Here is a 53,506-nt window from a genome sequence, read left to right as displayed (position 1 = left end):
CAAAAGGTCCTCGCCCCAACACTCGGTGCCTCGCTATGGCTCGGCATGCCCGCAATCCGCCAGTGATTTGGGGGGCGATTTCAGATCAAGATCAAAAGCGCAGATCAAAAGACCGCTGACTTCGTCATCGAAAAGGATGTAAGGGCCAGAGCAACAGCAACAGCAGAGCCATACTCGGTCTAATGTGGGAGCTGGCTTGCCTGCGATGGCATCAACTCTGTGTGCCTGACACACCGAGGTGCCTGCATCGCAGGCAAGCCAGCTCCCACAGAAAAGCAGTTTTTCAGTGTATTCAGTGGTACTTTTGGCTGGGCCGGCATTCCGGGCGTTTGCCAAAAGGGACCCGCCGTAAGGGCGGAACCCTAAGCCGCCGTTACCGCAGCAACGGATATACACTCAAAACCACCGCCCCTAAGACCGCCTCAAAAGACCTGAAAAAGCACCACCCTCAAAGAGGAAGCATCAAACGAGACCGCTCTTGCACCCGCGCCAACTCAGGAAACTCCAGCAGCAGCGCCCGATTACCCCTGCCGATATGCTCCATGACCGCCCGCGTAACGTGTTCACGCACCATCCCGGTCGAGACGTAATACATGGCCCAGGCCTGCTCCGGCGTACAGTGACCGATCTGCTCCTCAATCTCCTTGTACGCCTGATAATCGTCCGATTTCACATCGCACGGGTCATCACGTCGGGCCATGATTTATCTCCCTCTCTGGGATCTATGCGAAAGCACTCGGGCCTCACTCAGCCAGTCACGTACCGCTCTTCACCTTGGTCCACACACGTGTACGGATACGCTCCAGCTTCAAGGGCAACGGCTCAAGCGGCACCAGCGTGGCGATGGTGGCTTTGGACGGATAAATCCACGGGTTATCGCGCAACTTCTGCTCAACCAGCGCGGTGGCGTCCTTGTTGGCATTCGGGTACAGCGTGTGATTGGAGCTCTTGGCAATCACCTCGGGCTCAAGCATGTAATTGATAAACGCCAAGCCGGCCTTGGCGTTGGGCGCATCCTTGAGCAACACAAAGTTTTCCGACCAGACCAGCCCACCCTCGCGCGGCAAGCTGTAGGCAATCTTGCGGCCAGTATGGTTTTTCTCATTGATGGCCTGGGCCGTCAGCGCCCCGCTCGCCCAACCCACGACCACGCAGATATTGCCATCGGCAAAGTCGGCGTCGGTTCTGGAGGAGTCGAAGTAGAGGACATAAGGGCGGATTTTCAGCAGCAGCGCCTGGGCCTTCTGGTAATCCTCGGGGTTTTGGCTGTTGCTCGGCAGGCCGAGGTAATGCAAGGCGATGGAGATGATTTCACTCGGCGAGTCGAGCATCGCCACGCCGCAGGACTTGAGCTTGCTGATGTTTTCTTCTTTGAAGATCAAGTCCCAGCTGTCCACCGGGGCGTTATCACCCAGTGCCGCCTTGACCTTATCCACGTCATAACCAATGCCGGTGGTGCCCCACAGGTACGGAATCGCGTATTGGTTGCCCGGATCGTTAGTGGCGAGCAAGGCCAGCATTTCCGGGTCGATATGCGCATAGTTGCTCAGTTGGCTGCGGTCCAGCGGGGCCAGCACGCCCGCCTGGATCAGGCTTGGCAATACGTTGGAGGTGGCGACGACGACGTCATACCCGGTGCGCCCGGCCATGGCCTTGCTTTGCATGACCTCGGCACTGTCGAAGGTATCGATGTGCATCTTGGTGCCGGTTTTCTGCTCGTATTCCTTCGGTGTCTCGGGAGCGATCAACCCGAACCAGTTGTACAGGTTAACCCGGGGTTCTGCCGCCGCTGCGGGCGTGCTGGCCCCGACAAAGACAAGCGAGGCTAAAAAAATGGCTCGCAAATGTGATTTATTCATATAACTATCCTTGTCAAAAACGACAGGCCTTCATGGCCATCAACGCTGGTGGGTGAATATACCCGGCGTCGTCGAATAGTAAATACCTACAAATACTTAGCTCAGCCCCATGAATCCCTAACCCAAAAGGGGTAGTCCATGTCACTCGACCTTCACAACCTCGCCTGGCACCGGTCAGCCGGCAAACTCATCATGGAGCTGAACCGCCCAGCCTTCTGGAGCTCACTGGTTCGCGTGTTGAATGAGTATGTGCAGATCGACAATTGGGTGGTCCTGGTGTTCAGCAACCAGCAAGTCAACGTCGTCAGCGTGACCGAGGTTGCGGATGCCGACGAAGTCGACGCCCTGACGCAACTGTATGTAAAAGGCCTTTACCTGCTGGACCCGTTTTACATTGCCAACCGTGAAAACCCGCAGAGCGGTTTTTTCCATCTGTCAGACATTGCCCCCGAGCACTTCCTGACCACCGAGTACTACCATCAGTATTTCGCCCGGTACGTGTCCGTCGATGAGGTGCAGTACAACGTCCAGCTCGACGCGGATCGAACCCTGTGTATTTCATTTGGCAGTAACACGCGCTACACCCCGGAACAGATCACCACACTGGATATCATCAAGCCGTGGGTCATGGCCTTGATGCATCAACGCATGTGTTTTGAAGTCGATGAAGAAAAAAACCTCAGTGAGCCGCCGCCCTGGTCCGAAGCCATTGTGCAGTTGGGCACGCAGATCACCACGCGCGAGAAGGACGTGCTCAAGTTGCTGCTCAGTGGTTTTTCCAATAAAGAAATCGCCGGCAAACTGGCGCTGTCGACAGAAACCATCAAGGTGCACCGGCGCAATATCTACACCAAGCTCAACATCAAATCGCAGTCCGAACTCTTTTCGCGTTTTTTCATGCCTAAACAGGACGTTTACACGCTGAATTAGGCGCGCGATCACTCGCCATCCTCAAGAAGCCCCCGGGCGGTAACCTAGCCGTTCGGTCAGTTACCGCGCATGCCCCCTTTGCTTACCCTTTCCCCTGGTTTCTATCGGAGGGGGCGTGATGTCCTTGATCAGCGATGTAGAACGCGCTTGCACACGCCTGGCCTCAGCAGGATGGCATGACCTGTTGCTGCACCACGGCCTGGACATCACCTCGACAAGCCTGCGTGAGGAACTCGCCAGGCCTGTGCAGATTGATCGCACCCAGCCAGGCTTTGAGGATTTTTCCGCTGATGCCACACGCGGTATAGAGCCTGGGCACCCGGCCGACAGCCTGCTGTTTCATGCCTTCGCCTCGCCCAATGTGGTCACCGCGGTCCAGGGTAAAACGCTCACGGCCTTCCCCACAGCCGCTGAAATCGAGCACGTCCTCAATTATGTCTACGGCGCCGCTCCCCCGACCCTGGAGGCTTTGCAGCAACTGGCCGGTGAGGCGCAACTGGCGATCGCGGTGTTCGCGTATGAATACCGGCCCTACGCCGAAACTGTGCACAGGCGCCAGGCGGACCTGTGTTTCTCGCGTACCGGGGTGGCCCGGGTCGGCACGGCGGACGCGCTGTATAACCCGCAGCAAAGAGGTTTTTTGCCCTTTGTCGAGGGCCAGCCGAACCAGATGCGGGTGATACCCGCGCGCTACGGCGCGTTCATCGCTGCCCGGCACACCGGCCAACCGGCGCGGTTTGGCCCAATGGATGCTCAATCTATCGATGAGGATCTGGAGTTCTGGGTGCCCCTGCACAAAGTGTTCGATGGCAACGAGTGCCTGGCCGGAATGGACCTGACTGTGCAGCTGGAAAACCACCAGATCAATGAAAAAATCGGACAGATCCATAGGCGATTTCGCGATACCGGCTGGCAAGAGCCTGACATTCTCAATGCGCCTTTCGTCATTACCGAGGGCTTGTGCCATTGGGCGAATACCGATGAGTTCGCGCCGGGGCTGTTGATGCCCGACGCCAAAGAAGCGCTGGTGGAACTGGCCTATTACCAAGACCGTCCGCTGTCGTTCATGATGCCTCCCAATACCGGTGGGTTGGTGCATGGGCGCCATCATTTGCGCGACGACGGTTCGATCGAAGACCTCAACCAGCGTGAGGATGTCGACGCCATCGTCAAGGCGGGCGGCTACCGAGCCCTGCACTATCAGGATGCCATGGCCGACGGCTGGGTACGAGCCCACTGCCCTGCGCTGGAACTGGCGAGCATCGCCGCCTACTCCATCATCGGTGCGCCGGATTTTTTTCCGTTATGCGGGCAACGAGAGCTCAAGCAATGGTCCAGCGACCCGGCGGTTTTCCCTTGCCCTGCGCCGCCCTGCCCAGAGGTTTGGCATACACGGGTCAACCCACTGTCCGACGTGCGTTTTTTTATCAATCAGGCCCTTGCCGGTGGTTACTTCGCCCCTGAAGACCGTGGCGTCACCGCCATCGTCTCCCACCCACAGTCCTCTACAACACCAGGCCCGACGCTACCTGTGCAACGCACACAACGGCAATCCTGGCTGCCGGATTTCGCCAGCGGGGTCTTTGGGCCGGGCTGGGAAGTGGGCCGGGGCCTGGTAGACGCTCCGTTTACGAACATGCTGTGCGGTTATCAGTTAGCCAGCCCGTTTACCGAGGATGCACGCATCTGTGCGGCACTCGGCTCGTACTGGCCGGGGGTGGCACCTGACTCCACCCGCAGCTTTGAACCGCGCAATGTTTCGGCCACGGTCATTCCGCTGACAGACAGCGAAATCGGCCTGGGCGACAGCCCTGCCTGGGATGGCCGCGCCGGTCCCACCTTGATTGAGTCGCAGGGGCGCATGCTGGTGCAGTACCGTGCCTATGAGTACAGCGACTACACGCAGGCCGCATTGGATGGCCAACTGTCGCTGGCCATCACCGGGCAGACCAGCACCGCGCAGTACCACCAGAGGGTGCTGGGGATGCGTCGTGCTTATGAGGCAGTAGGCGCCGGATCAGACAAAGAACAACGAAAACGCTGGCCATTGCTGTCGTATTTTCGGGTGCAATTGCCGGATAAAGCGTTCGAAGCTGCGCAGCAGGAGGCCGGGTTGCAACTCTCGGGTGAGGTGCATTTTTATACGCTGTACAAACATGGCGCGATAATCACCCCCACGCATGACTTCAAGCTTCGCCACGTGCAAATAGAGCAAGTCATCGACCTGTACATGAGCCACGACGCCGTACTGATCCGTCTGGACGGCGCCGCCTGGCGACCATTCGAAGGCCCCCTCAACCCGCCGCCCCCAAAAACGGCAACGCCAGGTACAGTTTGATCACCACCGCATTGGTAATGTCGATAAAAAACGCCCCCACCATCGGCACCACCAGAAACGCAATCGGCGATGGCCCGAAGCGCTGCGTGACCGCCTGCATATTGGCAATGGCGGTCGGCGTGGCCCCCAAGCCAAAACCGCAATGCCCCGCCGCCAGCACGGCCGCGTCGTAGTTGCGGCCCATGACCCGGAACGTCACGAAGATCGCAAACAGGGCCATCAGCAACGCCTGGGCCGCCAACAGAATCACTATCGGCAAGGCCAATGCCGCCAGATCCCAGAGCTTGAGCGACATCAGCGCAATCGCCAGGAACAACGACAAGCTGACATTGCCCAGCAGCGACACTTCACGCTCAAACACCTGATGCCAGCCCAGCGCCGACAAGCCGTTGCGCAACACCACGCCCACAAACAGCACGCATACAAACGTCGGCAATTCGAAAGCCGTACCTTTAATAAAGCCATACAGGAAGGTGCCGACCTGCAAGCTGATCGCCAATAACGCCAGGGTCTCGATAAATGAAAACGAGGTGATCATGCGTTCCTGGTTGGGCTGCTCAAAGCCTTTGGGCTGGGGCGGTTGCGCCAGCTCAACGCCGGGCACCTGCACACGTTTGATCAGCAAGCGGGCAACGGGGCCACCTATCAGCCCACCCAATACCAAGCCAAACGTCGCCGAGGCAATCGCCAGTTCGGACGCCGAAGCCACGCCATATTTTTCGCTGAACACCGCGCCCCAGGCTGCGCCAGTGCCGTGCCCGCCGGACAAGGTGACGGAGCCGGCCAACAGCCCCATCAACGGGTCGAGCCCCAGCGCCTTGGCCAGGGCGATGCCCATGGCATTTTGCACCACCAGCAGGGCCGTCACGACCAGCAGGAAGATGCCGAGGATGCGCCCGCCTTTCTTCAGGCTGGCAAAGTCCGCATTCAGGCCGATGGTGGCAAAGAACGCCAGCATCAAGGGGGCCTGCAATGAGGCGTCGAATCGAACTTCGATATCCGTTAATGCGCGCAGCAACAGCAGCAGCGCAGCCACCAATAAGCCGCCGACCACCGGCTCCGGAATGCTGTAGGCGCGTAAAAAGCCGATGCGGGCGACCAGCCAACGCCCCAACAGCAGCACCAGAGAGGCGGCGACCAGGGTTGAGTAAAAATCGAGTTGGATCATCTGGGCAGTTCTCCGAAGTGAACACACACACTGGGCTGGCCAGAGTAGAGACAGCAGAACCAGTACACACCCACCCGCCATTAACTACAGACTATTCCCACGCACTTCACAACAAGGCCTACACATGTCGCGTGCAGCCGCTATCGCTGGGTGGTCGCCGGTTTGATTTTCGTCATCTACGCCATTGCGGCGGCCGACCGCGCCAACCTCGGTGTGGCGATGCCATTTATTCGCAAAGAATTCGACATGAGCAACGCCGAGGCAGGCGGCCTGATGAGCCTGTTCCTTCTCGCTTATGCCCTGGCGCAGATTCCTGACCCGGCTGATTAAAATCAGCACAAACAAAAACGCCGATCATTGCTGATCGGCGTTTTCGTTAAATATGGAGCGGGAAACGAGACTCGAACTCGCGACCCCGACCTTGGCAAGGTCGTGCTCTACCAACTGAGCTATTCCCGCAAAATGGCGTCCCCTAGGGGACTCGAACCCCTGTTACCGCCGTGAAAGGGCGGTGTCCTAGGCCACTAGACGAAGGGGACACACAACTGAAACACATGGTGTGTATTTCAGTGCCCAGAGGTTAAATCCGAAGATTATGCCCTGGTTTCACTCAATGCCGCCCGAGGGCCACATTGCTTGTAAATTGGAGCGGGAAACGAGACTCGAACTCGCGACCCCGACCTTGGCAAGGTCGTGCTCTACCAACTGAGCTATTCCCGCATATGGCGTCCCCTAGGGGACTCGAACCCCTGTTACCGCCGTGAAAGGGCGGTGTCCTAGGCCACTAGACGAAGGGGACACACGTACAACATTCACTCCCTACCGCGTTTCGCTGTGTGCTTTACGCTGTAAGTGGCGCGCATTCTATGGATGGATTGAAAGGTCGTCAACCCCCAAGGATAAATTTATTTAAATCAATGACTTCGCCCTGCTTTCCGGGCCTTGGCGGGCATTCTGCCCGTCCGGGCTTTGACGCCTATATTCTGGCGCCCGACAAGGCGCTATAGTTCGTCCGAGCAAATGATGGCAATGTGCATCTATGCAGGGAGCCCGCCCGGCAACGCTTACCTATATAGAAGAAACTACCTGGGCAACTGGTCGAACAGTCCTATCCGCCGGATGGTCCAGTCACTACACTCCACAGCAAACCCTATAAAAGAGGTCACACCGGTGACACCACTCATGATCACCCTGCTGGTAATAGCCGGGATCGTAATACTGATCGCCATTGGCTACATGAACCACGTGGTGGAAAACAACAAGCTGGAAAAGAAACGTACCGAGATCGAGCTCAATGATCGGCTGCGTCGGTGCGGTGAAATCACCGAGACCTTTCCTGGCCAATTGATGACCCCGGCGCTCAAGCTGCTGCTCACCCGCCTTGAGCTGAACGTCAACCAGCGTCTGTTGCACCTCAACAAGTCCAGTGCAGCACTCAAGGCGCGTATCACTGAGTTGAATGCGCTGATCGCCCAGGGCGAATCGATTCCGGTGACCAACCCGCCGGCGCCGATCCAGACTGAAGCCAAGGCCAAGGATGTGCGTTTCCTCCTTGAAGCCCTGCATGGCCAAGTGACCCGCGCGGCTCAGGATGGTTTTCTGCCGACCAACGAGGCCAAGCACTGGATCAAGGAAATTCGTCATATCCTGGTGCTGCTGCACATCGAGTTCTTCAACAACCTCGGCCAGCACGCCCTGCAACAGAACCAACCCGGCCAGGCACGCCTGGCATTCGAGCGCGGTGTGCAGTACCTGCGTAAACAGCCAGAGCCGGTGCTCTATAGCGCGCAGTTGCAATTGCTTGAGAATCAATTGGCCCGTGCTAATTCGACGGTACTGACTAACAGCAAGCCGGCTGAAGATGAGGTCAATGAGTTGACTGAAGGGCTTAAAGTTGTGGATGCGGATGCGGAGTGGAAGAAGAAAGCTATCTACGATTGATCGTTGGGGGGCGCGCGCGGTGGATGGATGGGTTGGGTACATATCCGTTGCCGCGGTAACGGCTACTTAGGGTTCCGCCCTGACGGCGGCTCACTTTTGGAAAGACCGGAATGCCGGCCCAGCCAAAAGCAACCAAAAAGTCTTCGCCCCACCACTCGGCACCTCGCTTAGGCTCGGTGTGCCAGAACGAAGGCTTGAATCCGTGGGCCGCCTCAGATCAAAAGCAAGATCAAAAGCAGAGCACGGCGGCCTAGTAGCCGACCTGAGTGGTTAGTTCAAAAGCAAAAGCGGATTTGCATACACTGAAGAGCTGCTTTTCTGTGGGAGCTGGCTTGCCTGCGATGCAGACACCTTGGTGTATCAGGTACACAGAGTTGATGCCATCGCAGGCAAGCCAGCTCCCACAGTTGACCGAGTTTGGCTTTGCTGTTGCTGTTGCTGTTGCTGTTGCTGTTGCTGTTGCCGAGTGTTGGGGCGAAGACTTTTTGGTTGCTTTTGTCTGGGCCGCCATTCCGGTCTTTACAAAAGTGCCCCGCTGTCAGGGCGGACTCCTAAGCCGCCGTTACCTAAATAACGGATATGCCCCCCAACGCAACACGCCACAACAAAGTGCCATCAATTTGCACCTATCCCCCCGCCCCCGACTAGCGTAAAAAAGTGCCCCTAACTCCGTGAAGTCAGAGGCCTGCTATGCCTGTCGCCGTCATTGATGGACAACCGCTGCACTACGTCGACCAGGGCACCGGCCCGGTCGTTCTGCTGGGTTCAAGCTACCTGTGGGACCGCCACATGTGGGCGCCGCAAATCGAAGCCCTGTCGCAACAGTACCGCGTGATCGTCCCCGAGCTCTGGGGCCATGGTGAATCCGGCCCGCTGCCGGCCCAAACCCGGTCCCTCGACGACCTGGCGCGCCAGACCCTGGCCCTGCTGGATCAGTTGGACATCCCACAGATCAATCTGGTGGGCTTGTCGGTCGGCGGCATGTGGGGCGTACGCCTGGCATTACTGGCCCCAGAGCGCATCAACAGCCTGGTGCTGATGGACACCTACCTGGGCGCCGAGCCCGAGGCCACGCGTCAGTATTATTTCTCGCTGTTCAAGATGATCGAAGACGCCGGTGCCATCCCTGAGCCGTTGCTGGATGTGATCGCACCGATCTTCTTCCGGCCAGGCATCGACCGCGAGTCGGCGCTGTACCAGGATTTCCGCCAGTCGCTGCAAGCCTTCTCCAAGGAGCGTTTGCTGGACAGCATCGTGCCATTGGGCCGCCAGATCTTCAGCCGCGCCGATATCCTCGACCAACTGCACCGCCTGGACACCGACACCACCCTGATCATGTGCGGTGAGCAGGACAAGCCACGCCCACCCGCCGAATCCAGGGAAATGACTGAGTTGATCAGTTGCAGCCTGACCCTGATTCCAGACGCCGGGCACATCTCCAGCCGCGAAAACCCGGACTTCGTCAACGAAGCCCTGCTGACCTTCCTCGCCAACAACGCCTGATCGTACGGCTCCGCCTTTGCTCATTGATCAAAGGCGGAAGTGCCCCACCATGCCCTTGAGTTCGGCCCCCAGCTGCGCCAGCTGAATGCTCGAGGCGGCGTTGCCTTGCATGCTCAGCGCCGATTGGTCGGCACTCGCGCGGATACTGGTGACACTGCGATTGATCTCTTCGGCCACCGAACTTTGCTCCTCGGCGGCGGCGGCAATCTGCTGATTCATCTGCTGGATCAGGGACACGGCAGCGGCGATGCTGCCCAGCGCGCTCTCGGTTTCCAGCGCATCGCTGACGGCCAGTTTCACCAGCTCGCCGCTTTGCTGAATCTGCTGCACCGATGACTGCGCCGCACTGCGCAAAGTACTCACCAACCGCTCGATCTCCTCGGTCGATTGCTGAGTACGCTTGGCCAGCGCCCTCACCTCATCGGCCACCACCGCAAACCCTCGGCCTTGCTCGCCGGCGCGGGCGGCCTCGATGGCAGCGTTAAGGGCCAGCAGGTTGGTCTGTTCGGCGACACTTTTAATTACCCCCAATACCGTGCCGATGTGCTGGATTTCGGCACTGAGGCTGTCGATGCTGGCGCTGGCACTGGTGCTGGAGGACGCCAGCAATTCGATGCGTTGCAGGCTCTGACGCACCACCTGCTGGCCGCTGTCGACCTTGGCATCGGCGGTCTGCGCCGCTTGCGCGGCTTCTTCGGCGTTACGCGCCACGTCATGCACGGTGGCGGTCATCTGGTTCATCGCCGTGGCGACCTGCTCGGTCTCCTCCTTCTGGCTGCTGACCTCTAGATTGGTTTGTTCGGTGACGCTGGAGAGGGATTGCGCAGAGCTGGCCAATTGCTCTATGCCGGCCTGCAAGCCGCTGACCATCTGGCTCAAGCCATTGCCCATCTGTTGCATCGCTTGCATCAGCTGGCCAATTTCATCGCGGCGACTGACCTCCATCCGCCCGCTCAGGTCACCGGCGGCGATCCGCTGGGCCACTGCGATCACACTGCGCAGCGGCGCCACGATCAGGCGGGTAATCAGCCAGGCTGCAACCAGCCCCACCAGTAACGCCAGTGCCGAGGAACCGACGATCAGCAGCGTGCTTTTCTTCAATTGCGCCTGCATCGACTGGTCTTCGGCGGCATACGCCTGGTTGACCCGGCTGACCACCTGGTCGGCGCGGTCATGCAATTGCTTGTAGACGATTTTTTCCTGAGCCAACAAACCGGTGTACTCACCGAGCTTTTCGCTGAAGGCCGCAATATGCCCGGACACCTCATTGAGCACGGTCTGGTAACCCGCGTCCTTGACCGAGGTTTTCAACTGCTCAACCTGCGCAAGGGCCTGGTCGGCCTGTTCGATCTTGCCCTGTTCGGCGTTGTCGGCATCGGCCTTGCGGCTCTGGTCCAGGCGTACCCGCGCCTCGTTCATGGCTTGCAGCATCAAGCGAGACACCTGGCTGACCTGCCCGGCCTGTTCGATAAACTCGGCGCCCTCCTTGCCCTGGCTTTCCTTGAGGCCATAGGCGCCATCATCGGCCAGGCCGGCTTGCAGCACATCGAGGTTATTGGCCACGCTGGAAACGGACCAACTGGCCATTTCCAAAGCCAGGTCCTTGGTCTGGGTCAACTCGACAAATTCATCGAACGCCTTGCGATACGCGGCCAACGCCTGTTCAACGTCGCCCATCACCGGCACATTGGCGGCGGACTGGGCCTTGAGCGTGGCCGCCAGGGCGGCCAGTGCATCGACGCTCTCATGCAAGGCATCAACGGCTTTGGGGTCGGCGTGCAACGCGTAGTCCTGCTCGATCAAGCGCACCTTGAGCAAGCCGCTGTTGAGCGAGGACATGGCATTGAGGCCTTCGAAACGCTGGCCAATGGTTTGCAGCGACCACACGCCAATGGCCGCCACCAGCGCCGTCAGCAGCAGCACCAGGAAGAAGCCCAAGCCCAGCTTTTTTGCCATACCGAGGTTGGCGAAACGTCGTTGCACGGCCGAAATCATTGCACTTGAATCCTCTTGCACGGGCAGATGCCAGCAAGCCTGGTTGCCATGCAGCGAGATTCGCAACGAGACGCCATTGGCACAAGACGTTGGCGTCACAATAATGGCAAAAAGCTACATGCTCGTCGTTTTCAGAATGGTTGAGGTCGATCTGGCAGGCCCCATGGCACGGAACAACTCCAAAGCCCGCTGATCAGCAGCATAGGCCACATTTATGCGCAGCCAGTCACTGTGCTCACCGCGGGGAGTGAACAGCGCCCCGCAAGACAGCAGGACACCAAGCCTGCGCGCGCACGCCTGCAACCGTGAATGATCGCCCAGGCCCGGCCGCGCCCACACAAACATACCGCCAGCAGGCACGGCAAACACCTGCCATTCCTCATCCTCCAGCACCTGCAGGGTGGCTGCCATTTGCGCATTCAAACGCTTGCGCAGGCGTTGCACCCACTTGCGGTAGGTGCCATTGGCCAGCAATGTGGCGACCACTGCTTCGGCAAACCGTGAAGTGCCGATACCGGTCAGGGTCTTGAGGCTGGCCATTTTCGCAACGATGTCTGTGCCGGCACTGACGTAGCCCACGCGCAAGGCACTGCTCAGGGTTTTGGAAAAGCTTGATACGTAGATCACCCGGTCATCATGGGGCAACGCCGACAGCCGCGTGCAACTGGCGTGCTGCAGGTCGCCATAGACGTCTTCTTCAATGATCAGGAAGCCATCGCGTCGCGAAAGCTCCAGCAACCGTTCAGCCACGGCGCGACACAGGCTGGTGCCGGTTGGGTTGTGGTAGAGGCAGTTGATGAACAGGCACTTGGGACGATGCCGTAGCAGCAGTTGCTCAAGCACTGGCATGTCCGGGCCGCCCACGGTGCGCGGAACTTCCAGCAACGTGACCCCATGGCGCTCCAATTGTCGATAGAGGTTGGCGTAGCCCGGCGTCTCGACCACCACCGTATCGCCAGCCTTGAGCAGTGAGCGGATCAACAGGTCCTGTGCATGGCCGGCACCATGGGTGGTCAGGATGCGATCCAGGCAGGTGCCCACCTTTATCTGGGTCAGCCGCTTGAGCAGTTGCTCGCGCAATGCTGGCAGGCCCAATGGCGTGCTGTAGTTGAAGAGACCGGCCGTGTCGGTGCGGCTGATTTCCCGTATCGCGTAGCACAGGTCATCACTTTCACGCCATGTGTCCGGCAGCCAGCCGCAACCCAGCTTCAACTCGCCCAACGGGCCATCGACATAGGCGCCCCAGCCCAGCTCTGCACCCTCATACCAGTGGCCTTCAAGGCAAACAGGCGGCTGGGCGACCACAAATCCCGAACCTTGCCTGGACGCCAACAACCCCTGGGCCACCATTCGCTCGAAAGCCTCGATCACGCTGGACTGGCTGAGCAGGTTGTCGAGGGCCAGTTGCCGGATGGACGGCAAGCGCGTGCCGGGGCTCGCGCCGCTCTTGCGTATCCATTGCGCCACCGCGCTGACGATTTGCTGCACCACCGGTACAAGGGCTTGTCGATCGATCCCTAAATCCATGAGCCACTCACTTGAACTGTCTGTTATTCAACCCCAAACAGTTAAGCACAGAAGCTCGCTCAAGCCGGCCGCAAAAAATTATTAAAGTATTGATTTTATTGACTTATTTACCTGTTGATACACATTCTGACGAGGCCTTGTGCCAGCCATGGAAACGCCCCACAGCAGCCCCATCCTTTTCTAAGAGTGCATGGCATGGAGTCCTAGATAGCCGTTGCGCCACCATCCACCGCCAAGGCTTGCCCGGTGGTAAACGCCGCCCCATCACTGCACAGGTACAGCACGGCACTGGCGATTTCCTCGACCTTGCCGATGCGCCCAACCGGGTGCATGGCGGCGGCGAACTCGGCTTTGCGCGGGTCTGCTTCATAGGCACGGCGGAACATGTCGGTGTCGATCACCGCAGGGCACACCGCATTCACGCGGATTTTCTTCTTTGCATATTCAATTGCGGCCGATTTGGTCAGGCCGATCACAGCATGCTTGGACGCCGCATAGATGCTCATCTTCGGCGCAGCGCCCAGCCCGGCTACCGAGGCGGTGTTGACGATCGCACCGCCGCCCTGGGCCAGTAACAGCGGCAGTTGATACTTCATGCACAACCACACGCCCTTGACGTTGACGCCCATGATTGCATCGAACTCATCCAGGCTGCCGTCGGCCAGCTTACCCTTCTCAATCTCGATGCCGGCGTTGTTGAAGGCATAGTCCAGGCGCCCATAGACGGCGAGGGTCTGTGCCATCAATTGCTGCACATCGGCGTCCAGCGTGACATTGCAACGCACGAACAGCGCTTCGCCGCCCGCCTGTTGAATCAACGCAACCGTGTCCTCGCCGCCCGCCACATCCAGGTCGGCTACCACTACTCTCAAGCCTTCTGCGGCAAATGCCAGCGCGGTGGCGCGGCCAATACCGGCGGCGGCGCCGGTCACCAGGGCAACCTGGCCGGAAAACGTCATGCTCATGGGGGATGTCCTATGCAAGAAATAGCCGTGGGCCGAGTCTAGCCAAGCCGACGGCGGGCGCGTCAGCACTATCATATGGCCGGTTGGGGTTGCATGAATCGCAGTGATAAGACGCCCAGGCCAACTATCAGTCCAACCTATCGGCGGGCATTCGCAGCCACCCTTAACCTTGCCCCCAGGCCGCTGAAGGTCTATCACTCAGGGTTCACTTCTAACAGAGTCCCTGCCATGACTGCCCAGACCAACCGCCAATTCCTGCTCGCCAAACGCCCGGTCGGCGCCGCCACGCGGGAGACCTTTACCTACCAGGAAGTGCCGGTGGGCACGCCAGGTGATGGGCAAGTGCTGGTGCGCAATGAATACTTGTCCCTGGACCCGGCCATGCGTGGCTGGATGAACGAGGGTAAATCCTACATTCCACCGGTCGGCATCGGTGAAGTGATGCGGGCGCTGGGCGTGGGCAAGGTGATTGCCTCGAACAACCCTAAATTTGCCGTGGGTGATTATGTGAACGGCGCGCTGGGTGTGCAGGATTATTTCCTGGGCGAGCCGCGCGGCTTTTATAAGGTCGACCCCAAACTGGCCCCGCTGCCGCGCTACCTGTCAGCGCTGGGCATGACCGGCATGACCGCCTACTTCGCCCTGCTCGACACCGGCGCGCCCAAGGCTGGCGATACCGTGGTGATCTCCGGCGCCGCTGGCGCAGTGGGTAGCATTGCCGGGCAGATTGCCAAGCTCAAGGGTTGCCGCGTGGTGGGCATCGCCGGGGGCGCCGACAAGTGCAAGTTCCTCATTGATGAACTGGGCTTTGACGCGGCCATCGACTACAAAAGCGAAGACGTGCCCGCCGCCCTCAAGCGCGAATGCCCTAAAGGCGTGGATGTGTATTTTGATAACGTCGGCGGCGACATTCTCGACGCCGTGCTCAGCCGCCTGGCCTTGAAGGCACGGGTGGTGATCTGCGGCGCAATCAGCCAGTACAACAATAAAGAAGCAGTGAAAGGCCCGGCCAACTATTTGTCGTTGCTGGTCAATCGTGCGCGCATGGAAGGGTTTGTGGTAATGGACCACGCGGCGAACTTTGCCGCCGCCGGCATGGAAATGGCCGGCTGGATGGCCCAGGGCAAGCTCAAGAGCAAGGAAGATATTGTCGAGGGGCTGGAGACGTTCCCGGAGACGTTGATGAAGCTGTTCAACGGCGAGAACTTTGGGAAATTGGTGCTTAAAGTCAGCTGACCCGATCGTTCCCACGCTCTGCGTGGGAATGCAGCCCGGGACGCTCTGCGTCCCAAAGCGTGACGCAGAGCGTCACAAGAGGCGTTCCCACGCAGAGCGTGGGAACGATCATCAGGCGATTTCGGCGACGACTGCGGCCAGTGCCTTGGCCGGGTCCGCCGCCTGGCTGATCGGGCGACCGATCACCAGGTAGTCCGAGCCGGCATCCAGCGCCTGACGCGGCGTCAGGATACGACGCTGGTCATCCTGGGCGCTGCCCGCGGGACGAATCCCCGGGGTTACCAGTTGCAGCGACGGGTGCGCGGTCTTCAGCGCCTGGGCTTCCAGGGCCGAACACACCAGGCCATCCAGGCCAGCCTTCTGCGCCAAGGCTGCGAGGCGCAGTACCTGCTCCTGCGGCTCGATGTCCAGGCCGATGCCGGCCAGGTCTTCGCGTTCCATGCTGGTGAGCACGGTCACACCGATCAGCAAGGGTTTCGGGCCGCTGCGCTGCTCGAGCACTTCGCGGCAGGCGTTCATCATGCGCAGGCCGCCGGAGCAGTGCACATTGACCATCCACACGCCCATTTCGGCGGCGGCTTTAACCGCCATGGCCGTGGTATTGGGGATGTCATGGAATTTCAGGTCGAGGAATACTTCGAAGCCTTTGTCACGCAGAGTGCCGACGATTTCGGCGGCGCAGCTGGTGAACAGTTCCTTGCCGACCTTGACCCGGCAAAGCGCGGGGTCCAACTGGTCAGCCAGCTTCAGTGCGGCGTCACGAGTGGGGTAATCCAGGGCGACGATGATAGGAGTCTGGCAGACGGACATTGGAATGGGCTCTCAGGCAAGTCGAAATCGGCGCGGATTGTAGCGCAAGCGGCGCCGTTGCGGGATCCGATGATCGGTAAAATGCTGATCAAGCGCGCATAACCCAGTGTTTTAAGAAGATGTGTCAAGACTGATACATTCCCGACATGCCCTCAACACGCCCCGCGACTAGCCTCGCGCACATGACCGCTCGCCCGGCACTTCCAGCCATGGAGCCGGGCGCCTATGCTCAATGCAACAACCCAGGCAGATGATCGCACTATGCATACCCCTACCGTCTCTGTAAACGAAGAGCAAAAAAGCGCGGTGATCGCCGAAGACAAACGGTGGAACACCCGCGCGCTGATCGTCGATGACGACCTGCCGATCCGCGAACTGCTGATCGACTACCTGGCCCGCTTCAATATTCTTGCCTCCGGCGTCACCGACGGCACGGCCATGCGCACCGCCATGCAAGCCGAAACCTTTGATGTGGTGGTGCTCGACCTGATGCTGCCGGGCGAAGACGGCCTGTCGCTGTGCCGTTGGCTGCGCACTGAATCGGACATCCCGATTTTGATGCTCACCGCACGCTGCGAACCCACCGACCGCATCATCGGCCTGGAACTGGGCGCCGATGACTATATGTCAAAGCCGTTCGAACCGCGCGAGCTGGTGGCACGTATCCAGACCATCCTGCGCCGGGTGCGCGATGACCGCACCGAGCAGCGCGCCAACATTCGTTTCGATAACTGGCGGCTCAACAGCGTATTGCGCCAACTGGTGGCCGACGATGGCCTGGTGGTGCCGCTGTCCAACGCGGAATTTCGCTTGCTGTGGGTGTTTATCGAGCGCCCGCGCCGTGTGTTGAGCCGCGAACAATTGCTCGATGCTGCCCGTGGCCGCTCCATCGAAGCCTTTGACCGCAGCATCGATCTGCTCGTATCGCGCCTGCGCCAGAAGCTTGGGGATGACCCGAAAGCACCGCAACTGATCAAGACCGTGCGTGGCGAAGGCTACCTGTTCGACGCCCGGGATATCGGTTGATGCGCGCCACCTTCAATACGCTGTTTGGCAGGCTGTTCGGCGTATTGCTGGTGGCTATTGTGCTCGCTCATGTGCTGGCTATTTTCTGGTTCCGCCACTACGGCCCGCCACCACCACGGCCCCAGGAAACCTTTGTCGAGCAACCAGACGGCACGATGAAGCCATTGGCCCGCCATCACCGCCCCTGGTACGGCGGCCCCGTGGTACCGCTGACCTTCCAGTTTATCTCGCTGATCATCGCCGCCTGGTACGGCGCCAAACTGCTGAGCCGGCCGATCCAGCGCCTGAGCGCAGCGGCCGAACGCTTGAGCCTTGACCTCGACAGCCCGCCACTCGACGAATCCGGGCCACGGGAAGCACGCCAGGCTGCATCGACCTTCAACCTGATGCAAAAACGCATCCGCGAACAAGTCAGCCAGCGCGCGCGCATGCTCGGCGCCGTCTCCCATGACCTGCGCACGCCGCTGTCACGCCTTAAGCTGCGCCTGGAGCAGATCGAAGACACCAAGCTGCAAGGCCAGATGCGCCAGGACCTGGACGACATGATCGGCATGCTCGACGCCACCTTGAGCTACTTGCACGAACAACGCACCAGCGAGACCCGGCACTGGCTCGATGTGCAGGCGCTGGTCGAGTCCCTCAGCGAAAACGCCCAGGACCAAGGCTCGGACGTACAGTTCTCCGGCACGTGCGTACCGTTGCAGGTGCAACCGATGGCGCTGCGTTCGTGCCTCAACAACCTGATCGACAACGCCCTGCGGTATGCCGGCACGGCGCGTATTGAGTTGGCGGACAGCCGTGGCGCCCTGGTGATCCGCGTGATCGACCACGGGCCGGGGATTGCGGCGGATAAACGCGAGGCGGTGTTCGAACCGTTTTTTCGCCTCGAAGGCTCACGCAACCGCAACTCCGGCGGCGTCGGGCTGGGCATGACGATCTCCAAGGAAGCCGTAGAGCGCCTCGGCGGCCACCTCAGCCTGGAGGAAACCCCAGGCGGTGGCCTCACGGCCGTGATGTGGTTACCGAGGGCCTAAAGTGCTTTATCTTCGCGACGTTCCTGGGACTGGGTCGCACTCCAATCCGTCAGCAGGCTGTAGGCTACCGCCAACAAGGTCGGGCCGATAAACAGGCCGATGAAGCCAAAGGCAATCAAGCCGCCAAACACGCCTAACAGCACGATCACCAGCGGCAGGTTGCCGCCTCGGCTGATCAGGTATGGCTTGAGCACATTGTCCACGCCACTGATGATGAACGTGCCCCATACACCGAGGAACACCGCATAGGTGTAGTCGCCCTTCCATGCCAGCCAGGCCGTGGCCGGGATCCACACCAGCGGCGGGCCCATAGGGATCAGGCTGAGCAGGAAGGTGACGATGCCCAGCACCAGCGCGCCCGGCACCCCCGCAATCAGGAAGCCGATCAGCGCCAGCAGGGCCTGGGCCGCTGCCGTACCAATCACGCCGTTGACCACGCGCTGCACAGTGCCGGCCACCAACTCGATGTAGTAACCGGCGCGCTCGCCGATCAGGCGCTCCAGCAACCGATGGGCAAACATCGCCAGCCGTGGCCCATCACGGTAAAAGAAGAACACGAACACCAGGCTCAGGGTCAGCTCGAGGATACCGCCGCCAATTTGCGCACTGCGCGCCAGCAGCCAGTTACCCACCTGCCCCAGGTACGGCTTGATGCTGACCATCAGCGCCGCGCCCTGTTGGTCGATGCTGTCCCAGGTCGCCACCAGCCGCTCGCCAACAAAGGGGATCGAGTTCAGCCAGGCAGGTGCGGCGGGCAAGCCGTCCACCTGGATATCCTTGATCAGGCCGACCGCATCGCGCACATGGTCGGCCAGGTTGAACCCCAGCCACACCAGCGGCACCGCCACCAGCAACATCCAGCCCAGGGTCAGGATGCCCGCCGCGAGGGATTCGCGGCCACCCAGCCAGCGCGTGAGCAAACGCATCAGCGGCCAGCTGGCAAACGCCAGCACCGCGCCCCAGAACAGCGCCGACCAGAACGGCGCCATCACCCAGAAGCTGGCACCAAACAACACCAGCAGCAGGATTTGCACCAGTAGGCGATCGTTATTGAGCATCGGGTATCTCGAGAATAAGGCTGTAGGAAGAGAGCTTAGGCGAACGGCACGGGTCCGTTCGCCTTGATAACGGTCAGCGTATCAGATGCAGGTGCAAACCCTTAGCGTCACCGCTGCCGGTTTCCAGGCGGGCAGCCCGCACACCGCTGTCGATCAGGCCCTGGCGCCAGGCTTCGGCGGTCGGCCCGGTGAGGCTCACGCGCAAGGTGGCGTCGAGGTTCAAGCCACGGGAAATCAAGGTCAGCCAAGTGGCGTCAGGCGCGCTGCCGAGTGCCGGAAAGTCCAGCTCGCCGGTGCTTTTCAGCTCGCGCAGCAAGGTTGCCGAGGTGGGCAGCAAGTCGCCCAACGGCGCTCCGGCGTCCAGTTGTTCTACATGCAGATAAGCCCGGCGGTTGCCGCGCGTTATGCCATACAGCGCCACCAACGAGTTGTCTTGCGGGGCGGCCAGGCGCAGCAGCAGGTATTCCTGCTGGCCGTCGGCGCCGACCAGCTTGGCATTGCCGAACACTTCATTGGCCCACAGGCTGCTTTCGCCGCAATCACGCGCCTGGCACCAGAACAACAGCTGCGCGCCCTTGGCCTGCAGCGCTTCGCGCGTCGCGGTAAATGCGGCGCTGGAGGTGTGCTCGGCAGGCAGCTCATAGGTGACTGCAGTGGTTTTGCCGCGCGCCGTAGCCTGGCCTTCGTAGCGCAACTGGCCGCTGATCTTGCGGATCGCGCCCATGGGGTAGATGCGTTCTTTTTCTTCGGCGGGGCGATAATCGACGATTTGCGCGTCGACCTGACGGGCCACGGTCGGCAGATCCTGGCTGCCTGGCACATCGGCGGCGAACACCAAGGGGCTGAAACAGCACAGCCCGAGGACACGGAGACATTCTTTACGCAGGCTCATCGGATGATTGAGCCCTGGCCATCGAAGTGCGCAGCGGTGTTGAGTTCGTACATGGTTGACTCCCTTTCAATCCGCCCAGCCTCGGCAGTTGACCCCGCCAAGTCAAGGCATGGAGAAAAACCGATTGAAACAGTCTGCAACAAGGATCGCGCCGGGCTCATCATTAAGGTGTAAATGATGGCCGCCCGGCAGCGTGTTCACCGTAAAAGGTAGCTGAGAAAGCAATTCGGAATGTTTCGCCAGCATGCCGTCAGCCGCGACGACCAATTGTGTAGGGCAACCCACACGTCGCACGAAAGCCATCGCCTGTTCATCGGTCAGGCGCATCGGCGACGCCAGGGTCAAGCGTGCATCGGTGCGCCAGGTATAGCCGCCCGGCACGGGCATCAAACCGCGCTGGGCCAGCAGTTCAGCGGCTTCACGGCTGACCGCCACTACACCTTTCATGCGCGCTTCGACGGCTCGATCCAAGGTGCTGTAGACCGGTTTGCGCTTGTCTTGCAGGCTCAATTGCGCCTGCAACGCCATGCCGAGGCGCTCGGCGGCGTTCTCGCCAGCGGCGGTCGGCGGGATCACGCCGTCGATCAACCCCAGGTGTGTGACGCGTTCCGGCAGCGCTCCGGCCAACACCAGGGAAACGATGGCGCCAAGGGAATGGCCAAGTAATGCAAAACGTTTCCAGCCCAGTTGTTCAGCCACTTGCAGCACATCAAACACGTAATCCCACAAGGCGTAGCCGGCCCCGGCAGGCCGATGCGCCGAGTGCCCATGCCCGGCCATGTCCAGCGCAACGATGCGCAAACCCGCAAGCTTGGGCGCCAGCCGCGCAAAGCTGTTGGCGTTGTCCAGCCAACCATGCAAGGCGATCACCGGCAGGCCGTCTTCAGGCCCGAACAAATGCGCGGCCAATTCGATATGCGGCAGGCTCAGGCGCACTTCTTCGACGGGGTTGCTCATGCGCAGCTGCGCTCACGGGCTTCCCAGCGGGAAAACAGGTTCTTGATCAACGTCGCGGTGTCCTGAGGGCGTTCGAGAGGGAACATATGGCCGCCGGGCATGGTGAGCATTTCACCCATGGGCAGACGATCGACACCACTGGCATGGTGACGCATCACCACCCGGCTCTGACGCCCGCGCACCACCGCCAGCGGCACCTTCAGCTGGCGAACCTGGCCTGGGCTGGTATGGGGCACGCCTCGGTAGATACTGATTTCGGTGGCCGGGTCAAAGCGCAAGCGCAGGCGATCGCCCACCTGTTGCAGGCCGTGTTGCAAATACGCGTCAAAGCACTCCGGGTCGAAGCCGCGAAACAGCGTTTTGCCGGCGAAGTAGCTGCGTGCGGCGGCCAGGTCGCTGAATTCTTCACGCCGGCCCAAGGTACGCCCCGCCGGGGTCAGGCGGTCTATAAAGCCAAAACGTTTGGCAGCGCGAATTACCCAGCGGTCAGCGCGGGTCAATACCGGCGAATCAAGCATCACCACACCACGGTACAGCTGCGGGCGGCGCATGGCCGCGTGCAAGTGCAGCACGCCGCCCAAGGAATGGCCCACGCCCCACACCGGTTCCGGTTGCTGTTCCAGGTGATGGATCAGCTCATCCACCAGGTTCTGCCAGTTGTCATCCACCGGAAACCTGGGGTCGTGACCGTGCTGCGGCAAATGCGCCACCGCGTACTCCGGGGCCAGGGCGGCAAACAACTTGCCGTAAGTGGCTGAAGGAAAGCCATTGGCATGGGCAAAAAACACGTGCTGCGACATACAGGATCCATCTACGGGAACAGAAGTGAATTGTCACCAGCCTTAAGCCGTACAGCAATGACTGTAACCGCCAGGAATGATGACACTCACGCCACGCCTATCGTGCAGGTGGGTTCTCGCCCAACGGCACCACGGCCATGGTCAGGCGCGACACACAGCTGGCTTTGCCATCGTCGCTGGTCAAGCGAATGTCCCACACCTGAGTGGTACGGCCGATATGAATCGCCCGTGCTACCGCCCTCACCCGCCCGCTGCGCACACCACGCAAGTGGTTGGCGTTGACTTCAAGGCCCACGCAATAGAACTTGCTGGCATCAATGCACAGGTAAGCCGCCATGGAGCCGACGCTTTCGGCCAGCACCACCGACGCGCCACCGTGCAGCAGGCCGTACGGCTGGTGGGTGCGATGGTCGACCACCATGCTCGCGGTCAGCGACTCGTCGTCGAAGCTTTCGAAACGGATATCCAGCAGTTCACCGATGGTGTTTTTCTGGATGGCGTTGAGTTGCTCGATATTCGGTTGGGTGCGCCACAAGCTCATGAAGTCGTCCTTATTGGTTTTATTACGGTCCTAATCCTGCCACACAATCGGCTCACTGCGTTCGCTCCAGGCCGAAAATTGTGCACCGTAAGTCGACTCGATCACGTTGCGTTTTATCTTTAAGGTCGGCGTCAAAAAGCCGTTTTCCACCGCCCAGTTGTCTTTGACCACCACCAGTTGGCGCAAGCGTTCATGCTTGTCCAGTGCGCCGTTGACCTGTTCCAGCCAGCGTTCCAGGCTGCTGCGCAGCGCCTGCCGGTCCTGGCTGCCGGCTGACAGCACGCACAAGCCCAGCGGCGCCAACAGGCCATCGCCAACCACACAGACTTGTTCGATGCGTGCATGTTCAGCCAGGCGGTTTTCGATCGGCGCCGGGGCTACGTATTTGCCCTTGCTGGTCTTGAAGATCTCCTTGAGCCGCCCGGTCAGACGCAGGCGGCCGTCGGCGTCCTGCTCGCCCTTGTCGCCAGTACGCAGGAAGCCATCGTCGGTGAGGGTTTCAGCGGTTTTCTGCGGGTCCTTGAAGTAGCCGAGCATTGTGGCGCCGCTGCGCACCTGCACTTCGCCCGCCGGGTCGATGCGCACTTCAACGCCAGGACATGGCAGGCCGATCCAGCCAAGCGTTTGCTGGCCAGGGCGGCACACGTGGGAATAGCCGCAGCTTTCGGTCATGCCATACACCTCCAGCACGTCCAGGCCCAGGCGTTGATACCAGCGCAACAGCGCCTCGGGCACCGGCGCTGCGCCGGACAGCGCGATGCGCAGGGCATCCAGGCCCAGCCCGGCCAACACTTTATGGCCGACGCGCTTGCCGATAAAAGGCAGGCGCAACAGGGTATCGAGGCGTTTTTCCGGCATTTTGGCGTAGACGCCCATCTGGAACTTGGTCCAGATACGCGGCACGCCGAACAAGGCTGTGGGCCGCGCCCGGCGCAGGTCGGTCAGAAAAGTCTCGAGGTTTTCGGCGAAAAACACAGTTTGCCCGGTATAGATCGAGGCCAGCTCGACAAACATGCGCTCCGCCACATGGCACAGCGGCAAGTACGACAGCAGCCGGTCGCCCTCGCCCAAGCCAAATATCTCTGTGCCGCGCGTGGCCGCAAATCCAAGGGCGCCAAAGGTTTGCATCACGCCTTTGGGCAGGCCGGTCGTGCCGGAGGTGTAGACGATGGTTGCCAGGCTTGCGGCATCCGGCGCGGGGTTGTCCTGGATCGGCGCATTGGCTTGCAGGTCTGCCCAGCTGAAATCAAAGTCGCCGGCCGGGCACAACGGCAAGCTGATGGTCGGCAACCCGGCCGGGATGCCGGGCGCCATCGCAGGCCAGTCATCCAGCTTGCCGATCAGCACCAGCGCCGCCTCGGAATGCGTGAGCACATGGTTGACGGACTCGGCCGTGAGGTTGGGGTACAACGGCACCGACACATGCCCGGCCATCCAGATCGCCAGGTCGGCAATGATCCAGTGCGCACAGTTTTTCGAGATCAGGGCAATGTGCGAGCCTTGGGGCAATTCCCGGGCGCGCAACCAATGCGCGGCGCAACGGGCCTGATGGCCGACATCGCCCCAGGTGAGCGTCTGCACCTCGCCGCCGCCGATGGGTTGCACCAGAAAGGGTTTGCGCGGGTGTCGCGCTTCACGTTCGAAGAAGACCTGCAACGGCAAACGAAAAGCGACAGGCATGGGACGCGCTCCTTTGTGATCCGATGATAGCCAACCAAGCACTTGCTTGGTTGACTATATAGCACACAAAGTCGCGATTGCTTTTCCTACGGATGCTTCACACTGACCAGGCTCATCAGCCCTGCCAGCGGAAAATCGCCTTCCAGCTCCGCCAGGCTGGCGGTGTGCATCGGCTCTGGCTGGCGCTGGTGACCATGCTGCAAAAAGCTGATCAGGCTGCCCACCAAGGGTTGGTGGCTGACCAGTAGCACGTTGTCATCGGTGTCGAGCTTTTCCAGCACTTGCAGCGGGTTGCCCTCAGGCATCAACCACGGCACCGTGCGGACCTGCGGCTCAAACCCCAGCGCGTCACGCACCAACTGCGCGGTCTGCTGCGCGCGCACATAAGGGCTGGCGATAATTGCGCTGATGGGCTGGCCGATCAGGTGCGCAGCACTGCGCAACACTTCGCCACGGCCGTGCTCGGTGAGGTTGCGTTCGGCGTCGGTGCGCGCATGCCCTTCGGCTTCACCGTGACGCAAAATCCATAGCTTCACAGCTTTGGCTCCTCATCACGCGCCGGGTGCGGCGCGGGTGGCACGCTGTGGGCGGCTTCGCCTTCGGGTGCGCGTGGGGTTGGCCAATCGGCAAACGGCCAAGGTTTCTGTTCAGTATGAAAGCTGCCGAAACGGCCGATCTGCGCCAGGAACTGGCTGAGGCTGTCGCCAAAGTTCATCAGGCCCAGGTTCGGCGCGCCGTAGATCAGGCGATAAATCAGCTGCACCACCACCAGCGCACCGAGCAGGAACTGCGCCACTTGCCACACCAGGGCAAACACCAGCATCCACAGGACGCGCAGCAGGATGGACTCGTATTTTGGGGTGTCTTTAGGATCGTTCATGTGCGCGTTCCTCAGTTGAAACCGCTGGTGGAAATGAAGTCGACGTCGGTCTTGGGCTCGGCGCGCATCAGCACCTCGATCACCTGGTCCAAGGTGCGCCCTTCAAACAGGATCGCATGCAGCCCGGCGACCAGCGGCATGTACACACCGACTTCCTGGGCCTTGGCCTTCAACACCTTGAGGGTGTTGACGCCTTCGGCGACTTCGCCCAGGCGCGTGACCGCGTCTTCCAGGCTCAGGCCCTGGCCGAGGGCGAAGCCGACTTGATAGTTGCGGCTTTTGGGCGACGAGCAGGTGACGATCAAGTCACCGACGCCTGCCAGCCCGAGGAAGGTCATCGGGTTGGCGCCCTGGTTCACGGCAAAGCGGGTCATCTCCGCCAACGCGCGGGTGATCAGCATGCTTTTGGTGTTCTCGCCCATGCCCAGCGCCACGGCCATGCCGGCGATGATCGCGTAGACGTTTTTCAGCGCCCCGCCCAGCTCGACGCCGAAGCGGTCGCCACTGGCGTAGACGCGGAAGGTACGGCCATGCAGCACGGCCTGCACACGTTCGCACAGTGCTTCGTCTTCACTGGCCACCACCGTGGCGGTCAGCGCGTGCTCGGCGACTTCCCGTGCCAGGTTCGGCCCGGACAGCACGCCGATGCGCGCCTGCGGGGCGATCTCGGCGAGGATTTCGCTCATCAGCTTGAAGGTCTGCGCCTCAATGCCTTTGGTCAGGCTGACCAGCAGCTTGCCGGCCAGGCGTTCAGCGTGGGGCGCCAACACCGAGCGCAAGGCGCTGGAAGGCAGCGCGACAAAGCACAGGTCACAGTCGGTCAGCGTGGCCAACAGGTCGGTGACCGGCTCCACCACCGGATGAATCTTGATGCCTTTAAGGTAACGGGGGTTTTCCCGATGCACGCGGATGGCCTCGGCCTGCTCGGGATCACGCATCCACTGGCGCACCGCGTGGCCGTTCTCAGCCAGCAGGTTAGCCACGGCGGTACCAAAACTTCCGCCTCCCAGGACCGCAATAGGGCGCTGTTCAGTCATATGCAATCCGTTAATCCTTACATGGCGATGGCGGCATTATACGGGGCGACCCGCTTGCGGCCAGCCCCCGCGTCAATTCGTGCGCTTGTCGGAAAATGCCACACTTGTGTGAAGTAATTGCAAGTCCCACGACTGGCAAATGGCCCCACCTCAGTTAACATGGGCGGCTATCCGTAATTATCAAGGCTGCACCGTGCATCTGGGCCATCCTCCTCGCTCATCTCTGTTGCTGATATTGCTGTGCAGCACAGCTGCGCTGGCGGATGACCTGTTTCTCGACAGCCAGCCACTGCCGCAAGTGTTGACCGCCACACGCCTCAAGCAATCGGCCGCGGCCGTGCCCGGCAGCATGACGGTGATCGACAGCGAGCTGATCAAAGCCAGCGGCGCACGCGACATCGCTGAACTGCTGCGGCTGGTGCCGGGGATGATGGTCGGCTACACCACCGGCAACCAGGCGGCGGTGAACTACCACGGCACCAGCGCCAGCGACGCGCGACGCATGCAGGTGTTGATCGACGGGCGCTCGGTGTACCGCGCGGGCCTGGCCACCGTGGACTGGAGCGACATCCCGGTGGCCATGGAAGATATCGAGCGCATCGAGGTGTTCCGTGGCCCCAACACCGTCAGCTACGGCGCCAACGCGCTGATGGCGGTGGTCAATATCCTCACGCGCTCACCGGCCAACAGCCATGGTTCGCGGATTAAAGTCATCCGTGGCCAACGCGGCATCAACGACTATTACGCCAGCCAGGGTGTGGGCTGGGAAACCGGTGACTTGCGCCTGTCCTTGTCCGGCCAGCAGGACGATGGCTTTGACAGTGATGCCGTCGGTGCCGACCGTCGTGACGGCCGCCGCCTCAACCGCTTCAGCCTGGCGGTGAGCCAGACCCTGAATGCGCAACAGAGTCTCGATTGGCAATTTGATGCTAAGGAAGGCACCAACCAGCGTCCTTATACCTACCTGCCGGTGTTCGCAGGGATTACCGAAGGCGGCACCAATTCCGATGCCGTCGCCAAGGACTATGCCGGGTCGTTGCGCTGGAACTTCGACTTCAGCCCCGAACACAGCCTGTACATTCAAGGCTCGGCCCAGCAATGGGACCGCCAGCAGGTCTGGAAAGCCTGTGACGCCAAGGTCTCGTTCAGCCCGGAACTGACGCAGTTGTGGCAGTTGAACCCCAACTATGCCGAACGGTTGGCGCGGCACATGGACACCTACAGCCAGGGCGTTGCACCACCCGGCAGTGCCGCCGAACAAACGCTGGGCAACCAGGTGCTCGACCAGTGGCGCAACGGCGCTAACCAAAGCGTGTGCGGCGACATCGACCAAAGCACCCGCGAAAGCCGCTACGACCTGGAGATTCAGGACACCCTGAGCCTGTCCGATAGCCTGCGCCTGGTCAGCGGCATGAACTACCGTTACGACCGCGCCGACTCCGACACCTACTTCAACGGCACCCTCGACGACACCACCTGGCGCTTGTTCGGCCACCTGGAATGGCGCGCCAGCGAACACTGGCTGCTGCAAGGCGGCGCCATGTACGAAGACACCCACCTGAGCGGCAACTCGCTGACGCCACGGGTGGCGGTCAACTACCTGATCAACCCGCGCCACGGCTTGCGGGCGGTGTACTCCGAGGCGATTCGCTCGCCGGACATGTTCGAGAACAACGTCAACTGGAGTTACCGCGTCACCAATTTGAGCTCCCCGACCTACGGGCAGAACTCCGGGCAATATTTTGTGGTAACGCGAGGCCCCGGCAACCTCGATAAAGAGTTGATGCGTTCACGAGAGCTGGGCTACAACGGCTTCTTTGCCGATTTCGGGTTGAATGTCGACGTGAAACTGTTCTACGACGAAATCACCGAGATGATCAGCTCGCCGCTGCGCAACAACCAATACATTGCCAGCAACGCCAACAGCGCACGGTTCACCGGCGCCGAATCGCAGTTCGACTGGCGCATGAGCAATACCGACCGTCTGCGCCTGACCTATGCTTACGTCGACGCCGCTTCCAGCAACCCGCTGGACAAGGCGCAAACCGCGCGCAACAGCGGCTCGGCCGGTTGGCTGCGCGAGTGGGGCCACGGCTGGTCCAGTGCGCTGTTCTACTATGGCGACGATGCGCTCAACCAATATCGCTTCGAACGGGTCGACCTGCGGGTGGCCAAGCGCATTGCCCTGGGCAAAGCCAATGTGGAGCTGGCCGGCATGTTGCAACAACGCCTCGATAACCAGCCCACCACCTGGGCCGATAACAACTACGACAGTCGCCATGTCCTGTATTTCAGCGCGGAGCTGGAATTCTGACATGGGCGCTCAGTCACGGATGACCCCCTTCTTTATCTTTCGGCTCTGGCGCCGCGCCTTGCTGCTGGTGTGCCTGTTGCTGACCGCGCCGGCGTGGAGCGCCGATATCCTGTTGACCGCCGCCGAAGACGGTGCCGGCGTTCAGGCATTTACCCTGGCCCTCGCCCAGCAACGCCCCGAAGACCAGGTGAGCTTTGTCCCGCTCAAAGACTTGCCCGCGCCGAGCCAGTTGCCGCCCGGCACGCGCCTGATCCTGCTGGACCTGCCCGGCCTCGACTGGCGCCTGCAGGATGACCAGGGCCCGCCGACCCTGGTGTTGCGCATCAGCCGCTTACAGGCACGCCAGCGCCTGGGCACCACCCACCCGGCAAAAATCAGCCTGTTGTGGAGCGACCCGCCGCTGGCGCGCCAACTCAAGCTGATCGCCAACATCCTGCCGCAGGCCCAACGCATCGGTGTGCTCTATGGCAGCGACAGTGAGTTCCTGCTGCCGGAGTTGCGCGAGTATGCAGCGCCCATGGGCCTGGAAATCGTGGCGCAACGCTGGGACAACATTAACGACAGCCGCCCGTTGCAAAACCTGCTCAAGAACAGTGACGTGCTGCTCGGGCTCGACGACCCGCAGTTGTACAACCCGAAAACCGTGAAGAACCTGTTGCTCAGCAGCTACGCCCAGCAACTGCCGCTGGTGGGGCCCAACGCCGGGTTCGTCAAGGCCGGCAGCCTGGCCAGCACCTACAGCGACCAGGCCGACTGGCTGGCGGTGCTCGACCGGCTGCTGGATCATCCACCAGCCAACTGGCCACGCAGCCTGTACCCGCAACACTTCAAAGTCGTGGGTAATCCGCAGGTCGCGCGCTCACTGGGGATCGAACAGGTGGACGAAACCGCCGTCGCCGCCCGCCTGGCCGAAGGAGAAAAACGCCCATGACCTTGCGCCGTCGTTGGGACATCAACACCCGCACCCAGCTCATCACCCTGGGCCCGGCGCTGTTGCTGACCTTGCTGTTGATCAGCTTCTTTACCTTCGTGCGTATCCAGGACCTACGCCAGGAACTCGACCACACCGGCCAGTTGATCGCCAACCAACTGGCCCCGGCCACGGAGTACGGGGTGATTTCCGGCAACAACGATGTGCTCGAAAGCCTGCTGCGTGCCACGCTGGCCACCCCGCATGTGCGCTTCCTGGAGATTCAGGACAGCACTGAGAACATCCTGGTGTACGTCGAACAACCTTCGGAAAAACACGACCGTTCGCTGTCGGTGAAAGTGTTCCAGGCGCCCATCCGCTTACAGCATATCCAGCTGGGCAATGACTTTTTCCAGGACAACCTCAACGAACCCAAGGCGCCGCGTGCCGATTACCTGGGCCGGGTGATCGTCGGCATGTCCAACGACGCCTTCAGCCAGCGCCAGCAGGAGATTCTGTTCAAGGCCGGCATCCTCGCACTGTTCGCCCTGCTGTTTACCTTCCTGCTCGCGCGACGCCTGGCCGCGAGCCTGTCGCAGCCGATCAGCGCCATGGGCCACGCGGTAAAAGCCATCCAGCAAGGCGACTACAAGACACCGCTGCCGATTGTCGATGATTCGGAGCTGGGCGACTTGTCGCGGCACATCAACAACCTCGCCGAAGGCCTTAACCAGGCCAGCCGCGAACAGCACCAGGCCATGGCCCAGTTGATCCAGACCCGCGAAGAAGCCGAACGGGCCAACAACGCCAAGTCGGACTTCCTGGCGATGATGAGCCACGAGTTGCGCACGCCCATGAACGGCGTGCTGGGTATGCTGCAACTGCTGGAAACCACCGAGATGACCGAGGAGCAGACCGAGTACGCGGCGCTGGCCTCGGAGTCCACCGAGCACCTGCTTAAAGTCATCAACGACATCCTCGATTTCTCACGTATCGAACGCGCCGCGCTGGAGCTGGAACATATCGCCTTCAACCTGGCGGACCTGATCAACAGTTGCGCCCAGGCCTTCCAGCACAGCGCACAGCAACGTGGCCTGAGCCTGGAATTACCGATTCCGCTGGGCATGGACGCCTTGCGCGTGAGGGGTGACCCGACGCGTATCCGCCAAATCCTGGTGAACCTGATCGGTAACGCGCTCAAATTCACCGAGCACGGCAGCGTCACCGTCGAGCCCCATTGGCAAACTCTCGACCATGAACTGGTGTGGTTCACCTGCACGGTGCGCGACAGCGGCATCGGGATTTCCGCTGAACGCCTGGAGCTGATGTTCGATGCGTTCCAGCAGGCTGACAGTTCCATTTCCAGACGTTACGGCGGCACCGGCCTGGGCCTGCCTATTGCTCGCACGCTGGCCGAACGAATGGGCGGCACGTTGCGCGCGCAAAGCCAGGAAGGCCGTGGCTCGGTATTTACCCTGGAAATTCCACTGGCCATCGACCAGCACAGCTTGCCGGCGATCGCCCTGGACGCCGAGGGCAAGGCCAGCGCGGGTGATGGCCGCCATGTGTTGCTGGTGGAAGACAACCCGGTCAACCGCACCGTGGTCGAGGCCATGTTGCGCAGCCTGGGCTTTGAAGTGAGCCTGGCCACCGATGGCGCCGAGGCAATCCGCAGCGCCGAGAGCCTGATTTTTACCGCGATCCTGATGGATTGCCGCCTGCCGCTGATCGACGGCTACGAAGCCACCCGCCGGATTCGCCAACTGCCCGGCTGCGCCGACCTGCCGATTATCGCGTTGACGGCCAACGCCTTGCAGGGCGATCGCGAAGCCTGTCTGGCAGCCGGAATGAACGATTACCTGGCCAAGCCGTTCAAACGCACGGATTTGCAGCAAATACTGCAGCGCTGGGTGCAATAGCGCCGCGCCATCAACCAACTGCGACTGGCGCGAGAGACGAAAGTGCGGCAGTCTTAGGCACCCAAACGGGCCGATAAACAGGCTCGGTTTAAAATTTCAGTGAACAAGTGTACATTGAGTACCTTGACGCTGTGACTTTCACTACAACGCAATAGTCTATGTGTAGGCTGCCGGTATGAGGCATGAACGCTTCATTCGGTCCGGGAAGATTTACCCTGCCCTGCCGCATGGGATTATTGAGGAGCTCGCATGACCAAACAAAACGCCTTTACTCGGGAAGACCTGCTGCGCTGCAGTCGCGGTGAGCTGTTCGGCCCAGGTAACGCGCAACTGCCCGCCCCGAACATGCTGATGGTGGATCGCATCACCCATATCAGCGAAGAGGGTGGCAAGTACGGCAAAGGTGAATTGGTCGCCGAGCTGGATATCACCCCTGACCTGTGGTTCTTCGCCTGCCATTTCGAAGGCGACCCTGTGATGCCGGGCTGCCTGGGCCTTGATGCCATGTGGCAACTGGTCGGTTTCTACCTGGGCTGGCAAGGCCTGCCAGGTCGCGGCCGCGCCCTGGGTTCGGGCGAAGTGAAGTTCTTTGGCCAGGTCCTGCCGACTGCCAAGAAAGTCACCTACAACATTCAAATCAAGCGCGTCCTCAAGGGCAAGCTGAACCTCGCTATCGCCGACGGTTCGGTGACTGTCGACGGTCGCGAGATCTATACTGCCGAAGGCCTTCGGGTCGGCGTATTCACTTCCACTGACAACTTTTAAGGGTTATCCGCATGCGCCGCGTCGTTATCACTGGTCTGGGCATTGTTTCTTGCCTGGGCAATGACAAAGAGACCGTCACCGCTAACCTGCGTGCAAGTCGCCCTGGCATCCGCTTCAACCCGGAATATGCCGAAATGGGTCTGCGTAGCCAGGTTTCCGGCTCCATTGACCTGCCCCTCGAAGAACTGATTGATCGCAAGATCTATCGCTTCGTCGGCCACGCTGCCGCTTACGCTTACCTGGCCATGAAAGACGCCATTGCCGATTCCGGCCTGAGCGAAGACCAGGTTTCGAACGTACGCACCGGCCTGATCGCCGGCTCCGGCGGCGCATCGACCCTCAACCAGATGGAAGCGCTGGACATCCTGCGCGAAAAAGGCGTGAAACGCGTTGGCCCGTACCGTGTAACGCGGACCATGGGCAGCACTGTTTCGGCCTGTCTGGCCACCCCGTTCCAGATCAAGGGTGTGAACTACTCGATCTCCTCTGCCTGCGCCACCAGTGCTCATTGCATCGGTACTGCGGTCGAGCAGATCCAGCTGGGCAAGCAGGACATCGTTTTCGCTGGCGGCGGCGAAGAAGAACATTGGAGCCAGTCGTTCCTGTTCGACGCCATGGGCGCGCTGTCCACCCAGTACAACGAAACCCCGGAAAAGGCCTCCCGCGCCTACGACGCCAAGCGTGACGGCTTCGTCATCGCCGGCGGTGGCGGCATGGTGGTGGTCGAGGAGCTGGAACACGCTCTGGCCCGTGGTGCAAAAATCTACGCGGAAATCGTCGGCTACGGCGCTACTTCCGACGGTTACGACATGGTTGCGCCGAGCGGCGAAGGTGCCATTCGTTGCATGCAGATGGCCATGTCCACCGTGGACACCCCAATCGACTACCTGAACACCCACGGCACTTCGACTCCGGTCGGCGATGCCAAGGAAATGGAAGGCGTGCGTGCGGTATTCGGTGACAAGGCTCCGGCCATCAGCTCCACCAAGAGCCTGTCGGGTCACTCCCTGGGCGCCGCCGGCGTTCACGAAGCGATCTACTGCCTGCTGATGATGGAAGGCAACTTCATGGCCGGCTCGGCCAACATCGACGAGATCGACCCGGTCGTCGCCGATATGCCGATCCTGACCAAGACCGTTGAAAACGCAAAAATCGACACCGTGATGAGCAACAGCTTCGGCTTCGGTGGCACCAACGCCACCCTGGTACTGAAACGCTGGCAGGGCAAGTAAGCCCCGCAGGTTGATCACCTGGAAAAGCCCCGACTGGTTCGGGGCTTTTTTGTGGGCAATGGAATGAGACCGAGTCGCCTACATCGCAGGCAAGCCAGCTCCCACATATGACGGTGTTCGCCATTCAACATGTGGGAGCTGGCTTGCCTGCGATAGCGTCACCTCGGTCCCAAGCCCTACACCGAAAACCGCGCCACCATGGTATTCAGGTCCACCGCCAACCGCGACAACTCCTGGCTCGCCGCACTGGTCTGGTTAGCGCCCGTCGACGTCTGATGCGCCAGGTCGCGAATATTCATCAAATTGCGATCCACCTCCCGCGCCACCGCTGCCTGCTGCTCCGAGGCACTCGCAATCACCAGGTTGCGCTCGTTGATCAAGGTAAAGGCCGACGCAATCTCCTCCAACGCCGTGCCCGCCGACTTGGCGATATCCAACGTAGAGCGCGCCCGCGTATTGCTCTGCTGCATCGAACTGACAGCTTGATCGGTGCCTTGCTGAATCCCGCTTATCATCAATTCTATTTCCTGAGTCGACTGCTGCGTGCGATGGGCCAGTGCCCGCACTTCATCGGCCACCACCGCAAACCCACGCCCGGCATCGCCCGCGCGCGCCGCTTCGATCGCGGCATTCAGCGCCAGCAAGTTGGTCTGCTCGGCAATCGAGCGAATCACATCCAACACCTTGCTGATGCCATAGACCTTCTGCGCCAAGTCCTCAACCTGGGTCGCGTTGGATGTGACGTCATCGGCCAGCGCTTCAATCGACACCACGGTCTGATGCACCTGCTCGCGCCCACGCTGGGCAATGCGGTCAGACTCACGGGACGCCTGTGACGTGGCCACCGCATTGCTCGCCACCTCCTCCACCGCCGCGGTCATCTGGTTGACCGCCGTGGCCGCCTGTTCAATTTCCTGGTTCTGCTGGTGCAAACCACGGGTCGCATCTTCAGTCACACAACTGAGTTCTTCAGAAGCCGAGGCCAATTGGTTCGAAGACTCGGCAATCCGTCGAATGGTGTCGCGCAGGTTCTCCTGCATGCCCTTGAGCGCCTGCTGCAAGCGCGCGGGTTCATCGTTGCCGGTTACGTTGATCTCACCAGTGAGGTCGCCGCCTGCCACGCCCTGGGCAACCTTCAGCGACTGCGCCAACGGCAGCACGATGCTGCGGGTCAGCCATACCGCCAGGCCAATGGTGATCAATGCTGTGAGCACTATCATGCCAACCACCCATGTGCGCGATTGGGTGAACACGCTCTGCGCGAGGTTCGCGGCCTGGTTGGCACTGGCCTTGTTCAAGGCGACCAGGTCGTGCAGGGTCGCGGCCATCTCATCGGCCAGTTGATTCATCTCCCCATTGACGATCCTGACCGCATCCTCCAGCTGGTTGGCCTTGGAAAACGCCATCACCTGCTCCTGACGTTGCAGGTATTGCTGCTCCTGGTTTTTGAAACGATCAAACAGCACACGCTCTTCGGGCAGTACGATCAACCCTTCGTAGAGCGTCTGCGCATGGTGCAGGCCGTTTTTCAGGTCGGTGAGCTTCTGTTCGTTCTGCGCCAGCGCCTGCGGGTCACGGTTGACCACCAAACGCAGGGTGAGGGCACGCACCCGCAACAGGTCCTGGCTCATCTCCCCCACCGCCATCACGCTGGGCAGCCAGTTGTTCTCCACCTGATCGGACTGCTGGCGCATATTGGCCATCTGCAGCAGGGCGAAGCCGCCCAGGGCAAACACCATCAATGCCAGCACGCCAAAGCCTAAGCCTGCGCGCGGGGCGATATTCAAACTACGGATACTCATGCCTGGATTCCTTCCGAATGCGCTGCATCCACCTGCAGCAGGTCTCCTGAAAGGTATCGGCCCTTTGTCGCGTTTGCGTAAGACGAAAACGCGATATCAACGCGCTTGGCAATCGCGCGGGCAGCCATTGGAAAAAACACGGAACACTGAAGTGCCGGCATGCTCTATAACTGCATGACCTTTTACTGCCCTCGTGAGGTTTGCCATGCCTGTTACCGTCAATACGCTTAACCACGACAACTTTCGCCACAGCGTGAACATCAACAACCACGAACTGTTCACCGACCTGCCCAAGAGCCTGGGCGGTGATGATTCGGCGCCCTCGCCCCACGATTATTTCGACGCCGCCCTGGCCTCGTGCAAGGCGCTGACCGTCAAGCTCTACGCGCAGAAAAAAGACATCCCGCTCACCGGCGTCACCGTGGAAGTTACCCACGACAGCTCAGAGGAGCAAAAAGGCAAGTACAAGCTCAACGTCAAGCTGACGCTCAAGGGCGTACTCAGCGATGAGCAGCGCGATGAGCTGCATCGCGTCGCCGATAAGTGCCCGGTACACAAGCTGATGACCACTGCCGACGTCACCATCGAAACCAAACTGTCCGAAGGCGCTTTCAGCCAGTAGCCCCAACCTCCCGTCGAGCGGGTTATGCTCAGTAGCACCTAACCCGCTCAGACAGGGACGCCCCATGACCACCCTTACCGTGATCCGCCCGCGCGCCGAAGACGTCGAAGGCCAGCCGATCCTGCGACCGCTGCCGTCACGCGAATGCCGCAGCGTCGGGCCTTTTGTGTTTTTCGACCATATGTTGTCGACCCGCTATGCACCCGGCACCGGCATGAATATCCGCCAGCACCCGCATATCGGGCTGTCCACCCTCACCTACCTGTTCGAAGGCGCCCTGCAACACAAGGACAGCCTGGGCTCGGACCAGGTAGTGCAAGCCGGTGACGTCAGCTGGATGACCGCCGGCAGCGCAATTGCCCACGTCGAGCGCACGCCCGAAGCCCTCAAGGCCAGTGGTTTCAGCCTGCACGGCCTGCAGGTGTGGCTGGCCTCGCCCAAGGACCATGAAACCGGGCCGGGCCACTACAGCCATCACCCGGCGGCAAGCCTGCCGGTGAGCGATAACCTGGGCGTGCAGATTCGCCTGATCGCAGGCGCGGGCTTCTGCCTTAAATCGCCGGTGCCGGTGCTGTCGCCTACGTTATATGCCGAGGTGCAGATGCACACGGCCACGACGCTGCTGATCCCGGATGAGCATGAGGAGCGCGCGGTGTATGTGCTGGACGGCGAGGTGCAGTTGGACGGTGAGGCAGTGGAGGCGCATAGCCTGGTGGTATTGCCGAGCGGGCAGGAAATGACCTTGTTTGCCGAAAGCGATTGCCACGTGGTGGTGTTCGGCGGCGCGCCGCTGGATGGGCCACGCCGGATCAATTGGAATTTTGTCGCGAGCGATCCGGCGGTGATTGAACAGGCCAGGCAGCGCTGGGCGGCCGGGGATTGGCCGACGGTGCCGGGTGAATCTGAAAGGATTGAGTTGCCTGTCAGATAGCTATCGCAGGCAAGCCAGCTCCCACATGTTGAATGTATTCACAGTTCAACGTGTGGGAGCTGGCTTGCCTGCGATGAGGCCGGAACAGGCGCTAAAGCTTTAGCCCTTGAACACTTCATCCAGCAAGTTATGCATCGACTGAAACGCACGCTTGGCCGTCTTCGCGTCGTACATCATCTTGCCCGGCACATTGGCGTGCGGGTCAGTAAAGGAATGCACCGCGCCGCCGTAGCTCAGCAGTTGCCAATCCACACCGGCGGCGTTCATTTCTTGCTCAAACGCCGGCAGTTGCTCTTTCGGCACCAACGGATCGGACGCGCCGTGCAGCACCAGCACCGAACCCTTGACGTGCTTGGCACCGGCCGGGTTTTGTGTGTCGATCGTGCCGTGGAACGACACAGCAGCCTTCAACGGCGCACCGGTGCGTGCCAGCTCCAGCGAGCAGAAACCACCAAAGCAGAAACCGAAGGTCGCCAGCTTCGAGGTATCAACGGCCGCTTCGGTCTGGCTTTGCAGTTGCTCAAAGGCCGCCTGCATGCGCTTGAGCAGCGCCGGGTTATCGTTCTTCAACGGCATCATCGCAGCGCCGGCTTCATCGCCATTCGTCGGGCGCACGGTCTGCCCGTACAGGTCGGCGATCAGTACCACGTAGCCTTGGCTGGCCACGCTCTTGGCGATTTCCTCGGCACCCGCACTCACCCCCATCCAGTTCGGCGCCATCAGCAGGCCCGGCAGCGGGCCCTTGTGGCTGGCATCGAACGCCAGGCGGCTTTCATAAGACTGGCCATCAATCTGATAGACCACGGAACGTACAGTGACTTGGCTCATCATTTACTCCAGTTGAGGTGCGTTAGAACGAAAAAACCCGCCGAAGCGGGTTTTTCTACAACGGTGTTAAACCGACAGTTCAACCAACAGCTTGTTCAGCCGGCGCACATACGCGGCCGGATCTTTAAGGCTGTCACCGGCAGCCAGGGCTGCCTGGTCGAAGAGGATGTGCGACAGGTCGCCAAAACGCTCTTCACTCTGCTCGCCATCGAGTTTCTCGATCAGCGGGTGAGCCGGGTTGAATTCGAAGATCGGCTTGGAATCCGGCACTTTCTGCCCGCTGGCTTCGAGGATCTGACGCATCTGCATGCCCAGGTCCTGCTCACCGATGGCCAGAATCGCCGGAGAGTCGGTCAGACGGTGGGAAACCCGCACTTCGCTGACGGCATCGCCCAAGGCAGTCTTGATCCGCTCAACCAGGCCTTCTTTGGCCTTGGCGACTTCTTCGGCTTCCTTCTTCTCTTCTTCGGAGTCCAGGTTACCCAGGTCCAGGTCACCACGGGCCACGTCGACGAAGGTCTTGCCGTCGAACTCGCTGAGGTAGCTCATCAGCCACTCGTCGATACGGTCGGTCAACAGCAGCACTTCGATGCCTTTCTTGCGGAAGACTTCCAGGTGCGGGCTGTTCTTGACCTGGGCGTAGGTTTCGCCGGTCAGGTAGTAGATCTTGTCCTGACCTTCCTTGGCGCGTGCCAGGTACTCGGCCAACGACACGATCTGCTCGCCGTCGTCACCCTGAGTCGAGGCAAAACGCAGCAGGCCGGCGATTTTTTCCTTGTTGGCGAAATCTTCTGCCGGGCCTTCTTTCATGACCTGGCCGAAGTTTTTCCAGAAGCCCTTGTATTGCTCAGGCTCGTTCTTCGCCAGTTTTTCCAGCATGTCGAGCACGCGCTTCGTTAGCGCCGACTTCATGGAGTCGATGATCGGGTCTTTCTGCAGGATTTCCCGCGACACGTTCAGCGACAGGTCGTTGGAGTCGACCACACCTTTGATGAAGCGCAGGTACAGCGGCAGGAACGATTCCGCCTGGTCCATCACGAACACGCGCTGCACGTACAGTTTCAGGCCTTTTGGCGCCTCACGCTGGTACAGATCGAATGGGGCACGGGCCGGTACATAAAGCAGCGAGCTGTATTCCAGCTTGCCTTCGACCTTGTTGTGGCTCCAGCTCAGCGGGTTCTCGTAGTCGTGAGCGATGTGCTTATAGAACTCCTGATACTCCTCGTCTTTGACTTCGGTACGAGGGCGGGTCCACAAGGCGCTGGCACGGTTGACCACTTCCCATTCCTGGGCAGGTTTCTCTTCGCCCTCGACAGCCGCTTGTTCTTTCGGCAGTTCGATCGGCAAAGCGATGTGGTCGGAGTATTTCTTGATGATATTGCGCAGTCGGTAGCCGTCGGCGAATTCATCTTCAGCGGCTTTGAGGTGCAGCACGATACGCGTGCCACGGTCAGCCTTGTCGATAGTGGCGATTTCGAACTCGCCCTCACCTTTGGAGGCCCAGTGCACGCCTTCGCTGGCGTCAAGGCCAGCACGGCGGCTGAATACTTCAACCTTGTCGGCAACGATGAAGGCCGAGTAGAAGCCCACGCCGAACTGACCGATCAGGTGCGAATCTTTCTTCTGGTCGCCCGACAGATTCTTCATGAAGTCTGCGGTGCCGGACTTGGCGATGGTACCCAGATGGGTAATCGCGTCTTCACGGCTCATGCCGATGCCGTTGTCTTCGAGGGTGACGGTCTTGGCGTCCTTGTCAAAGCTCACACGGATTTTCAGTTCGGCGCCACCTTCCAGCAACTCAGGCTTGGAGAGGGCTTCGAAACGTAATTTGTCGACAGCGTCAGAGGCGTTCGAGATCAATTCGCGAAGGAAGATTTCCTTGTTGGAATACAGCGAATGGATCATGAGGTGCAGCAGTTGCTTCACCTCGGTCTGGAAGCCCAGGGTTTCCTTTTGAGTTTCCACACTCATGGTCATCAAACTCCAATTGGATGGCAGTGGCCGCGCCCGAAAGGGTTGGCGGCGGGTTGTCATCAAAGTTGGGGGCTAAGACCAGGATTTCAAGGGCGCACCAATTCCTCAATTTTGAAATGTGCGCGAGCGGTGGCAATCGGCTCAGCGGCGGTGCTTTGCCAGGCGGTGATCGCCACATTCGCCACCCGGCGGCCTTGGCGCCACACCTGGCATTTGGCGTAAGTGTCGCGAAACTGCCCGGCACGCAAGTAATCCAGGGAAAAATCGATGATTTTCGGCAAACCTGGCACACCGGTAAATACCAGCAAATGTAACGCTGCCGACAGCTCCATAAAGCCTGCGATCACACCGCCGTGCAGCGCTGGCAATATCGGGTTACCAATATTGTCCTTGTTGGCCGGCAGGCGAAACAGCAGCTCATCCCCCAACCTTGAGCATTCGATGCCGATCAGCTTGGCGTAGGGCACCAGGTTGAGCAACGCCTCATAGTCGCCGCGCTCATGGGCCTGTTCGAGGCGGGTCTTGAATCGATGCGTCATGCCTGGTCTCCCTTGATCGAATTGCCGAGTCCTTGCGTGCCTTTGAGGCGCTTGCCCATGCGCATGAAGGTGCCCACCACATGGGCGATGGGTTGCTGAGGATCATCCTGGTAGGCAAAGCCACGGGTAAAGATCACGTCGGTGGTCACCCGGTAGCATTGTGCAAAGCCATACACCGGCTTGTGCGGCTCGGCGGGATGCATGTAGTCGACGCGCAAATCCAGGGTCGGGCACACCTCGAACTCCGGCAGTACGCACAGCGTGGCCATGCCGCAGGCGGTGTCCATCAGTGAGGTCAGCGCGCCGCCGTGAATCACGCCGGTCTGAGGGTCACCGACGATATGCGGGCCGTAAGGCAGGGCCAGCGTCATGCCCTCCTCGCTGGCGGCATGCACGATAATGCCCAGCACCTGGCAATGGCGCAGGGCCAAAACAAAGCGTGTGGCACGCTCTAACAAGGGATTTTCGGTCATGTGTGCAGACTCTTATTAGTGTGGGTTTGCGCAGTAGCCGGGACAGGACTAAAAGTTCCTTGGCAGCGGTGTTTTATATATCTTTGAAACAAAAGGAACTAATGCTGGCCGTCCAAGCTCGAAAGGCCAGTAGATATCTTCAATAAGGAGAAACACCCCATGCGCAAGACTTTAGCTATTTCCATGATGTTGGCCGCTGCCCTCGGTCTCGCTGCCTGCGATAAGAAATCCGAAGACAAAGCCCAAGATGCCGCCGCGCATTCTGAGCAAGCTCAGAAGGACATGGCGAAAGCACAGGATAAAGTGAACGACGCTGCGAAAGAAAACGCCGATGCTGCCAAAGCTCAGGCTGAATCGAACGAAGCCGCCGCGAAAGAAGCTGCACCTGCTGCACCTGCAGAACCTGCCAAGAACTAATAGCCTGGCATTTGCTGCAAAAAGAAAGCCCGCTTACATAGCGGGCTTTACTTTGCCTGCGATTTATAGAATTTGATTAACCCTGGGTGCCACTCATCAAGACACAGTTTCTTTAGCCGGCTCGGCTACCGGCATATCGGTCGGCGTATAAACCATCACCTGCAGTACGTCGGAATGAAACTCGCGGCGATACAGCACCAGTACCACACCGCTGCTCATCAACATGAACAACCAGGGGCTGACAAACCAGGCCAGCATGGTCATGCCGAAGTAATACGAGCGCAGGCCAAAGTTGAACTGGTTGGCCGCCATCGAAATCACCCGCGCCGCCCGCAGGGCAAATGCCTTTCGCTCCTGCTCCGACACCTGCCGCTCTCCGATCATCGGCGCCGAGCCCACCAGCACGGCGGCAAAGTTGTATTGGCGCATGCACCAGCTGAAGGTGAAGAACGCGTAGACGAACACCAGCGCCAGGCACAGCAGCTTGATTTCCGACATGCCCTGTGACGCCTGCTGCACCATGGGGATGTCCGCCAACAACGATACCGCACGCTCGGACGCGCCCAGCACGGTGAGAATACCGGCGAGAATAATCAACGTGCTGGAGGCGAAGAACGAGGCATTGCGCTCCAGGTTGCCGATCACACTGGCGTCGGCAATCCGGTTATCGCGCAGCAGCATACGGCGCATCCAGTCTTCGCGATACAGGTGCAGCACGCTGGCCAGGCAGGCGGTGTCTCGGGCTTTCCAACTGGCATAGCGGGTGTAGCCACCCCAGCACAGGGCAAACCAGAAGGCGGCCAGCAGGTGGATTTGATTGGTTTCGATGAACGACATGCAGGGCCTTGTATACGATGATTAAAGACAAACACGGTTAAAAATGTGGGAGCTGGCTTGCCTGCGATGGCGGTGGATCAGGCGACACAGCAGTGACTGAACCGACGCCATCGCAGGCAAGCCAGCTCCCACATTGACCGAACTCCAACTTTAGAGCGTTGTGGTCTTGCAGGCATAAAAAATGCCCCGTATCGATTGATACGGGGCATTTCAGTACAGCGTGAAACCGCGGCTTAGGCGATGGCTTCGCTACGCTTGCCGAGCATACGGTCAACCACTACCGCCACGCCGAGCGTCATCACCGACGGCACCAGCCATGCCAGGCCTTGCTCACTCAGCGGCAGGTGCGCCAACTGTGCAGGCATCCAATCGGCCAAGCCAGCGCCTTTAAGCGCGTCGATGCAACCAAAGATGAACGACACCAGCATCACCGGGCCAACAATACGGCCCTGCTCCTGCCAGAAGTCTTTGCAGAAGCTCAGGGCCACCAGCACGATGCACGGCGGGTAGATCGCGGTGAGCACCGGGATCGAGAAGGCAATCAGCTTGGTCAGGCCCAGGTTGGACACGAACAGCGAGAACAGCGCCAGGATCACCACCAGCGTCTTGTAAGACAATGGCAGCACTTTGCTGAAGTACTCGGCGCAAGCACAGGTCAGGCCCACGGCAGTGACCAGGCACGCCAGGGAGATCAGCACAGCGAGGAAGCCACTGCCCAGGGAGCCGAAGGTGTGTTGCACGTAGGCGTGCAACACTGCCGCGCCATTGCTGGCACCGGCCGCCACCGCGTGGCTGCCCGAACCCAGGCGGAACAGGCTGATATACACCAGCGCCAGGCCCACGCCGGCTATCAGCCCGGCGATGATCGCATAGCGAGTGATCAGCTTTGGCGACTCAACACCACGGGAACGAATCGCGTTGACGATGACGATACCGAACACCAGCGCGCCGAGGGTATCCATGGTCAAGTAGCCATTGATAAAGCCCTGGGAGAACGGTGCAGCGACGTATTCCGGGGTGGCAACACCGACATCACCGGCCGGCAAGGCAAACGCAGCGATGCCCAGCACGGCCAGGGCGATGATCTTCAACGGTGCGAGAAAACGCCCTACCGTGTCCAGCAGACGCCCTGGGTACAGGGAAATGAAGAACACCAGCAGGAAGTACACCGAGCTGTAGAGGAACAGCGCCAGCGGGCTTTCGCCGGTCAGCGGCGCCAGGCCCACTTCAAACGAAACAGTCGCGGTGCGCGGGGTGGCGAACAGCGGACCTACCGCCAGGTACGCCGCCGCCGCCAGCAGGCCACCGGCGATCTTGCCGATCGGGCTGCTCAATGCGTCCATGCCGCCGCCGACCTTGGCCAGCGCGATCACGGTAACCACCGGCAAGCCAACTGCGGTGATCAGGAAGCCCAGCGCTGCCATCCAGACGTGAGGCCCGGACTGCAAACCAACGATAGGCGGGAAGATGATGTTGCCGGCGCCCACGAACAGGGCAAAAGTCATAAAGCCTAACGCCAGGATGTCCTGGCTTTTCAACACTTTCATTTCAGGAAATACCACACTACTGAATCGGAATTTAGAGAGGGATTCCCTGTGGATGAGGGAACTGCTGCCGGCCCTGATGGGGACCGACCGGTCTAGCGCGCGGCTTCCTTTTGGGAGGCGGACGCATAAAGAGGCGGCTAGAGTACAGAAATAAGCCGACAAACGCACTGTTGCGGGGCGGACTGTCCGATAAGCGACATCCAAATGTCGCGTTTTCATACTTAATTTGGCAGTGCCGTCCCTGTGGGAGCTGGCTTGCCTGCGATAGCGATCTGTCTGTGCCAAATGTGTTGGCTGACACACTGCTATCTCAGGCAAGCCAGCTCCCACATTTGACCGAGTAAATCTGCCAAAAAATGGGCAAATCCAGAATGCACAAAGGCCACCCGAAGGTGGCCTTTGTGTGGTGAAGCGTCAGCTAAGCGCGAAGCTTACTTGACAGCCCAACCGGTCAGTTCGGACAAAGCCTTGCCGATATCTGCCAGCGAACGCACGGTTTTAACGCCTGCGTCTTCCAGGGCAGCAAACTTCTCGTCTGCTGTGCCCTTGCCGCCAGAGATGATTGCGCCAGCATGGCCCATGCGCTTGCCTGCAGGGGCAGTCACACCAGCGATGTAGGAAACAACCGGCTTGGTCACGTTGGCCTTGATGTAGGCAGCCGCTTCTTCTTCAGCCGAACCGCCGATCTCACCGATCATTACGATCGCCTCGGTCTTCGGGTCTTCCTGGAACAGCTTCAGGATGTCGATGAAGTTCGAACCTGGGATCGGGTCACCGCCGATGCCGACACAAGTCGACTGACCGAAACCGGCGTCAGTAGTCTGCTTGACAGCTTCGTAGGTCAGGGTGCCGGAACGCGAAACGATACCGACTTTGCCTGGCAAGTGAATGTGACCTGGCATGATGCCGATCTTGCATTCGCCTGGGGTGATCACGCCTGGGCAGTTAGGGCCGATCAGGACTACGCCCAGCTCGTCGCACTTAACTTTAGCGTCCAGCATGTCCAGGGTAGGAATGCCTTCGGTGATGCAAACGATCAGCTTGATGCCGCCGAATGCCGCTTCCAGGATCGAGTCTTTGCAGAAAGGAGCTGGAACGTAGATCACACTGGCGGTGGCGCCAGTGGCAGCTACAGCGTCTTTCACGGTGTTGAACACTGGCAGGCCCAGGTGCTCGGTACCGCCTTTGCCCGGAGTTACGCCGCCAACCATCTTGGTGCCGTATTCGATGGCTTGCTGGGTGTGGAAACTACCTTGCGAACCGGTAATACCCTGGCAGATAACTTTGGTGTCTTTATTGATCAGGACGCTCATTATTTGCCCTCCGCAGCTTTGACAACTTGTTGAGCAGCGTCGGTCAGGCTGGTAGCCGCGATGATGTTCAAACCGCTTTCTGCCAGTACTTTAGCGCCCAGTTCAGCGTTGTTACCTTCAAGGCGAACAACAACCGGGATTTTAACGCCAACTTCTTTCACTGCACCGATGATGCCTTCGGCAATCATGTCGCAACGAACGATGCCGCCGAAGATGTTGACCAATACTGCGGCGACGTTGGAGTCGGACAGGATGATCTTGAACGCTTCGGTAACGCGTTCTTTGGTAGCACCGCCGCCCACGTCGAGGAAGTTGGCTGGTTTGCCGCCATGCAGGTTGACGATGTCCATGGTACCCATGGCCAGGCCAGCACCGTTGACCATGCAACCGATGTTACCTTCCAGGGCTACGTAGTTCAGTTCGAACTTGGCAGCGTGCGCTTCGCGCGGATCGTCTTGCGACGGATCGTGGAAAGTCTTCAGCTTAGGCTGACGGTACATGGCGTTGGCGTCGATGTTGATCTTGGCGTCGAGGCAGTGCAGATCGCCGTCAGCCTTGATCACCAGTGGGTTCACTTCCAGCAGGGCCAGATCGTGATCCTGGAACAGTTTGGCCAGACCTACGAAGATCTTGGCGAACTGGGCAACTTGCTTGCCTTCCAGGCCCAGCTGGAAAGCCAGCTCGCGACCCTGGAATGGCTGAGCGCCAACCAGTGGATCGATAGTGGCTTTCAGAATTTTTTCTGGGGTTTCTTCGGCGATCTTCTCAATGTCCACGCCACCTTCGGTGGAAGCCATGAACACGATGCGACGGCTCGAACGGTCAACGACAGCGCCCAGGTACAGCTCTTTAGCGATATCAGTGCACGATTCAACCAGGATCTTGGTGACTGGTTGGCCATTGGCATCAGTCTGGTAAGTCACCAGACGCTTGCCCAGCCACTGCTGTGCGAAGGCCTTGGCGTCTTCTTTGCTGCGAACCAGCTTGACGCCGCCCGCTTTACCGCGACCACCGGCGTGGACCTGGGCTTTGACAACCCATTCGGTACCACCGATTTTGTCGCAAGCTTCTGCTGCTGCTTCCGGGGTGTCTACTGCGTAACCCTTGGATACTGGCAGGCCGTATTCAGCGAACAGCTGCTTACCCTGATACTCGTGAAGATTCATGCTTTTTACCGTCTTCGTTAGGTACTGCGCATTCGGCGCTGCGCTCATTATGAGTGCCGCACCACCTGTGACTGCTGCTTGCACAATTTGCGAGGCTTAAGACCCGTAAAACTGTGCAAGGCTGCGTCCAGCGGATATTCCGCGGTGAGTCTTGCGCGCAAGGCTCACGACGGGCAACTCCGCCGTGGTTTCTTATTATCTCGCTTAGCGCTTCTTGCGGTTGGCGATGTGGATGGCGCCGCCATTCACTGCCAACGCTGCTTCGTGCAACGCTTCGGACAGGGTCGGATGGGAGAAGACCATCATGCCCAGGTCTTCGGCACTGGTGCCGAATTCCATACCGATCGCGCCCTGCTGAACCAGTTCTGCAGCGCTCGGGCCAATCACGTGGACGCCCAATACGCGGTCAGTCTTGGCATCAGCGATGACTTTGACAAAACCACCGGTGTCGTTAGCTGCCATGGCACGGCCAGAAGCGGCAAACGGGAAGGTGCCGACGTTAACTTCAACGCCTTCAGCTTTCAACTGCTGTTCGTTCTTGCCGACCCATGCAATTTCCGGGTGGGTGTAGATAACCGATGGGATCAGGTCGTAGTTCATCTGGGTTTTATGACCCTTGATGCGCTCGACAACCATGATGCCTTCTTCGGAAGCCTTGTGCGCCAGCATCATGCCGCGAACCACGTCGCCGATGGCATACACGCCTGGCACGGTAGTAGCGCAATGATCGTCAACGTGGATGAAACCACGCTCGTCGATGTTCACGCCGCTGTCGGAAGCCAGCAGGTCGGTGGTCACTGGACGGCGACCCACGGCTACGATCAGCTTGTCGAAGGTGATGGTCTGCTCGCCTTCTTTATCGGTGTAGGTCACAACGACTTCTTCGCCGTTGACCTTGGAACCGGTAACACGGGCGCCCAGCTTGATATCCAGACCTTGCTTGGTCAGGGTTTTCAGCGCTTCTTTGGACACTGCAGTGTCGGCAGCCAGCAGGAACGTGTCCAGGGCTTCCAGCACAGTCACTTCAGAACCCAGGCGCGACCATACCGAACCCAGTTCCAGGCCGATTACGCCAGCGCCGATCACGCCCAGACGCTTGGGAACCGCTTGGAATTCCAGGGCGCCGGTCGAATCAACGATCACGTTCTGGTCAACAGGAGCAGGCGGAATGTCGATTGGACGCGAACCTGGTGCCAGGATCACGTTTTCGGCTTCGATGACTTCAACCGAGCCGTCCGGCTTGGTGATTTCAACTTTCTTGCCAGCCAGCAGCTTGCCGTGGCCTTGCAGGGAAGTGACGCCGTTGGCCTTGAACAAGGTGGCAACGCCGGAAGTCAGGCCTTTAACGATGTTGGCTTTACGGCCGACCATTGCTGGCACGTCCATGGTCACGCCAGCATGGTTGATGCCGTGGATCGCGAAACCGTCTTGGGCTTCGTGGAATTTCCAGGAGCTGTCCAGCAGCGCCTTGGAAGGAATGCAACCAACGTTCAGGCAAGTACCGCCCAGCGCCAGTTTGCCTTCCTTGTCGGTGTATTTTTCGATGCAAGCAGTCGAGAGGCCCAGTTGTGCGGCCTTGATCGCGGCAACGTAGCCGCCAGGACCGGCACCAATCACTACAACGTCAAATTTCTGTGTCATGAAAATAGATCCTCTATTCAGCGACAAGCTTCAAGCGACAAGCTGCAAGCCAAGCTGCTTTTTCCTACAGCTTGTAGCTCGCAACTTGCAGCTGCGTCTTTAGATGTCCAGCAGCAGACGAGCCGGGTCTTCCAGCAGGTTCTTGATGGTTACCAGGAAAGTCACGGCTTCTTTACCATCGATCAGGCGGTGATCGTACGACAGCGCCAGGTACATCATCGGGCGGATCACGACTTGGCCGTTGATGGCCATCGGACGCTGGATGATGTTGTGCATGCCCAGGATCGCAGCTTGCGGCGGGTTGACGATCGGGGTCGACATCATCGAACCGAAGGTACCACCGTTAGTGATGGTGAAGGTACCGCCGGTCATCTCGTCGATGGTCAGCTTGCCGTCACGGGCTTTCTTGCCGAAGCCGGCGATGCCGCCTTCGATTTCAGCCAGGCTCATCAGCTCGGCGTTACGCAGAACCGGTACTACCAGGCCACGGTCGCTGGACACGGCAACGCCGACGTCTGCATAGCCGTGGTAAACGATGTCGCTGCCGTCGATGGAAGCGTTGACTGCCGGGAAGCGTTTCAGCGCTTCGGTGGCCGCTTTCACGAAGAACGACATGAAGCCCAGGCGCACGCCATTGTGGGACTTCTCGAACAGATCCTTGTACTTCGAACGCAGGGCCATGACTTCGGTCATGTCGACTTCGTTGAAGGTGGTCAGCATCGCCATGTTCGACTGTGCTTCAACCAGACGCTTGGCCACGGTGGCACGCACGCGGGTCATCGGTACGCGCTTCTCGGTGCGGTCGCCAGCAGCGAACACAGGCGCAGCGGCAGCAGGTGCTGCAGCCTTGGCCGGTGCAGCAGCCGGAGCGTTTTTCTTGGCTTCGACAGCAGCAACCACGTCTTCCTTGGTTACGCGGCCGTCTTTGCCGGTGCCCTTGAGGGACGCCAGGTTGATGCCGTTTTCTTCAGCCAGCTGACGCGCAGCCGGTGCAGCGATCGGGTCTTCACCACCTGCAGCCGGAGCGGCAGCGGCAGCTGGAGCAGCAGCGGCGGCCGGAGCAGCAGCGGCGGCCGGAGCAGGAGCAGCAGCGCCGCCCGCTTCGATCGAGCCCAGGATCTGGTTCGACAGGACGGTAGCGCCCTCTTCAGCCACGATCGCGCCCAGCACGCCGTCAGCTTCGGCCAACACTTCCAGAACGACTTTGTCGGTCTCGATGTCGACGATCAGGTCGTCACGCTTTACAGCGTCGCCTGGTTTCTTGTGCCAGGTGGCAACGGTGCCATCGGCAACCGATTCCGGGAATGACGGGGCTTTGATTTCGATAGCCATTATCTGTGGGTCCTTAAAATTCGGTTTCAGTCAGCGCGAAGGCGTTAAACAGTGAAAGCATCTTGCAGCAGTTTTTCCTGCTGCTCGGCGTGCATCGACGCATAACCACACGCAGGTGCAGCAGAAGCATCACGACCGGCGTACTCCAGGCCCAGGCCTGTTTTGTGGTTACCGATACTGCGACGCAAATGATGCTGGCTGCTGTACCACGCGCCCTGGTTCATCGGTTCTTCCTGGCACCACACCGCGTGGGTGAGGTTGGTGTAAGGCGCGATGGCCTCCATCAGGTCGTCTTCCGGGAACGGGTAAAGCTGCTCGATACGCACGATGGCGATGTCTTCGCGGCCTTCGGCACGGCGTTTTTCCAGCAAGTCGTAGTAAACCTTGCCGCTGCACAGGACCAGGCGAGTGACCTTGGCAGCGTCCAGGGTGTCGATTTCTGGAATCACGGTCTGGAACGAACCGTCGGCCAGATCTTCCAGGGTCGAGATGGCCAATTTGTGACGCAACAGCGATTTCGGGGTCAGCACTACCAGCGGCTTGCGCAGCGGGCGGATCACCTGACGACGCAGCAAGTGGTAGATCTGGGCCGGGGTAGTCGGCACGCACACCTGGATGTTGTGCTCGGCGCACAGCTGCAGGTAACGCTCCAGACGGGCCGAGGAGTGCTCCGGACCCTGACCTTCATAACCGTGTGGCAGCAACATGGTCAGACCGCACAGACGGCCCCACTTGTGCTCACCGCTGGTGATGAACTGGTCGATAACCACCTGGGCACCGTTGGCGAAGTCGCCGAACTGGGCTTCCCAGATCACCAGCGCATTTGGCGTGGTGGTGGAGTAGCCGTATTCGAACGCCAGTACGGCTTCTTCGGACAGGAACGAGTCGTACAGGTCGAAACGTGGCTGGCCTTCGTACAGGTGTTGCAGCGGTACGTAGGTGGTCGCGTCTTTCTGGTTGTGCAGTACCGCGTGACGGTGCGAGAACGTACCACGGCCGATGTCCTGGCCGGTCATGCGGATCGGGTGACCTTCGAACGCCAGGGTCGCGTACGCCATGGTTTCGGCGTAACCCCAGTTGATCGGCAGGCCGCCGGCTTGCATCTTCTGACGGTCTTCGTAGATCTTCGCAACCTGGCGCTGCACCACGAAGCCATCTGGAATTTCCAGCAGCTTGGCGGACAGTTCCTGCAGGGTCTTGAGGTCGAACGAGGTGTCGTGACGCGCCGTCCAGGCGTGGCCCAGGTACGGGCGCCAGTCCACGAACAGCTCTTTGTTCGGCTCTTTAACCAGGCTTTTCACTACATGCAGGCCGTTGTCCAGCGCGTTGCGGTATTCGTCGACTTTCGCCTGAACACGCGCATCGTCAACCACGCCGGCCGTAATCAGGCTGTCGGCGTACAGTTCACGGGTGGTGCGCTGCTTGGTGATCTGCTGGTACATCAACGGCTGGGTGCCGCTCGGCTCATCCGCTTCGTTGTGACCGCGACGGCGGTAGCAAACCAGGTCGATGACCACGTCACGCTTGAACTGCATGCGGTAGTCGATGGCGAGCTGGGTCACGAACAACACGGCTTCCGGATCATCACCATTCACATGGAGGATCGGCGCCTGGATCATCTTGGCAACGTCGGTCGCGTACTCGGTAGAGCGCGCGTCCAGCGGGTTGCTGATGGTGAAACCGACTTGGTTGTTGATGACGATGTGAACCGTACCGCCGGTCTTGAAGCCGCGAGTCTGCGACATCTGGAACGTTTCCAGGACCACGCCTTGACCGGCGAACGCCGCGTCACCGTGGATGGAAATCGGCAGGACTTTCTCACCGGTGGAATCGTTACGACGATCCTGGCGAGCACGCACCGAACCCTCGACCACCGGAGAAACGATTTCCAGGTGGGACGGGTTAAAGGCCATGGCCAGGTGAACTTCACCGCCGGTAGTCATTACGTTGGACGAGAAGCCCTGGTGATACTTGACGTCACCGGAACCCAGCTCGACCTTCTTCTTGCCTTCGAACTCGTCGAACAGTTCACGCGGGTTCTTGCCGAAGGTGTTGACCAACACGTTCAGGCGACCACGGTGAGCCATGCCGATCACGATTTCCTTGGTGCCGTAGGAACCGGAACGCTGGATCAGCTCGTCGAGCATTGGAATCAGGCTTTCGCCGCCTTCCAGGCCGAAACGCTTGGTGCCCGGGTATTTGGTACCCAGGTATTTCTCGAGGCCTTCGGCCGCGGTCACGCGCTCCAGCAAGTGGCTGCGCACGTCGGCGGACAAAACCGGACGGCCACGCACACCTTCCAGGCGATGCTGGAACCAGTGGCGCTGCTCGGAATCGGTGATGTGCGTAAACTCAGCGCCGATGGTGCGGCAATATGTCTGCTGCAACGCTTCGTGAATTTCGCGTAGGCTCGCTTCCTCTTTGCCGATGAACAGGTCGCCGGCACGGAAGGTCGTATCAAGATCGGCATTGGTCAAGCCGTAATGATTGATCGACAGGTCAGCAGGTGCAGGACGCTTCCAGAGCCCCAGCGGGTCAAGCTGGGCCGCCTGGTGGCCACGCATCCGGTAAGCCTGGATCAGTCGCAATACTTCAACTTGCTTCTTCTCATGCTCGCTGCTCACGCTACCGGCGGAAACCGGTTGGGCGCGGCGCTGGTTCTTTGCCAGCAGCACAAATTGATCGCGAATTGTTGCGTGCGATACATCGGTGGCAGCGTTGCCGTCTGAAGACAACGTCTGAAATTTGGTGCGCCATTCTTCTGGCACAGCGTTAGGGTCGTGCAGGTAGAGCTCATAAAGCTCTTCCACATAGGCAGCGTTACCACCTGAAAGATAGCCGCTGTTCCACATGCGCTGCATCACGCTTTCTTGCATGCTTGGTCACCCTCGATTTGGGGACACCACCGGCGAAAACACCGAGTTTGCTTGCAAAAGGCCAAGTGCAGCGACCAAAACAAGCCACTTAGGATCACGCTGATAGTTCGGGTACCAACCCGAATGCCCCTGCTTGTCTCATTTCTTCAAAATAAGAGCTGCGGCTTTGTAAGTCGCTGCTCAAGTTAAAACTACGGCGCCGGTTGAAGCCTGCGCCGTAGCATTTACGGGCACAACGGTCCTGCTTTGCTACAACGTCGCTTACACGCCGCTTTGCAGCAGCATGTTACGGATGTGACCAATGGCCTTAGTCGGGTTCAGGCCTTTGGGACATACGTTGACGCAGTTCATGATCCCGCGGCAGCGGAATACGCTGAACGGGTCATCCAGTGAAGCCAGACGCTCGGACGTCTTGGTGTCACGGCTGTCTGCCAGGAAGCGGTACGCTTGCAGCAGGGCAGCTGGACCCAGGAACTTGTCCGGGTTCCACCAGAAGGACGGGCACGAGGTCGAGCAGCAAGCGCACAGGATGCACTCGTACAGACCGTCGAGCTTTTCACGCTCTTCAGGGGACTGCAGACGTTCGATGGCCGGAGCCGGCGTGTCGTTCTGCAGGAACGGCTTAACTTTCTCGTATTGCTTGTAGAAGATGCTCATATCGACCACCAGGTCACGGATAACCGGCAAACCTGGCAGAGGACGAACGATCAGCTTGTTACCTTTAACAACAGCCGACAGCGGCGTGATGCACGCCAGGCCGTTTTTGCCGTTGATGTTCATGCCGTCGGAGCCACAAACGCCCTCACGGCAAGAGCGACGATAGGAGAAACCTTCGTCCTGCTCTTTGATCAGTGCCAGTACATCCAGCACCATCAGGTCTTTACCACCGGTATCGACCTGAAATTCCTGCATGAACGGCGCGGCGTCCTGATCAGGGTTGTAGCGGTAAACACTGACTTTCAACATGGCAGCCACCCTTAGTAAGTCCGAATCTTCGGTTCAAACGTCGGCACCGTCTTCGGCGAGAAGTTCACGGCACGCTTGGTTACGCGCTTGTCACCCGGGAAGTACAGGGTGTGGCACAACCAGTTTTCGTCGTCGCGATCTTCAAAGTCTTCACGGGCGTGGGCACCACGGGATTCTTTACGAACCTCGGCGGCGATCGCAGTGGCTTCGGCCACTTCCAGCAGGTTTTGCAGCTCAAGGGCTTCGATACGAGCCGTGTTGAACGCCTGGCTCTTATCGTTGATCTTGACGTTGGCGATGCGCGTGCGCAGGTCGGCCAGCTGGGCAATACCCTTCTGCATGTATTCGCCGGTACGGAATACACCGAAGTAGTTCTGCATGCAGCTTTGCAGCTCGCGACGCAGGGTAGCCACGTCTTCGCCATCGGTACGCTCGTTCAGAGCGTTCAGGCGCGCCAGGGCGGCCTCGATGTTGGCGTCGGTGGCGTCATCGTATTCGATGCCGTCGGTCAGGGCTTTTTCCAGGTGCAGGCCGGCAGCACGACCGAATACCACCAGGTCGAGCAGCGAGTTGCCGCCCAGACGGTTGGCACCGTGTACCGATACGCAAGCCACTTCGCCTACGGCGAACAGACCGTGGATGATCTCGTCCACGCCTTCGGCGTTCTGGGTGATCGCCTGGCCATGAATGTTGGTCGGCACGCCGCCCATCATATAGTGGCAAGTCGGAACAACCGGCACCGGAGCAACTACCGGGTCAACGTGCGCAAAAGTCTTGGACAATTCGCAGATACCTGGCAGGCGGCTGTGCAGGACTTCTTCACCGAGGTGATCGAGTTTCAGCAGTACGTGGTCGCCGTTCGGGCCACAGCCGTTACCGGCGATGATTTCCTTAACCATCGAACGGGCCACAACGTCACGACCTG

The 53,506-nt window shown here is 60.0% G+C and carries 45 protein-coding genes, 4 tRNA genes and 3 pseudogenes (1 of these 52 cut by a window edge); 16 read left to right on the top strand and 36 right to left on the bottom strand.

The features are described 5' to 3' along the window. Positions 1 to 448: 448 nt before the first annotated feature. The gene (locus GIW48_RS15525) at positions 449 to 700 is read right to left on the bottom strand and encodes a hypothetical protein (protein ID WP_017136288.1); all 252 of its coding nucleotides are present in this window, start codon (positions 698 to 700) and stop codon (positions 449 to 451) included. A gap of 55 nt (positions 701 to 755) precedes the next feature. After that, entirely contained in the window at positions 756 to 1,859 is a 1,104-nt protein-coding gene (locus GIW48_RS15520) for a polyamine ABC transporter substrate-binding protein (RefSeq protein ID WP_017136287.1), read from the bottom strand. Between the two features lie 138 nt (positions 1,860 to 1,997). On the opposite strand from GIW48_RS15520, the gene GIW48_RS15515 reads away from it, so the two are divergent. Both GIW48_RS15515 and GIW48_RS15510 read left to right on the top strand, forming a co-directional pair. After that, a complete protein-coding gene (locus GIW48_RS15515; RefSeq protein ID WP_017136286.1) occupies positions 1,998 to 2,789 on the top strand; it encodes a response regulator transcription factor in 792 nt (263 codons plus the stop codon). A 118-nt stretch (positions 2,790 to 2,907) separates the two neighbouring features. Then, positions 2,908 to 5,127: a hypothetical protein gene (locus tag GIW48_RS15510; RefSeq protein WP_236462469.1), complete on the top strand. Its 2,220-nt coding sequence runs from the start codon at positions 2,908 to 2,910 to the stop codon at positions 5,125 to 5,127. Here GIW48_RS15510 and gltS read toward each other — a convergent pair. Continuing rightward, positions 5,084 to 6,295 carry a sodium/glutamate symporter gene (gltS, locus tag GIW48_RS15505; RefSeq protein WP_236462472.1) on the bottom strand — a complete coding sequence of 404 codons (1,212 nt, stop codon included), beginning with the start codon at positions 6,293 to 6,295 and terminating at the stop codon, positions 5,084 to 5,086. The genes GIW48_RS15510 and gltS overlap by 44 nt on opposite strands. Before the next feature lie 93 nt (positions 6,296 to 6,388). Here gltS and GIW48_RS15500 point away from each other — a divergent pair. Further along, positions 6,389 to 6,610: pseudogene (locus GIW48_RS15500) on the top strand (hypothetical protein); the annotation flags it as partial. 68 nt (positions 6,611 to 6,678) lie between these two features. Here the strand turns inward: GIW48_RS15500 and GIW48_RS15495 are convergent. The 4 genes from GIW48_RS15495 to GIW48_RS15480 form a co-directional block, all read right to left on the bottom strand. Further along, positions 6,679 to 6,754: transfer RNA gene (locus GIW48_RS15495), tRNA-Gly, on the bottom strand. 4 nt (positions 6,755 to 6,758) lie between these two features. Next, positions 6,759 to 6,834 (bottom strand) — tRNA-Glu (locus GIW48_RS15490). A 105-nt stretch (positions 6,835 to 6,939) separates the two neighbouring features. Next, a tRNA-Gly gene (locus GIW48_RS15485) sits at positions 6,940 to 7,015 on the bottom strand. Between the two features lie 3 nt (positions 7,016 to 7,018). After that, positions 7,019 to 7,094 (bottom strand) — tRNA-Glu (locus GIW48_RS15480). A 383-nt stretch (positions 7,095 to 7,477) separates the two neighbouring features. Here GIW48_RS15480 and GIW48_RS15475 point away from each other — a divergent pair. Together GIW48_RS15475 and GIW48_RS15470 are read left to right on the top strand one after the other, a co-directional pair. Next, entirely contained in the window at positions 7,478 to 8,236 is a 759-nt protein-coding gene (locus GIW48_RS15475) for a hypothetical protein (RefSeq protein WP_080593750.1), read from the top strand. Between the two features lie 690 nt (positions 8,237 to 8,926). Continuing rightward, positions 8,927 to 9,739, top strand: a complete 813-nt coding sequence (locus GIW48_RS15470; protein ID WP_236462476.1) for an alpha/beta fold hydrolase — start codon at positions 8,927 to 8,929, stop codon at positions 9,737 to 9,739. Between the two features lie 27 nt (positions 9,740 to 9,766). Here the strand turns inward: GIW48_RS15470 and GIW48_RS29920 are convergent, their stop codons facing one another. From GIW48_RS29920 to GIW48_RS15455, 4 genes and pseudogenes are all read right to left on the bottom strand, one after another. Continuing rightward, positions 9,767 to 10,471 (bottom strand): methyl-accepting chemotaxis protein, encoded by a 705-nt coding sequence (locus GIW48_RS29920; RefSeq protein ID WP_370589379.1) that lies wholly within the window; start codon positions 10,469 to 10,471, stop codon positions 9,767 to 9,769. A 201-nt stretch (positions 10,472 to 10,672) separates the two neighbouring features. Further along, positions 10,673 to 10,852, bottom strand: a pseudogene (locus GIW48_RS29915) (HAMP domain-containing protein); the annotation flags it as partial. 996 nt (positions 10,853 to 11,848) lie between these two features. Next, positions 11,849 to 13,261 (bottom strand): aminotransferase-like domain-containing protein, encoded by a 1,413-nt coding sequence (locus tag GIW48_RS15460; protein ID WP_017134452.1) that lies wholly within the window; start codon positions 13,259 to 13,261, stop codon positions 11,849 to 11,851. Between the two features lie 203 nt (positions 13,262 to 13,464). After that, complete coding sequence (locus GIW48_RS15455) at positions 13,465 to 14,226, bottom strand: SDR family oxidoreductase (protein ID WP_236462479.1); 762 nt, start codon at positions 14,224 to 14,226, stop codon at positions 13,465 to 13,467. A gap of 228 nt (positions 14,227 to 14,454) precedes the next feature. Here GIW48_RS15455 and GIW48_RS15450 point away from each other — a divergent pair, with 228 nt between their 5' ends. Continuing rightward, positions 14,455 to 15,462, top strand: coding sequence for an NADP-dependent oxidoreductase (locus GIW48_RS15450; protein ID WP_017134454.1), 1,008 nt, complete (start codon positions 14,455 to 14,457; stop codon positions 15,460 to 15,462). Between the two features lie 111 nt (positions 15,463 to 15,573). Here GIW48_RS15450 and pyrF read toward each other — a convergent pair whose 3' ends face one another. Next, positions 15,574 to 16,272: an orotidine-5'-phosphate decarboxylase gene (gene pyrF, locus GIW48_RS15445; protein WP_017134455.1), complete on the bottom strand. Its 699-nt coding sequence runs from the start codon at positions 16,270 to 16,272 to the stop codon at positions 15,574 to 15,576. Positions 16,273 to 16,533: 261 nt separating this feature from the next. On the opposite strand from pyrF, the gene GIW48_RS15440 reads away from it, so the two are divergent. Both GIW48_RS15440 and GIW48_RS15435 read left to right on the top strand, forming a co-directional pair. Next, positions 16,534 to 17,298 (top strand): response regulator, encoded by a 765-nt coding sequence (locus tag GIW48_RS15440; protein ID WP_138449184.1) that lies wholly within the window; start codon positions 16,534 to 16,536, stop codon positions 17,296 to 17,298. Next, positions 17,298 to 18,332 (top strand): sensor histidine kinase, encoded by a 1,035-nt coding sequence (locus GIW48_RS15435; RefSeq protein WP_017134457.1) that lies wholly within the window; start codon positions 17,298 to 17,300, stop codon positions 18,330 to 18,332. Before GIW48_RS15440 ends, GIW48_RS15435 begins: the two co-directional genes overlap by 1 nt. Here the strand turns inward: GIW48_RS15435 and GIW48_RS15430 are convergent. The 9 genes from GIW48_RS15430 to GIW48_RS15390 form a co-directional block, all read right to left on the bottom strand. After that, complete coding sequence (locus GIW48_RS15430) at positions 18,329 to 19,390, bottom strand: AI-2E family transporter (RefSeq protein ID WP_056859710.1); 1,062 nt, start codon at positions 19,388 to 19,390, stop codon at positions 18,329 to 18,331. The two genes, GIW48_RS15435 and GIW48_RS15430, sit on opposite strands and share 4 nt — an antisense overlap. Before the next feature lie 73 nt (positions 19,391 to 19,463). Further along, positions 19,464 to 20,282, bottom strand: coding sequence for a DUF4892 domain-containing protein (locus GIW48_RS15425; RefSeq protein WP_138449180.1), 819 nt, complete (start codon positions 20,280 to 20,282; stop codon positions 19,464 to 19,466). Between the two features lie 102 nt (positions 20,283 to 20,384). Beyond that, the gene (locus tag GIW48_RS15420; protein WP_099549014.1) at positions 20,385 to 21,239 is read right to left on the bottom strand and encodes an alpha/beta hydrolase; all 855 of its coding nucleotides are present in this window, start codon (positions 21,237 to 21,239) and stop codon (positions 20,385 to 20,387) included. Continuing rightward, the gene (locus GIW48_RS15415) at positions 21,236 to 22,039 is read right to left on the bottom strand and encodes an alpha/beta fold hydrolase (protein WP_099549015.1); all 804 of its coding nucleotides are present in this window, start codon (positions 22,037 to 22,039) and stop codon (positions 21,236 to 21,238) included. The genes GIW48_RS15420 and GIW48_RS15415 overlap by 4 nt, the downstream gene beginning before the upstream one ends. 97 nt (positions 22,040 to 22,136) lie before the next feature. Beyond that, on the bottom strand, positions 22,137 to 22,580 hold the full coding sequence (locus GIW48_RS15410) for a hotdog fold thioesterase (protein WP_138449178.1): 444 nt from the start codon (positions 22,578 to 22,580) through the stop codon (positions 22,137 to 22,139). Positions 22,581 to 22,610: 30 nt separating this feature from the next. Next, positions 22,611 to 24,260, bottom strand: a complete 1,650-nt coding sequence (locus tag GIW48_RS15405; protein WP_236460854.1) for an AMP-binding protein — start codon at positions 24,258 to 24,260, stop codon at positions 22,611 to 22,613. Positions 24,261 to 24,346: 86 nt separating this feature from the next. Further along, on the bottom strand, positions 24,347 to 24,796 hold the full coding sequence (sixA, locus tag GIW48_RS15400) for a phosphohistidine phosphatase SixA (protein WP_236460855.1): 450 nt from the start codon (positions 24,794 to 24,796) through the stop codon (positions 24,347 to 24,349). Continuing rightward, a complete protein-coding gene (locus GIW48_RS15395) occupies positions 24,793 to 25,140 on the bottom strand; it encodes a DUF4389 domain-containing protein (RefSeq protein WP_099549018.1) in 348 nt (115 codons plus the stop codon). The genes sixA and GIW48_RS15395 overlap by 4 nt, the downstream gene beginning before the upstream one ends. An 11-nt stretch (positions 25,141 to 25,151) precedes the next feature. Beyond that, positions 25,152 to 26,177, bottom strand: coding sequence for an NAD(P)H-dependent glycerol-3-phosphate dehydrogenase (locus tag GIW48_RS15390; RefSeq protein WP_176991174.1), 1,026 nt, complete (start codon positions 26,175 to 26,177; stop codon positions 25,152 to 25,154). A gap of 193 nt (positions 26,178 to 26,370) precedes the next feature. On the opposite strand from GIW48_RS15390, the gene GIW48_RS15385 reads away from it, so the two are divergent. The 5 genes from GIW48_RS15385 to fabB all read left to right on the top strand — a co-directional run bounded on the left by GIW48_RS15385 (position 26,371) and on the right by fabB (position 33,317). Further along, the gene (locus GIW48_RS15385; protein WP_236460856.1) at positions 26,371 to 28,491 is read left to right on the top strand and encodes a TonB-dependent receptor plug domain-containing protein; all 2,121 of its coding nucleotides are present in this window, start codon (positions 26,371 to 26,373) and stop codon (positions 28,489 to 28,491) included. A 1-nt stretch (position 28,492) separates the two neighbouring features. Further along, on the top strand, positions 28,493 to 29,422 hold the full coding sequence (locus tag GIW48_RS15380) for an ABC transporter substrate-binding protein (protein WP_186617347.1): 930 nt from the start codon (positions 28,493 to 28,495) through the stop codon (positions 29,420 to 29,422). Continuing rightward, positions 29,419 to 31,320, top strand: coding sequence for an ATP-binding protein (locus GIW48_RS15375; RefSeq protein WP_017134469.1), 1,902 nt, complete (start codon positions 29,419 to 29,421; stop codon positions 31,318 to 31,320). Before GIW48_RS15380 ends, GIW48_RS15375 begins: the two co-directional genes overlap by 4 nt. A gap of 249 nt (positions 31,321 to 31,569) precedes the next feature. Further along, positions 31,570 to 32,085, top strand: a complete 516-nt coding sequence (gene fabA, locus GIW48_RS15370; RefSeq protein ID WP_003210552.1) for a 3-hydroxyacyl-[acyl-carrier-protein] dehydratase FabA — start codon at positions 31,570 to 31,572, stop codon at positions 32,083 to 32,085. Between the two features lie 11 nt (positions 32,086 to 32,096). Further along, positions 32,097 to 33,317 (top strand): beta-ketoacyl-ACP synthase I, encoded by a 1,221-nt coding sequence (gene fabB, locus GIW48_RS15365; RefSeq protein WP_017134470.1) that lies wholly within the window; start codon positions 32,097 to 32,099, stop codon positions 33,315 to 33,317. Positions 33,318 to 33,493: 176 nt separating this feature from the next. Here fabB and GIW48_RS29910 read toward each other — a convergent pair whose 3' ends face one another. Then, complete coding sequence (locus GIW48_RS29910) at positions 33,494 to 34,357, bottom strand: methyl-accepting chemotaxis protein (protein ID WP_371318486.1); 864 nt, start codon at positions 34,355 to 34,357, stop codon at positions 33,494 to 33,496. Beyond that, a pseudogene (locus GIW48_RS29905) lies at positions 34,349 to 35,119 on the bottom strand (MCP four helix bundle domain-containing protein); the annotation flags it as partial. The pseudogene GIW48_RS29905 and the gene GIW48_RS29910, both read right to left, overlap by 9 nt. 205 nt (positions 35,120 to 35,324) lie before the next feature. Between GIW48_RS29905 and GIW48_RS15355 the strand changes: the two are divergent. Both GIW48_RS15355 and GIW48_RS15350 read left to right on the top strand, forming a co-directional pair. Beyond that, positions 35,325 to 35,741, top strand: a complete 417-nt coding sequence (locus tag GIW48_RS15355; RefSeq protein WP_099549021.1) for an OsmC family protein — start codon at positions 35,325 to 35,327, stop codon at positions 35,739 to 35,741. Between the two features lie 64 nt (positions 35,742 to 35,805). After that, positions 35,806 to 36,672 (top strand): pirin family protein, encoded by an 867-nt coding sequence (locus tag GIW48_RS15350; RefSeq protein WP_099549022.1) that lies wholly within the window; start codon positions 35,806 to 35,808, stop codon positions 36,670 to 36,672. Positions 36,673 to 36,771: 99 nt separating this feature from the next. Here the strand turns inward: GIW48_RS15350 and GIW48_RS15345 are convergent, their stop codons facing one another. The 4 genes from GIW48_RS15345 to GIW48_RS15330 form a co-directional block, all read right to left on the bottom strand. Next, positions 36,772 to 37,500 carry a dienelactone hydrolase family protein gene (locus GIW48_RS15345; RefSeq protein WP_099549023.1) on the bottom strand — a complete coding sequence of 243 codons (729 nt, stop codon included), beginning with the start codon at positions 37,498 to 37,500 and terminating at the stop codon, positions 36,772 to 36,774. Between the two features lie 66 nt (positions 37,501 to 37,566). After that, positions 37,567 to 39,471: a molecular chaperone HtpG gene (htpG, locus tag GIW48_RS15340; protein ID WP_169985747.1), complete on the bottom strand. Its 1,905-nt coding sequence runs from the start codon at positions 39,469 to 39,471 to the stop codon at positions 37,567 to 37,569. Between the two features lie 89 nt (positions 39,472 to 39,560). Continuing rightward, positions 39,561 to 40,013 (bottom strand): PaaI family thioesterase, encoded by a 453-nt coding sequence (locus GIW48_RS15335; protein WP_170039974.1) that lies wholly within the window; start codon positions 40,011 to 40,013, stop codon positions 39,561 to 39,563. After that, positions 40,010 to 40,486, bottom strand: a complete 477-nt coding sequence (locus GIW48_RS15330; protein ID WP_017134477.1) for a PaaI family thioesterase — start codon at positions 40,484 to 40,486, stop codon at positions 40,010 to 40,012. Before GIW48_RS15330 ends, GIW48_RS15335 begins: the two co-directional genes overlap by 4 nt. A gap of 159 nt (positions 40,487 to 40,645) precedes the next feature. On the opposite strand from GIW48_RS15330, the gene GIW48_RS15325 reads away from it, so the two are divergent. Beyond that, on the top strand, positions 40,646 to 40,903 hold the full coding sequence (locus GIW48_RS15325; RefSeq protein WP_017134478.1) for a hypothetical protein: 258 nt from the start codon (positions 40,646 to 40,648) through the stop codon (positions 40,901 to 40,903). 96 nt (positions 40,904 to 40,999) lie between these two features. Here the strand turns inward: GIW48_RS15325 and GIW48_RS15320 are convergent, their stop codons facing one another. The 9 genes from GIW48_RS15320 to sdhA form a co-directional block, all read right to left on the bottom strand. Beyond that, on the bottom strand, positions 41,000 to 41,740 hold the full coding sequence (locus tag GIW48_RS15320; RefSeq protein WP_017134479.1) for a DUF599 domain-containing protein: 741 nt from the start codon (positions 41,738 to 41,740) through the stop codon (positions 41,000 to 41,002). A 233-nt stretch (positions 41,741 to 41,973) separates the two neighbouring features. Further along, positions 41,974 to 43,287, bottom strand: a complete 1,314-nt coding sequence (gene brnQ, locus GIW48_RS15315) for a branched-chain amino acid transport system II carrier protein (protein ID WP_056859730.1) — start codon at positions 43,285 to 43,287, stop codon at positions 41,974 to 41,976. Between the two features lie 431 nt (positions 43,288 to 43,718). Further along, positions 43,719 to 44,600 (bottom strand): succinate--CoA ligase subunit alpha, encoded by an 882-nt coding sequence (gene sucD / locus GIW48_RS15310; protein ID WP_056859731.1) that lies wholly within the window; start codon positions 44,598 to 44,600, stop codon positions 43,719 to 43,721. Then, positions 44,600 to 45,766: an ADP-forming succinate--CoA ligase subunit beta gene (gene sucC / locus GIW48_RS15305; protein WP_003210567.1), complete on the bottom strand. Its 1,167-nt coding sequence runs from the start codon at positions 45,764 to 45,766 to the stop codon at positions 44,600 to 44,602. The genes sucD and sucC overlap by 1 nt, the downstream gene beginning before the upstream one ends. A gap of 204 nt (positions 45,767 to 45,970) precedes the next feature. Next, a complete protein-coding gene (gene lpdA / locus GIW48_RS15300; protein ID WP_017134447.1) occupies positions 45,971 to 47,407 on the bottom strand; it encodes a dihydrolipoyl dehydrogenase in 1,437 nt (478 codons plus the stop codon). A 99-nt stretch (positions 47,408 to 47,506) separates the two neighbouring features. Next, a complete protein-coding gene (gene odhB, locus GIW48_RS15295; RefSeq protein WP_170039972.1) occupies positions 47,507 to 48,739 on the bottom strand; it encodes a 2-oxoglutarate dehydrogenase complex dihydrolipoyllysine-residue succinyltransferase in 1,233 nt (410 codons plus the stop codon). A gap of 44 nt (positions 48,740 to 48,783) precedes the next feature. Next, a complete protein-coding gene (locus tag GIW48_RS15290; protein WP_017134445.1) occupies positions 48,784 to 51,615 on the bottom strand; it encodes a 2-oxoglutarate dehydrogenase E1 component in 2,832 nt (943 codons plus the stop codon). 261 nt (positions 51,616 to 51,876) lie between these two features. Further along, positions 51,877 to 52,581 (bottom strand): succinate dehydrogenase iron-sulfur subunit, encoded by a 705-nt coding sequence (locus tag GIW48_RS15285; RefSeq protein ID WP_003172807.1) that lies wholly within the window; start codon positions 52,579 to 52,581, stop codon positions 51,877 to 51,879. 11 nt (positions 52,582 to 52,592) lie between these two features. Further along, a protein-coding gene (gene sdhA / locus GIW48_RS15280) for a succinate dehydrogenase flavoprotein subunit (protein WP_017134444.1) crosses the window boundary here: on the bottom strand, positions 52,593 to 53,506 show its 3' portion. 859 nt of this gene lie beyond the right edge of the window; only the last 914 of its 1,773 coding nucleotides appear in the window; the start codon falls outside the window, past its right edge; its stop codon occupies positions 52,593 to 52,595.

It is taken from the genome of Pseudomonas sp. PA-6-3C, from assembly GCF_021605825.1.
In the GTDB taxonomy this organism is placed as follows: domain Bacteria; phylum Pseudomonadota; class Gammaproteobacteria; order Pseudomonadales; family Pseudomonadaceae; genus Aquipseudomonas; species Aquipseudomonas edaphica.
This window is presented reverse-complemented; position numbering and strand designations above follow the sequence as displayed.

What these genes read in the sequence shown, in the direction of transcription:
- GIW48_RS15525 (WP_017136288.1), bottom strand. Translation starts at nt 700, where the DNA reads ATGGCCCGACGTGATGACCCGTGCGATGTGAAATCGGACGATTATCAG.
- GIW48_RS15520 (WP_017136287.1), bottom strand. Translation starts at nt 1,859, where the DNA reads ATGAATAAATCACATTTGCGAGCCATTTTTTTAGCCTCGCTTGTCTTT.
- GIW48_RS15515 (WP_017136286.1), top strand. Translation starts at nt 1,998, where the DNA reads ATGTCACTCGACCTTCACAACCTCGCCTGGCACCGGTCAGCCGGCAAA.
- GIW48_RS15510 (WP_236462469.1), top strand. Translation starts at nt 2,908, where the DNA reads ATGTCCTTGATCAGCGATGTAGAACGCGCTTGCACACGCCTGGCCTCA.
- gltS (WP_236462472.1), bottom strand. Translation starts at nt 6,295, where the DNA reads ATGATCCAACTCGATTTTTACTCAACCCTGGTCGCCGCCTCTCTGGTG.
- GIW48_RS15475 (WP_080593750.1), top strand. Translation starts at nt 7,478, where the DNA reads ATGATCACCCTGCTGGTAATAGCCGGGATCGTAATACTGATCGCCATT.
- GIW48_RS15470 (WP_236462476.1), top strand. Translation starts at nt 8,927, where the DNA reads ATGCCTGTCGCCGTCATTGATGGACAACCGCTGCACTACGTCGACCAG.
- GIW48_RS29920 (WP_370589379.1), bottom strand. Translation starts at nt 10,471, where the DNA reads ATGACCGCCACCGTGCATGACGTGGCGCGTAACGCCGAAGAAGCCGCG.
- GIW48_RS15460 (WP_017134452.1), bottom strand. Translation starts at nt 13,261, where the DNA reads ATGGATTTAGGGATCGATCGACAAGCCCTTGTACCGGTGGTGCAGCAA.
- GIW48_RS15455 (WP_236462479.1), bottom strand. Translation starts at nt 14,226, where the DNA reads ATGAGCATGACGTTTTCCGGCCAGGTTGCCCTGGTGACCGGCGCCGCC.
- GIW48_RS15450 (WP_017134454.1), top strand. Translation starts at nt 14,455, where the DNA reads ATGACTGCCCAGACCAACCGCCAATTCCTGCTCGCCAAACGCCCGGTC.
- pyrF (WP_017134455.1), bottom strand. Translation starts at nt 16,272, where the DNA reads ATGTCCGTCTGCCAGACTCCTATCATCGTCGCCCTGGATTACCCCACT.
- GIW48_RS15440 (WP_138449184.1), top strand. Translation starts at nt 16,534, where the DNA reads ATGCATACCCCTACCGTCTCTGTAAACGAAGAGCAAAAAAGCGCGGTG.
- GIW48_RS15435 (WP_017134457.1), top strand. Translation starts at nt 17,298, where the DNA reads ATGCGCGCCACCTTCAATACGCTGTTTGGCAGGCTGTTCGGCGTATTG.
- GIW48_RS15430 (WP_056859710.1), bottom strand. Translation starts at nt 19,390, where the DNA reads ATGCTCAATAACGATCGCCTACTGGTGCAAATCCTGCTGCTGGTGTTG.
- GIW48_RS15425 (WP_138449180.1), bottom strand. Translation starts at nt 20,282, where the DNA reads ATGAGCCTGCGTAAAGAATGTCTCCGTGTCCTCGGGCTGTGCTGTTTC.
- GIW48_RS15420 (WP_099549014.1), bottom strand. Translation starts at nt 21,239, where the DNA reads ATGAGCAACCCCGTCGAAGAAGTGCGCCTGAGCCTGCCGCATATCGAA.
- GIW48_RS15415 (WP_099549015.1), bottom strand. Translation starts at nt 22,039, where the DNA reads ATGTCGCAGCACGTGTTTTTTGCCCATGCCAATGGCTTTCCTTCAGCC.
- GIW48_RS15410 (WP_138449178.1), bottom strand. Translation starts at nt 22,580, where the DNA reads ATGAGCTTGTGGCGCACCCAACCGAATATCGAGCAACTCAACGCCATC.
- GIW48_RS15405 (WP_236460854.1), bottom strand. Translation starts at nt 24,260, where the DNA reads ATGCCTGTCGCTTTTCGTTTGCCGTTGCAGGTCTTCTTCGAACGTGAA.
- GIW48_RS15395 (WP_099549018.1), bottom strand. Translation starts at nt 25,140, where the DNA reads ATGAACGATCCTAAAGACACCCCAAAATACGAGTCCATCCTGCTGCGC.
- GIW48_RS15390 (WP_176991174.1), bottom strand. Translation starts at nt 26,177, where the DNA reads ATGACTGAACAGCGCCCTATTGCGGTCCTGGGAGGCGGAAGTTTTGGT.
- GIW48_RS15380 (WP_186617347.1), top strand. Translation starts at nt 28,493, where the DNA reads ATGGGCGCTCAGTCACGGATGACCCCCTTCTTTATCTTTCGGCTCTGG.
- GIW48_RS15375 (WP_017134469.1), top strand. Translation starts at nt 29,419, where the DNA reads ATGACCTTGCGCCGTCGTTGGGACATCAACACCCGCACCCAGCTCATC.
- fabA (WP_003210552.1), top strand. Translation starts at nt 31,570, where the DNA reads ATGACCAAACAAAACGCCTTTACTCGGGAAGACCTGCTGCGCTGCAGT.
- fabB (WP_017134470.1), top strand. Translation starts at nt 32,097, where the DNA reads ATGCGCCGCGTCGTTATCACTGGTCTGGGCATTGTTTCTTGCCTGGGC.
- GIW48_RS29910 (WP_371318486.1), bottom strand. Translation starts at nt 34,357, where the DNA reads ATGCAGGAGAACCTGCGCGACACCATTCGACGGATTGCCGAGTCTTCG.
- GIW48_RS15355 (WP_099549021.1), top strand. Translation starts at nt 35,325, where the DNA reads ATGCCTGTTACCGTCAATACGCTTAACCACGACAACTTTCGCCACAGC.
- GIW48_RS15350 (WP_099549022.1), top strand. Translation starts at nt 35,806, where the DNA reads ATGACCACCCTTACCGTGATCCGCCCGCGCGCCGAAGACGTCGAAGGC.
- GIW48_RS15345 (WP_099549023.1), bottom strand. Translation starts at nt 37,500, where the DNA reads ATGAGCCAAGTCACTGTACGTTCCGTGGTCTATCAGATTGATGGCCAG.
- htpG (WP_169985747.1), bottom strand. Translation starts at nt 39,471, where the DNA reads ATGAGTGTGGAAACTCAAAAGGAAACCCTGGGCTTCCAGACCGAGGTG.
- GIW48_RS15335 (WP_170039974.1), bottom strand. Translation starts at nt 40,013, where the DNA reads ATGACGCATCGATTCAAGACCCGCCTCGAACAGGCCCATGAGCGCGGC.
- GIW48_RS15330 (WP_017134477.1), bottom strand. Translation starts at nt 40,486, where the DNA reads ATGACCGAAAATCCCTTGTTAGAGCGTGCCACACGCTTTGTTTTGGCC.
- GIW48_RS15325 (WP_017134478.1), top strand. Translation starts at nt 40,646, where the DNA reads ATGCGCAAGACTTTAGCTATTTCCATGATGTTGGCCGCTGCCCTCGGT.
- GIW48_RS15320 (WP_017134479.1), bottom strand. Translation starts at nt 41,740, where the DNA reads ATGTCGTTCATCGAAACCAATCAAATCCACCTGCTGGCCGCCTTCTGG.
- brnQ (WP_056859730.1), bottom strand. Translation starts at nt 43,287, where the DNA reads ATGAAAGTGTTGAAAAGCCAGGACATCCTGGCGTTAGGCTTTATGACT.
- sucD (WP_056859731.1), bottom strand. Translation starts at nt 44,600, where the DNA reads ATGAGCGTCCTGATCAATAAAGACACCAAAGTTATCTGCCAGGGTATT.
- sucC (WP_003210567.1), bottom strand. Translation starts at nt 45,766, where the DNA reads ATGAATCTTCACGAGTATCAGGGTAAGCAGCTGTTCGCTGAATACGGC.
- lpdA (WP_017134447.1), bottom strand. Translation starts at nt 47,407, where the DNA reads ATGACACAGAAATTTGACGTTGTAGTGATTGGTGCCGGTCCTGGCGGC.
- odhB (WP_170039972.1), bottom strand. Translation starts at nt 48,739, where the DNA reads ATGGCTATCGAAATCAAAGCCCCGTCATTCCCGGAATCGGTTGCCGAT.
- GIW48_RS15290 (WP_017134445.1), bottom strand. Translation starts at nt 51,615, where the DNA reads ATGCAAGAAAGCGTGATGCAGCGCATGTGGAACAGCGGCTATCTTTCA.
- GIW48_RS15285 (WP_003172807.1), bottom strand. Translation starts at nt 52,581, where the DNA reads ATGTTGAAAGTCAGTGTTTACCGCTACAACCCTGATCAGGACGCCGCG.